The 57,671-nt window shown below is 67.1% G+C and carries 49 protein-coding genes (1 of these 49 running past the window's edge); 20 read left to right on the top strand and 29 right to left on the bottom strand.

Annotated features, from left to right (window positions below):
* The 8 genes from moaA to WBB14_RS29970 all read right to left on the bottom strand — a co-directional run.
* Positions 1–65 carry the start of a GTP 3',8-cyclase MoaA gene (moaA, locus tag WBB14_RS30005; RefSeq protein WP_424242991.1) on the bottom strand. 934 nt of this gene lie to the left of the window's left edge, so only the first 65 of its 999 coding nucleotides appear in the window; the start codon lies at positions 63–65; the stop codon falls past the left edge of the window.
* A complete protein-coding gene (locus WBB14_RS30000; protein ID WP_424242990.1) occupies positions 62–826 on the bottom strand; it encodes a peptidylprolyl isomerase in 765 nt (254 codons plus the stop codon). Before WBB14_RS30000 ends, moaA begins: the two co-directional genes overlap by 4 nt.
* 28 nt (positions 827–854) lie before the next feature.
* Entirely contained in the window at positions 855–1,538 is a 684-nt protein-coding gene (gene narI, locus WBB14_RS29995; RefSeq protein ID WP_424242989.1) for a respiratory nitrate reductase subunit gamma, read from the bottom strand.
* 18 nt (positions 1,539–1,556) lie between these two features.
* Positions 1,557–2,204, bottom strand: a complete 648-nt coding sequence (gene narJ / locus WBB14_RS29990) for a nitrate reductase molybdenum cofactor assembly chaperone (protein ID WP_424242988.1) — start codon at positions 2,202–2,204, stop codon at positions 1,557–1,559.
* A 15-nt stretch (positions 2,205–2,219) separates the two neighbouring features.
* Complete coding sequence (narH, locus tag WBB14_RS29985; protein WP_424242987.1) at positions 2,220–3,785, bottom strand: nitrate reductase subunit beta; 1,566 nt, start codon at positions 3,783–3,785, stop codon at positions 2,220–2,222.
* Positions 3,782–7,522: a nitrate reductase subunit alpha gene (locus WBB14_RS29980; RefSeq protein WP_424242986.1), complete on the bottom strand. Its 3,741-nt coding sequence runs from the start codon at positions 7,520–7,522 to the stop codon at positions 3,782–3,784. Before WBB14_RS29980 ends, narH begins: the two co-directional genes overlap by 4 nt.
* 154 nt (positions 7,523–7,676) lie before the next feature.
* On the bottom strand, positions 7,677–9,065 hold the full coding sequence (locus WBB14_RS29975) for a NarK family nitrate/nitrite MFS transporter (RefSeq protein WP_424242985.1): 1,389 nt from the start codon (positions 9,063–9,065) through the stop codon (positions 7,677–7,679).
* Positions 9,066–9,075: 10 nt separating this feature from the next.
* Positions 9,076–10,353: an MFS transporter gene (locus WBB14_RS29970; protein WP_424242984.1), complete on the bottom strand. Its 1,278-nt coding sequence runs from the start codon at positions 10,351–10,353 to the stop codon at positions 9,076–9,078.
* 234 nt (positions 10,354–10,587) lie between these two features.
* Between WBB14_RS29970 and WBB14_RS29965 the strand changes: the two genes are divergently transcribed.
* A complete protein-coding gene (locus WBB14_RS29965) occupies positions 10,588–11,838 on the top strand; it encodes an NnrS family protein (RefSeq protein ID WP_424242983.1) in 1,251 nt (416 codons plus the stop codon).
* Positions 11,839–11,841: 3 nt separating this feature from the next.
* Here the strand turns inward: WBB14_RS29965 and WBB14_RS29960 are convergent, their stop codons facing one another.
* From WBB14_RS29960 to WBB14_RS29935, 6 genes are all read right to left on the bottom strand, one after another.
* On the bottom strand, positions 11,842–12,660 hold the full coding sequence (locus WBB14_RS29960) for a hypothetical protein (protein WP_424242982.1): 819 nt from the start codon (positions 12,658–12,660) through the stop codon (positions 11,842–11,844).
* Between the two features lie 134 nt (positions 12,661–12,794).
* Entirely contained in the window at positions 12,795–12,974 is a 180-nt protein-coding gene (locus tag WBB14_RS29955; RefSeq protein ID WP_424242981.1) for a hypothetical protein, read from the bottom strand.
* Between the two features lie 110 nt (positions 12,975–13,084).
* The gene (locus WBB14_RS29950; protein WP_424242980.1) at positions 13,085–13,351 is read right to left on the bottom strand and encodes a hypothetical protein; all 267 of its coding nucleotides are present in this window, start codon (positions 13,349–13,351) and stop codon (positions 13,085–13,087) included.
* A 39-nt stretch (positions 13,352–13,390) separates the two neighbouring features.
* Positions 13,391–14,473, bottom strand: coding sequence for a flavodoxin family protein (locus WBB14_RS29945; protein WP_424242979.1), 1,083 nt, complete (start codon positions 14,471–14,473; stop codon positions 13,391–13,393).
* Entirely contained in the window at positions 14,470–15,045 is a 576-nt protein-coding gene (locus WBB14_RS29940; protein WP_424242978.1) for a low affinity iron permease family protein, read from the bottom strand. The genes WBB14_RS29945 and WBB14_RS29940 overlap by 4 nt, the downstream gene beginning before the upstream one ends.
* A 59-nt stretch (positions 15,046–15,104) precedes the next feature.
* Complete coding sequence (locus tag WBB14_RS29935) at positions 15,105–16,328, bottom strand: FAD-dependent monooxygenase (RefSeq protein ID WP_424242977.1); 1,224 nt, start codon at positions 16,326–16,328, stop codon at positions 15,105–15,107.
* A 138-nt stretch (positions 16,329–16,466) separates the two neighbouring features.
* On the opposite strand from WBB14_RS29935, the gene WBB14_RS29930 reads away from it, so the two are divergent.
* Positions 16,467–17,384 carry a LysR family transcriptional regulator gene (locus WBB14_RS29930; RefSeq protein ID WP_424242976.1) on the top strand — a complete coding sequence of 306 codons (918 nt, stop codon included), beginning with the start codon at positions 16,467–16,469 and terminating at the stop codon, positions 17,382–17,384.
* 38 nt (positions 17,385–17,422) lie between these two features.
* Here the strand turns inward: WBB14_RS29930 and WBB14_RS29925 are convergent, their stop codons facing one another.
* From WBB14_RS29925 to WBB14_RS29900, 6 genes are all read right to left on the bottom strand, one after another.
* Positions 17,423–19,294: a PepSY-associated TM helix domain-containing protein gene (locus WBB14_RS29925; RefSeq protein WP_424242975.1), complete on the bottom strand. Its 1,872-nt coding sequence runs from the start codon at positions 19,292–19,294 to the stop codon at positions 17,423–17,425.
* Positions 19,295–19,364: 70 nt separating this feature from the next.
* Complete coding sequence (locus WBB14_RS29920) at positions 19,365–21,833, bottom strand: TonB-dependent siderophore receptor (protein ID WP_424242974.1); 2,469 nt, start codon at positions 21,831–21,833, stop codon at positions 19,365–19,367.
* A gap of 121 nt (positions 21,834–21,954) precedes the next feature.
* Entirely contained in the window at positions 21,955–22,977 is a 1,023-nt protein-coding gene (locus tag WBB14_RS29915; RefSeq protein ID WP_424242973.1) for a FecR family protein, read from the bottom strand.
* Between the two features lie 38 nt (positions 22,978–23,015).
* Entirely contained in the window at positions 23,016–23,807 is a 792-nt protein-coding gene (locus WBB14_RS29910) for an RNA polymerase sigma factor (protein ID WP_424242972.1), read from the bottom strand.
* Between the two features lie 186 nt (positions 23,808–23,993).
* On the bottom strand, positions 23,994–24,893 hold the full coding sequence (locus WBB14_RS29905) for an N-acetyltransferase family protein (RefSeq protein ID WP_424242971.1): 900 nt from the start codon (positions 24,891–24,893) through the stop codon (positions 23,994–23,996).
* Positions 24,894–25,125: 232 nt separating this feature from the next.
* Positions 25,126–25,974 carry a DUF4189 domain-containing protein gene (locus WBB14_RS29900; RefSeq protein WP_424242970.1) on the bottom strand — a complete coding sequence of 283 codons (849 nt, stop codon included), beginning with the start codon at positions 25,972–25,974 and terminating at the stop codon, positions 25,126–25,128.
* Positions 25,975–26,343: 369 nt separating this feature from the next.
* On the opposite strand from WBB14_RS29900, the gene WBB14_RS29895 reads away from it, so the two are divergent.
* From WBB14_RS29895 to WBB14_RS29875, 5 genes are all read left to right on the top strand, one after another.
* Positions 26,344–26,907 carry a hypothetical protein gene (locus tag WBB14_RS29895; protein ID WP_424242969.1) on the top strand — a complete coding sequence of 188 codons (564 nt, stop codon included), beginning with the start codon at positions 26,344–26,346 and terminating at the stop codon, positions 26,905–26,907.
* Between the two features lie 14 nt (positions 26,908–26,921).
* On the top strand, positions 26,922–27,692 hold the full coding sequence (locus tag WBB14_RS29890) for a hypothetical protein (RefSeq protein ID WP_424242968.1): 771 nt from the start codon (positions 26,922–26,924) through the stop codon (positions 27,690–27,692).
* Between the two features lie 101 nt (positions 27,693–27,793).
* A complete protein-coding gene (locus tag WBB14_RS29885) occupies positions 27,794–28,966 on the top strand; it encodes an efflux RND transporter periplasmic adaptor subunit (RefSeq protein ID WP_424242967.1) in 1,173 nt (390 codons plus the stop codon).
* The gene (locus tag WBB14_RS29880) at positions 28,963–32,040 is read left to right on the top strand and encodes a multidrug efflux RND transporter permease subunit (RefSeq protein ID WP_424242966.1); all 3,078 of its coding nucleotides are present in this window, start codon (positions 28,963–28,965) and stop codon (positions 32,038–32,040) included. Before WBB14_RS29885 ends, WBB14_RS29880 begins: the two co-directional genes overlap by 4 nt.
* Positions 32,037–35,126 carry an efflux RND transporter permease subunit gene (locus tag WBB14_RS29875; RefSeq protein ID WP_424242965.1) on the top strand — a complete coding sequence of 1,030 codons (3,090 nt, stop codon included), beginning with the start codon at positions 32,037–32,039 and terminating at the stop codon, positions 35,124–35,126. Before WBB14_RS29880 ends, WBB14_RS29875 begins: the two co-directional genes overlap by 4 nt.
* A 21-nt stretch (positions 35,127–35,147) precedes the next feature.
* On the opposite strand, the gene WBB14_RS29870 is transcribed toward WBB14_RS29875, so the two are convergent.
* From WBB14_RS29870 to WBB14_RS29855, 4 genes are all read right to left on the bottom strand, one after another.
* A complete protein-coding gene (locus WBB14_RS29870; RefSeq protein ID WP_424242964.1) occupies positions 35,148–36,128 on the bottom strand; it encodes a Bug family tripartite tricarboxylate transporter substrate binding protein in 981 nt (326 codons plus the stop codon).
* A gap of 32 nt (positions 36,129–36,160) precedes the next feature.
* Positions 36,161–37,147, bottom strand: a complete 987-nt coding sequence (locus WBB14_RS29865; protein ID WP_424242963.1) for a Bug family tripartite tricarboxylate transporter substrate binding protein — start codon at positions 37,145–37,147, stop codon at positions 36,161–36,163.
* A gap of 2 nt (positions 37,148–37,149) precedes the next feature.
* Positions 37,150–38,346, bottom strand: coding sequence for a CaiB/BaiF CoA transferase family protein (locus WBB14_RS29860; protein ID WP_424242962.1), 1,197 nt, complete (start codon positions 38,344–38,346; stop codon positions 37,150–37,152).
* 91 nt (positions 38,347–38,437) lie between these two features.
* On the bottom strand, positions 38,438–39,376 hold the full coding sequence (locus WBB14_RS29855; RefSeq protein ID WP_424242961.1) for a hydroxymethylglutaryl-CoA lyase: 939 nt from the start codon (positions 39,374–39,376) through the stop codon (positions 38,438–38,440).
* Between the two features lie 201 nt (positions 39,377–39,577).
* Between WBB14_RS29855 and WBB14_RS29850 the strand changes: the two genes are divergently transcribed.
* Complete coding sequence (locus WBB14_RS29850) at positions 39,578–40,306, top strand: IclR family transcriptional regulator (protein WP_424242960.1); 729 nt, start codon at positions 39,578–39,580, stop codon at positions 40,304–40,306.
* Positions 40,307–40,542: 236 nt separating this feature from the next.
* Here WBB14_RS29850 and WBB14_RS29845 read toward each other — a convergent pair whose 3' ends face one another.
* The gene (locus WBB14_RS29845; RefSeq protein WP_332012966.1) at positions 40,543–41,253 is read right to left on the bottom strand and encodes a TetR/AcrR family transcriptional regulator; all 711 of its coding nucleotides are present in this window, start codon (positions 41,251–41,253) and stop codon (positions 40,543–40,545) included.
* A 219-nt stretch (positions 41,254–41,472) separates the two neighbouring features.
* Here WBB14_RS29845 and WBB14_RS29840 point away from each other — a divergent pair, with 219 nt between their 5' ends.
* From WBB14_RS29840 to WBB14_RS29815, 6 genes are all read left to right on the top strand, one after another.
* Positions 41,473–42,732 carry an alpha/beta hydrolase gene (locus WBB14_RS29840; RefSeq protein WP_424242959.1) on the top strand — a complete coding sequence of 420 codons (1,260 nt, stop codon included), beginning with the start codon at positions 41,473–41,475 and terminating at the stop codon, positions 42,730–42,732.
* A 23-nt stretch (positions 42,733–42,755) separates the two neighbouring features.
* Positions 42,756–43,655, top strand: coding sequence for a VOC family protein (locus WBB14_RS29835; RefSeq protein ID WP_424242958.1), 900 nt, complete (start codon positions 42,756–42,758; stop codon positions 43,653–43,655).
* Between the two features lie 24 nt (positions 43,656–43,679).
* Positions 43,680–45,368, top strand: a complete 1,689-nt coding sequence (locus tag WBB14_RS29830) for an AMP-binding protein (RefSeq protein WP_424242957.1) — start codon at positions 43,680–43,682, stop codon at positions 45,366–45,368.
* Positions 45,355–45,831, top strand: coding sequence for an acyl-CoA thioesterase (locus WBB14_RS29825; protein WP_424242956.1), 477 nt, complete (start codon positions 45,355–45,357; stop codon positions 45,829–45,831). The genes WBB14_RS29830 and WBB14_RS29825 overlap by 14 nt, the downstream gene beginning before the upstream one ends.
* Positions 45,828–46,976: an FAD-dependent monooxygenase gene (locus tag WBB14_RS29820; protein WP_424242955.1), complete on the top strand. Its 1,149-nt coding sequence runs from the start codon at positions 45,828–45,830 to the stop codon at positions 46,974–46,976. The genes WBB14_RS29825 and WBB14_RS29820 overlap by 4 nt, the downstream gene beginning before the upstream one ends.
* A 114-nt stretch (positions 46,977–47,090) precedes the next feature.
* Positions 47,091–48,065 carry a Bug family tripartite tricarboxylate transporter substrate binding protein gene (locus WBB14_RS29815; protein WP_424242954.1) on the top strand — a complete coding sequence of 325 codons (975 nt, stop codon included), beginning with the start codon at positions 47,091–47,093 and terminating at the stop codon, positions 48,063–48,065.
* Between the two features lie 89 nt (positions 48,066–48,154).
* Here WBB14_RS29815 and WBB14_RS29810 read toward each other — a convergent pair whose 3' ends face one another.
* The gene (locus WBB14_RS29810; protein WP_424242953.1) at positions 48,155–49,072 is read right to left on the bottom strand and encodes a LysR family transcriptional regulator; all 918 of its coding nucleotides are present in this window, start codon (positions 49,070–49,072) and stop codon (positions 48,155–48,157) included.
* A gap of 110 nt (positions 49,073–49,182) precedes the next feature.
* Between WBB14_RS29810 and WBB14_RS29805 the strand changes: the two genes are divergently transcribed.
* On the top strand, positions 49,183–50,622 hold the full coding sequence (locus WBB14_RS29805) for a M20 family metallopeptidase (RefSeq protein ID WP_424242952.1): 1,440 nt from the start codon (positions 49,183–49,185) through the stop codon (positions 50,620–50,622).
* On the top strand, positions 50,619–51,599 hold the full coding sequence (locus tag WBB14_RS29800; protein ID WP_424242951.1) for a Bug family tripartite tricarboxylate transporter substrate binding protein: 981 nt from the start codon (positions 50,619–50,621) through the stop codon (positions 51,597–51,599). The genes WBB14_RS29805 and WBB14_RS29800 overlap by 4 nt, the downstream gene beginning before the upstream one ends.
* A gap of 24 nt (positions 51,600–51,623) precedes the next feature.
* Here the strand turns inward: WBB14_RS29800 and WBB14_RS29795 are convergent, their stop codons facing one another.
* From WBB14_RS29795 to WBB14_RS29785, 3 genes are all read right to left on the bottom strand, one after another.
* Entirely contained in the window at positions 51,624–52,121 is a 498-nt protein-coding gene (locus WBB14_RS29795) for a YSC84-related protein (RefSeq protein WP_424242950.1), read from the bottom strand.
* Positions 52,122–52,326: 205 nt separating this feature from the next.
* Entirely contained in the window at positions 52,327–52,464 is a 138-nt protein-coding gene (locus WBB14_RS29790) for a hypothetical protein (protein ID WP_424242949.1), read from the bottom strand.
* 9 nt (positions 52,465–52,473) lie between these two features.
* Positions 52,474–53,088, bottom strand: coding sequence for a hypothetical protein (locus WBB14_RS29785; protein ID WP_424242948.1), 615 nt, complete (start codon positions 53,086–53,088; stop codon positions 52,474–52,476).
* Between the two features lie 236 nt (positions 53,089–53,324).
* On the opposite strand from WBB14_RS29785, the gene WBB14_RS29780 reads away from it, so the two are divergent.
* The 4 genes from WBB14_RS29780 (at position 53,325) to nrdD (ending at position 57,641) form a co-directional block, all read left to right on the top strand.
* Positions 53,325–54,932: a PepSY-associated TM helix domain-containing protein gene (locus WBB14_RS29780; protein ID WP_424242947.1), complete on the top strand. Its 1,608-nt coding sequence runs from the start codon at positions 53,325–53,327 to the stop codon at positions 54,930–54,932.
* Positions 54,929–55,279 carry a DUF3325 domain-containing protein gene (locus WBB14_RS29775; RefSeq protein ID WP_424242946.1) on the top strand — a complete coding sequence of 117 codons (351 nt, stop codon included), beginning with the start codon at positions 54,929–54,931 and terminating at the stop codon, positions 55,277–55,279. Before WBB14_RS29780 ends, WBB14_RS29775 begins: the two co-directional genes overlap by 4 nt.
* 111 nt (positions 55,280–55,390) lie before the next feature.
* Entirely contained in the window at positions 55,391–57,385 is a 1,995-nt protein-coding gene (locus WBB14_RS29770; protein WP_424242945.1) for a ribonucleoside triphosphate reductase, read from the top strand.
* Between the two features lie 73 nt (positions 57,386–57,458).
* Positions 57,459–57,641, top strand: a complete 183-nt coding sequence (gene nrdD / locus WBB14_RS29765) for an anaerobic ribonucleoside-triphosphate reductase (protein WP_013393551.1) — start codon at positions 57,459–57,461, stop codon at positions 57,639–57,641.
* The last annotated feature ends 30 nt before the right edge of the window (positions 57,642–57,671 follow it).

Genomic DNA, 57,671 nt, shown 5'->3' with positions numbered 1-57,671 from the left:
CGCAGATAATCGATGCGGCGGCCATGGCCGTCCACCAAAGTTCTTGCAGCCGGCTCGTCCATCATGCGGCGCTCCCGCCGTAGACGCGCTCGGGTTCGCCGCCTTGCAGGTCTATGCCCTGGATGTCGGCGCGTTCGACCAGCCGTTTGGCGTACTGGCGCCAGGCGGTATCGCGGCTCATGGACGACAGCGCCGTGGCGATCTGTGCGGCCACGTGTTCGTAGGGCTGCATGCGGCCCTCGATGCGCCGCGTCACCCGCACGATGTGCAGGCCGTGGCGGGTTTCCAGCAATTGCGGCAGCAGGCCGCCGGCCGGAAGCGCAAACACCGCGCGCTCGAATTCCGGCACCGTGTCGCCGCGGCCCAGCTGGCCCAGGCAGCCGCCCAGGGCGGCCGAGGGGCAGTTCGATTGCTCGCGCGCCACCTCGGCGAAGCGCGAAGGATCTTCGAGCAGTTCGGCCAGCACCACATTGGCGTGCGCCCGCAGCATGTCCAGATTCACGCCGGGCGTGACCTGGAACAAGATGTGGTCGGCCTCGATCAGCTCGCCCGCCATGAAGCGTTGCGGGTGCATCTGGTAGTAGCGGCGGCAGGCGGCGTCGTCGGCCTCGGGCGCAGGCGCCTCGCGGGCCAGCAAGGCGCCGATGGCGCCCTCCTCGTCCGTGGCGGCGTCCAGGCCCAGCCGGCCGGCCTCGTCCAGCAGTACGCGGCGCAGTACCAGGGCGGTGATCGCTTCGCGCATGGGATTGCCGGCCTCGGCATGCAGCGGCAGTTCGCGTTCCAGATCCGCGTCGTTCAGTTCGACGCCATTGACGATGACAGGCATGTTCGGCTCCTAGTCCTGGTGCGTGGAATCAGCGCGGGCGGACCAGCTGCCAGGCGCGGCCCAGGTAGCCGACCGAGGCGAAGCCGCTCCAGACGTGGACCAGGCGCGTGAACGGGAAGATCACGAACAGCGTCAGGCCCATGAACAGGTGCGCCTTGAACAGCAGCGGCACGCCGGCGATATGGCTGGCGGCGTCGCCCTGGAAGGTGACGATGTGCTGCGCCCAGGTCATCAGGCGCACCATCATTTCGCCGTCCATGTGGCCGGCCGACAGCACGATGGTGGACAGGCCCAGCAGCAGCGTGACCAGGATCCACAGCAGCAGCAGCTTGTCGCCGGGCCGCGTGGTGGCGCGGATGCGGGGATCGCTCAGGCGGCGGTGGATCAGGATCAGGAGGCCGATCAGGCACAGGCCGCCCATGACGCCGCCGGCCACCATGGCCACGGTCTGCTTCAGCGTGTGCGATACGCCCAGCGTGTCCCACACCACCACCGGCGTCAGCAGGCCGGCCAGATGCCCGAAGAACAGGCCCAGGATGCCGATGTGGAACAGGATGTTGCCCAGGCGCAGTTGCCCGCGATGCAGCAGCTGCGAGCTGTCCGTCTTCCAGGTGTACTGCTCGCGCTCGAAGCGCACCAGGCTGCCCAGCAGGAAGATCGTCAGCGCGATGTAGGGATAGATGCCGAAAAGAAACTGATTCAGGGAGTTCATGATGCGTCGTCCTGAAGATTAATGAGCCGCGGGCGCACGGGGATAGAAGCGCACGGTCTGCGCGCCATCGCCCGAGAAAGGCCGCAGCAGCGGTTCCACGCCGTCCGGTCCGGTGCCGAAGGTCTCCATCGCCTCGTCCATGTCGCGCACGGGCGCCTCGGTCTGTTCGCGCGGAATCACGCGGGACTGCGCGCGCAGCACCGCGAAGATGCAGGCGTAGGGGCTTTCGCCCTTGGCCAGGCGCGCGCCGATGGCGGCCAGCACGTGGATGGCGTCATCCAGCAGGTCCTGCGCCAGGGCCGGGTCGATCACCCCCAGGAACTCCAGGAACAGCGGCACATGGTCCGGCAGCTCGGACACCACCGGTTCGAAGCCATGCTCGCGGTAGGTGTCCAGCAGGTCCACCATGGCCTGGCCGCGGTCGCGGCTTTCGCCGTGCACGTGCTCGAACAGGTGCAGCGAGTGCGAGCGGTTGCGGTCAAAGGTGGCGACGTAGTTTTCCTGCAGCGCGATAAGATCGTTGGTGGCCAGGTAGGCCACCAGCGGCTGCAGGGTTTCCTCCGCATCGGGATAGTCGGACAAGGCGGCTTCGACCTCGCCCAGCGCGTCCAGCAGCTCGGGCTCGGGGTAGCACAGCAAGGCGGAAAGCAGGCGGTACAGACTCATGGTTTTTCTCCTTTCCTAGGCCGTGGCGGCCTTCTTGCGCGATTTCGGCATCTCGATGAAGATCTCGCTGCCCTGGGGCTTGCGTCCGAACAAGGTGCCTTCCGACACCCCGCCCGAGCAGCCGTTGCCGAAGGTGAAGCCGCAGCTGCCCTTCTCGTTGAAGCTGTCCTCGACCACTTCCTTGTGGCTGCTGGGCACCACGAAGCGATCTTCGTAGTCGGCGATGGCCATGATCTTGTACATGTCCTGCACGGTCGCCTCGGACAAGCCGACCTGCTCCAGCAAGGCGGTGTCGCGTTCGCCGTGCACGGTTTCGGAGCGCTTGTAGGCGCGCATGGCCAGCATCCGTTCCAGCGCCTGCACCACAGGCGCTTCCTTGCCCGCCGTCAACAGGTTGGCCAGGTAGCGCACCGGGATGCGCAGGCTGGAAACGTCCGGGATCATGGCGCTCTTACCCACCGTGCGGCTCGGCATCTGGCCGGACTCGGCGGCCGTCTGGATGGGCGACAGCGGCGGGATGTACCAGACCATGGGCAAGGTGCGGTATTCCGGATGCAGCGGGAAGGCGACGCGCCATTCCATCGCCATCTTGTAGACCGGCGATTTGCGGGCGGCTTCCAGCCAGGATTCGGGGATGCCCTGTTCGCGCGCGGCGGCGATCACCTCGGGCGAATGCGGATCCAGGAACAGGTCGAGCTGCGACTGGTACAGGTCCTGCTCGTTGGCGGTGGACGCGGCGTGCTCGATCTGGTCGGCGTCGTACAGCATCACGCCCAGGTAGCGGATGCGGCCCACGCAGGTCTCCGAGCACACGGTCGGCTGGCCGGCCTCGATGCGCGGATAGCAGAAGGTGCACTTCTCGGCCTTGCCGCTGCTCCAGTTGTAGTAGATCTTCTTGTACGGGCAGCCGGAGATGCACATGCGCCAGCCGCGGCACTTATCCTGGTCGACCAGCACGATGCCGTCGTCTTCACGCTTGTAGATGGAACCGGACGGGCAGCTGGCGACACAGGCCGGGTTCAGGCAGTGCTCGCACAGGCGCGGCAGATACATCATGAAGGTGTTCTCGAAGGTCGAGTACATCTCCTTCTGCACGCCCTCGAACAGCGCGTCGCGGCTGCGCGCGCTGAACTCGCCGCCCAGGTCGTCTTCCCAGTTCGGGCCCCAATGGATCTTGTCCATCTTCTTGCCGGTCAGCACCGACACCGGACGCGCGGTGGGCGGAGTCTGCGACAGCGGCGCCTTCTGCAGGTGCTCGTAGTCGAAGGTGAACGGCTCGTAATAGTCGTCGATCTGCGGCAGATTCGGGTTGGCGAAGAGATTGGCCAGGATGCGCAGCTTGCCGCCCTGGCGCGGTTCCAGCTTGCCGCCGGCGGTACGCTTCCAGCCGCCCTTCCACTTCTCCTGGTTCTCCCATTCCTTGGGATAGCCGATGCCGGGCTTGGTTTCCACGTTGTTGAACCAGGCGTACTCGACACCGTCGCGGCTGGTCCAGACGTTCTTGCAGGTGACCGAGCAAGTGTGGCAGCCAATGCACTTGTCCAGGTTCAGCACCATGCCGATTTGGGCGCGTATCCTCATGATTGCTTCTCTTCTTGTTGCGTTTCGACCAGCGGACCTTCCAGCCAGTCCACCTTCTTCATCTTGCGCAGCACCACGAATTCGTCGCGGTTGGCGCCCACCGTGCCGTAGTAATTGAAGCCGTAGGCCTGCTGGGCATAGCCGCCGATCATGTGCGTGGGCTTGAGCACCGTGCGCGTGACCGAGTTATGGATGCCGCCGCGCTTGCCGCTGGTTTCCGCGCCCGGCACGTTCACGATCTTTTCCTGCGCGTGGTACATCAGGCACATGCCGACCGGCACGCGCTGGCTGACCACCACCCGCGCCGTCAGGGTGCCGTTCACGTTGAACACTTCGACCCAGTCGTTGTCGACCAGCCCGGCCTGCTTGGCCTCGGCTTCCGAAATCCACACGTGGGGACCGCCGCGGCTCAGGGTCAGCATGCGCAGGTTGTCCGAGTACGTGCTGTGGATGCCCCACTTCTGGTGCGGCGTCAGCCAGTTCAGGACCAGTTCCTTCTCGCCGTTCGGGTAGCGGCCCAGCATGGGCGCAACCGTCTTGGTGTCGATGGCCGGCTTGTACACGCAGGAGCCTTCGCCGAAGTCCAGCATCCAGCGATGGTCCTGATAGAACTGCTGGCGGCCAGTCAGCGTGCGCCATGGAATCAGCTCGTGCACGTTGGTATAGCCGGCGTTGTAGCTGACCTCTTCGCTTTCCAGGCCCGACCAGGTGGGCGCGGAAATAATCTTGCGCGGCTGCGCCTGGATGTCGCGGAAGCGGATCTTGTCGTGCTCGCGGCCGATGGCCAGGTGCGCGTGCTCACGCCCCGTGATCTTGCTCAAGGCTTCCCAGGCCTTGACCGACACGTGGCCATTGGTCTCGGGCGCGAAGGTCAGGATCATCTCGGCCGCGTCGATGGCGGTGTCTAGCTTGGGCCGGCCGTGGCTCACGCCTGGCTCGGTCACGGCCTCGTTGATGCCGGCCAGCTCGTGCACTTCGTGCTCGGTGTTCCAGTTGATGCCCTTGCCGCCGTTGCCCAGCTTGTCCAGCAACGGCCCCACCGAGGTGAACTTGCGGTAGATGTCGTTGTAGTCGCGCTCGACCACGGTCATGTTGGGCGCGGTCTTGCCGGGGATCAGGTCGCATTCGCCCAGCTTCCAGTCCTTGGGTTCGAAAGCCTGGCCCAGCTCTCCCGGGGTGTCATGCATCAGCGGCGTCAGCACCACGTCGCGGCGCTTGCCCAGATAGGGACCGCCGATGTCGCTGAACTTCTTGGCCAGCAGCTTGTAGATCTCCCAGTCGGTCTTGCTTTCCCACAAGGGCTGCACGGCTTCGCTCAGCGGATGGATGAACGGGTGCATGTCCGAGGTGTTGAGGTCGTCCTTTTCGTACCAGGTGGCCGTGGGCAGCACGATATCGCCGTACAGGCAGGTGGTGCTCATGCGGAAGTCCAGCACGGTCAGCAGGTCCAGCTTGCCTTCGGCCGCGTCTTCCTGATAGGTCACTTCAGTAGGCTTGATCGCTTCGGCTTCGTCGCCGAACACCGCGTTCTGCGTGCCCAGCAGGTACTTCAGGAAGTACTCGTGGCCCTTGCCGCTGGAGCCCAGGATGTTGGAGCGCCACACGAACATATTGCGCGGGAAGTTGGCCGGATCGTCCGGGTCCTCGCAGGACATGCGAAGGTCGCCCGACTTGAGCTGTTCGGCGACATACGCCACCGGATCCTTGCCCTGGCTTTCCGCTTGCGCCACCACGTCCAGCGGGTTGGTGCGCAATTGCGGCGCCGACGGCAGCCAGCCCATGCGCTCGGCGCGGGCGTTCAGGTCGATCATGCTGAGGTCGCCGTAGCGGCCGCGATCGGCCGTCGGTCCCAGGATTTCCTGGACGTTCAGCTTTTCGTGGCGCCACTGGCTGGTGTGGGCGTAGAAGAAGGACGTGCCGTTCATCTGGCGCGGCGGACGAACCCAATCCGAGGCGAAGGCCAGCGGCGCCCAGCCGAACTGCGGACGCAGCTTTTCCTGGCCCACATAGTGGGCCCAGCCGCCGCCGCTCTTGCCGACGCAGCCGCACATCATCAGCATGTTGATGATGCCGCGGTAGATCATGTCCATGTGGTACCAGTGGTTCAGGCCGGCGCCGACGATCACCATGGACTTGCCTTCGGTGTCATGGGCGTTCTGCGCGAACTCGCGCGCCACCTGGATCACCTGCGCGCGCGGCACGCCGGTGTGCTTTTCCTGCCAGGCGGGCGTGTACGGCACGTCGTCGTCATAGGAGCTGGCGACATTGCCGCCGCCCAGGCCGCGGTCCAGGCCGTAGTTGGCCATCTGCAGGTCGTAGACCGTGGCCACCAGGGCCTCGCTGCCGTCGGCCAGGCGGATGCGGCGCGCCGGCACGTTGCGCACCTGCAGTTCGCCATGCTCGCTGCCGAAATAAGGGAAACCCACACTCACGACGGCGTCGGACTGATCGACCAGGCTCAGCGTGGGTTCGATCTCGCGGCCGTTGCCGCCGTCCTTGGACTCCAGGTTCCAGCGGCCGACCTTCTCGCCGCCGTTGACCGCGCCCTCGCCCCAGCGGAAACCGATGCTGCCGTTGGGCGCGACCAGGTCGCCGCTCTTGGCGTCCAGCACCAGCGTCTTCCAGTCGGGGTTGTTCTGTTCGCCCAGCGCGCCGTCCAGGTGCGAGGCGCGCAGGAAGTGGTCGGGGGCATGGAAGCCGTCGCGCTCCTTCAACAGCACCAGCATCGGCATGTCGGTGTAGCGCCGCACGTAGTCGCGGAAATAGTCCGAAGCGCCCGACAGGTGGAATTCCTTCAGGATCACATGGCCCATGGCCATGGCCAGCGCGGCGTCGGTGCCCTGCTTGGGCGCCAGCCAGATGTCGCCGAACTTGACCATTTCGCCGAAGTCGCTGGACACGGCCACCGTCTTGGTGCCCTTGTAGCGGACCTCGGTGTAGAAGTGCGCGTCGGGCGTGCGGGTCTGGGGCACGTTGGAGCCCCACACCATCAAGTAGGTCGAGTTGTACCAGTCGGCCGATTCCGGCACGTCGGTCTGTTCGCCCCAGATCTGCGGGCTGGCGGGCGGCAAGTCGCAGTACCAGTCGTAGAAGCTCAGGCAGGCGCCGCCCAGCAGGCTGAGATAGCGTGCGCCCGCCGCGTAGCTGACCATGGACATGGCCGGAATCGGCGAGAAGCCGATCACGCGGTCGGGGCCGAACTTCTTGATCGTGAAGGCGTTGGCGGCGGCGACGATTTCCATTGCCGTGTCCCAGTCGGCGCGCACGAAGCCGCCCAGGCCGCGCACGGCCTTGTAGCGCTTGGCGCGCACGGGATCCTGGCTGATCCATTCCCAGGCCGCGATGGGATCCATGGTCTTGCGCGCCTCGCGCCACATCTGGATGAGGCGGCCGCGGATCATCGGGTACTTCACGCGCTGCGCCGAATACACGTACCAGCTGTACGAGGCGCCTCGCGGACAGCCGCGGGGCTCATGGTTGGGCAGGTCGGGCCGCGTGCGCGGGTAATCGGTCTGCTGGGTTTCCCAGGTGATCAGGCCGTTCTTGACGTAGACCTTCCACGAGCAGGAACCCGTGCAGTTCACGCCGTGCGTCGAGCGCACCACCTTGTCGTGCTGCCAGCGGGCGCGGTAAGCGTTTTCCCACTTGCGGTCCTCGTTGACCGTTTCGCCGTGACCGTCCGCGAAGGTGGACTTCACCCGCGACATGAACTTCAAGCGGTCCAGAAAATGGCTCATTCTCTATTCTCCAAGAGCGCCGGTCCGGCCGGCGCGTACTGCGATCGATGCTGTTGAATCCATTGTGGGCGCGGCCTGCCTTCCGGACCATTCGCCGGTGGCACAGGCCGGGCGCGGCAGAATGACTAGTCACTCCGGCCGCGTCCGCTTCCCCTCAGCAGGGCACCGGCGCATTGCGGCGGGCGTAGTACCACCAGGTGATGACCATGCAGGTGGCGTAGAAGCCTATGAAGCAATACAGAGCGGCCTGCACGCTGCCCGTCATCTCCAGCGAGGTGCCGAAGCTGCGCGGGATGAAGAAGCCGCCGTAGGCGCCGATCGCGCCGGAGAAACCCAGCACCGCGGCCGATTCCTTGGCGGCGTCCGCCTGAGCCTGCTTCTGCGCCGCGGCGCCCTTACCCTCGGCCGCCTGCGTGCGTTCGCGCAGGAAGATCACGGGAATCATGCGGAAGGTCGAGCCGTTGCCCACGCCGGTCAGCGCGAACAGGACGATGAACATGGTGAGGAAGCCTGTGAAATTGCCAGCCTGTCCGGCCACCGGCAGGAACGTCACCACGCCCAGCACCGCCGCGATCATGGCCGCGAAGGTGAACAGCGTGACCCGCGCGCCGCCCAGCTTGTCCGACACCCAGCCGCCGAACGGCCGCGTCAGCGAGCCCAGCAGCGGGCCGAGGAAGGCATAGGCCATGGGATCGACCTGCGGGAACAGCGTCTTGGTCAGCATGGCGAAGCCCGCCGAGAAGCCGATGAAGGAGCCGAAGGTGCCCACGTACAGCCAGCACATCAGCCAGTTGTGCTTGCGCTTGAAGATGACGGCCTGGTCCGCGAACGAGGCACGGGCGTCGGCGATGTCGTTCATGCCGAACCAGGCGGCAATGGATGCCAGCGCTATCGGTATCACCCAGATGAAGCCGGCGTTCTGCAGCCACAGGTTCTGTTGCGCGCCATTGGCGGTGATGACCTGGGGCTCGCCGCCCGCCACGCCGAACACGCCGATGGAAATGACCACCGGCACCACGAACTGCACCAGGGACACGCCCAGGTTGCCGATGCCCGCGTTCAGCCCGGTGGCCAAGCCCTTCTTCTCCTTGGGGAAGAAGAAGCTGATGTTGGCCATGCTGGAACTGAAGTTGCCGCCGCCCAGGCCGCACAGCAGCGCCAGGATCAGCAGGGTCGGAAAGGTGGTGGTCGGGTCGCGCAGGGCGAAACCCATGCCCAGCGCCGGAATCAGCAGCGAGGCGGTGGAAATCGCCGTCCACTTGCGCCCGCCGAACACCGGCACCAGGAAGGAGTAGAAGATGCGCAGGGTCGCGCCCGAAAGCGCCGGCAGCGCCGTCAGCCAGAACATCTGGTTCTTGGACAGCATGAAACCGGCGCGGTCCAGGTTGACCACCACCACGCTCCACAGCATCCAGATGCTGAACGCCAGCATCAGCGCCGGAATCGAGATCCAGAGATTGCGGTTGGCGACGCGGGCGCCGGTCTGCTTCCAGAAGCCGGGATTATCCGGCTCCCAGCGCGCAAGGACTTGAGTGGAAGACATAGGGATACTCTCAGGAGGTGGTGGAGGGAGAGGCAGCGTGTTGCCGGGCGATGGCCGCGCTTTCCGGCCGGAAACTGAAGTGCATGAAGATGAGGGAGACGCAGACGGTGCCGTACAGCAGCATGAAGGCGCTGGAGCGCACGCCCGTCAGGTCCAGCAGCACGCCGAACATGATCGGCAGCACGAAGCCGCCCAGGCCGCCAGCCAGGCCGACGATGCCGGAAACCGCGCCGATGTTTTCGCCGAACTCGTCCGAGATGAACTTGAAGACCGAGGCCTTGCCGATGGCCATGGCGATGCCGACCACGAACAGCAGCACGGTGAAGGCGACTGGTCCCAGCGCAATACCGAAGCTGCGCGGGCCGTTGGCGGTCGCGACGGTGAATTCCGTTTGCGGATAGCTCAGCAGGAAGAACGCCACCCAGCACACCCACATCACCCACCAGGTGGTCTTGTAGGCGCCGTAGCGGTCGGAGATCCAGCCGCCCACGGCGCGCAGCACGCCGCCGGGCAGGGAGAAGCAAGCCGCCAGCAGCGCCGCCAGCTTCATGTCGAAGCCGTATTCGCCGATGTAGTACTTGGTCATCCACAGCGCCAGCGCCACGTAGCCGCCGAACACCACCGAGTAGTACTGGCAGTAGCGCCAGACGCGGGGATCCTTCAGCATGGCCATCTGCGCCGACAGGCTGGCGCCGCTCTTCACGCGGTGCGACGGGTCGGAAGAAGAGAACAGCCAGAACAGTATGGCCGTGACCAGCAGCGCCACGGCATAGACCTGGGGCACGATGACCCAGGCGCCGCCGGCTGCCGCGATCAGCGCCGGGGCCACGAACTTGGTAATGGCCGAGCCCGAATTACCCGCGCCGAACACGCCCATCGCCAGGCCCTGCTTGTTGCGCGGGAACCAGCGCGCCACATAGGGCGTGCCCACCGAGAACGAACCGCCGGTCAGGCCGACGAACAGCGCCAGCACCAGGAACTGCCAGTACTCGGTGGCATAGGACAGCAGCCAGATCGGCACCACCGCCAGCAGCATTAGGATGAAGAACACCGGCCGGCCGCCGTAGCGGTCGGTCCAGATGCCCAGCGGCACGCGCACCAGCGAACCGGTCAGCACCGGCATGGCGGCCAACAGGCCGAATTCGGTTTCGGACAGGCCCAGCTGCGCCTTGATGGGAATGCCCAGCACCGCGAAGATCATCCACACCGCGAAACAGATGGTGAAGGCGAACGTGCTTGAAATCAGGACCCGCATCGGCGCGCCGGCCGAGGAATGACTTGCTGCCATGGTTACTCTCGCTTTACTCACGAAGACATGTGGCTAGCCTAGGCACCGCGGGCCTTCCGGACCATTCGCCACCCGACCAGAAGCCCCTTGCCGATGTGACTAGTCACCGCTTTCTTGCCGGCCGGGCTTGCGCTGGATCAAGCCTTGGCGCTGGCGGCCGCGCGGCACTGGCGTTAATATGCATTTCAAATACACCTTTAAACGCGAAGCCGAAACGGCGCCGCGCAGACCCTCATGAGCACGCTGCTTAGCATCGAAGAACCCGCCGCTGCCCCGCCCCGTCCGCGTCCCCAGTGGCGCGCCTTCACGGAAATGGGCTTCAGGCCCCTGTACCTGGCGGGCTGCTTCTGGGCGTTGGCGTCCGTATTGCTATGGGTGCATGCGCCCGCGCGCCTGACTGGCGTGTTGAGCGGCATGCCCTGGCATGCGCATGAAATGCTGTGGGGCTTCGTCGCCACCATCGCGGTGGGCTTCCTGCTGACGGCAGGCGCCAACTGGACAGGCAAGAACCCCTTGCGGGGGACTCCCCTGGCGGTCCTGTGCGCGGTGTGGATCGTGGCCCGCGTGGGCTATTTGGCGCCCGGACGGCCGGCTTTCGTGGTGGCCGCCGCCGCGGATCTGCTGTTCTTCCTGTGGGCCGCGGGCGCGCTGGGCCGCGCCGTCGCCGTCACGCGCAATCAGCGCAATTACGGCATTCCCTTCCTGCTGCTGGGCCTGGCTGCCACCAACGCGCTCTACCTCTGGGCCGCGGTCCAGGGCGACTACTACGCGCTGATGCGCTACTTCAATGCCGGCCTGCTGTGCATGGCGGTGCTGACGCTGCTGATCGCCCGCCGCGTCATTCCCTTTTTCGCCAAGCGCGCCGTGGCCGGGCTGGACATCCCGCCGCACACCCGCAGCGGCCATTGGCAGCTGGGCACGGGCATCGTCGCCATCGCCTGCCTGCTGGCGGGCCAGCCGCGTGCGGCCGCGCTGGCGCTGGCCGCAACCGGGCTGATCGCCCTGGCGCAATGGATATCGTGGAAGCCCTGGGCAGTGCGCAAGGTGCCGCTGCTATGGATCCTGTACGCGGGCTATGGCGGCCTGGGCATGGGCCTCTTGGTGGGCGCGGCGCAACTGGCCGGCTATGTGCTGCGGCCCGCCTGGCCCGCGCACGTGATCGGCGTGGCCGGTTTCTCGGTGCTGATCCTGGGCATGGTCACGCGCACCGCGCTCGGCCACCTGGGCCGGCCGCTGCGGACCGACCGCAGCATGGTGCTGAGCTATGCGCTGATGATATTGGCGGCCCTGCTGCGCCTGGCCGCCCTGCTCCCGACCGCCGCCACCATCGGCTTTCTGCATGCCTCGGCGACGGCCTGGGCGCTGGCCTTCGCGCTGTACCTGTGGCGCTTCTTCCCGATGATGATCCGGCCGCGGGCCGACGCCGGCAAGACCGCCGCGCCGGTGATGAAGGCGGTGCCCGTCGCGCGGCGTCCGGCGGCTTGATCCTCAGCCACGCCCTTCGCGCCGGCGCGTGGCGGCCAGCTGCTGCTTCATGGCCTTGAGCCAGGCCTTGACCTGCTGCATGTCGACGAACTGGGAGAGTTCGAAGTCGAGCTCGCCTATGTATTCCTGGGCGTCGGCGATCTCCGCGTCCAGGTCTTCCATCAGGTCTGCGGGATCGATGGATTGCGCGGGATCGAAGTGGTACCGGGCTTTGAAGCCGTCTTCCTCCGCCGCGATTGCGCCGGCCAGGAGGGCAAGCTGCGCCTCCAGCGCCTGGTTGTATTGCGCGTAGCGGTCCTCATCGATTTCGGCCAGCCGCTCGGGGCCGGCGGCCGCCAACGCCTCGATCTCCGCGAGCGCCTGCGGAGCCGGCGCGGCTGCCGGCCGCGCCGCTTCGTCTGCTGCCCCGCCCTCTTCGTCCTCGTCCAGCTGGGCGTCGTAGTCCGAGCCGCCATGCTTCAGATACAGGGCCCTCAATCTATCCATATCGCATTCCGCCGGCGTGCCGTCCAGCACGATGGCGTCCAGCGTCTCTTGCGCCAGTTGCGCGGCGATCTCGGACGCCAGGGCGCGTTCCGCCTTGGTCAGTTCCTTCTGCTTGCAAGCATGGTCGAAGCAGGCCACCAGCTTGGCTTTCAGTTCGACCTCGACGGTCTCCAGCGGCGCCAGCGCTTCCTCGTACTTCTTCTGATATTCCGGCAGCACGGTCTGCCACAAGCGCAGGCGGGCGCGCTGCGCCTCCAGCTTCTGCGCGAGCGACTCGAATCTCTGGCGTTGCGGCGTTCCGGATGCCGGCTGCGCGGCGGACGTGTTTTCTTGCATGGGGAACCTGGGCAGGCGGCGCCATGGGCGCCTTGAAATGATCGGAGCGCCATTTTAGACGCGGCGGCGCCTGCCGATGCCCCGATGTCTAGCCCCGGGCATGCGTCCTCGCGACTGCAGCCCGGGTCTCGAGGCTATCGGTCAGCCGAGCCCTCGGCGGCGTTGTCCTCGGACGTCGTGTCGGCGGGCTCGATGTCCTCGTCTGGCACTTCGTCGCCCTGAGCGCTGTCGCTGGCGTCGTCCGGGTTTACCGGCGGCGGACGATGGGCCGCAGTCCCGGGTGGCGGCGCTGACGCCATCGTTATCGGATGCAAGGCCAACTCAAACTGGATCTGGGGCATCGCGTCACCTATCAGGAAGTGCGGCGACATCCGCCGCAGCCCGGAATCAGCAAGCGCCGTGCCACCACGCCAGCGCCAGAGGCTCAGAAGCGCGGATTCTTGCCGAACGGCACTTCCGTATCCGTCGGCTTTTCGAACGCCGCCGTATCGCCATTCAGATCCGCGACGTGGATCTGCGCCAGCCGCGTCGCTTCATCGATGGCCACCTGGGCCGAAACAAAGCGTTCCTCGACGGCAATCCGCTCTTGCGGCGCTCCCGCGAGCGGCGGCACCAGCACGTATCCTATGCTCCAGCTGCCCTGGTCCTCGATCGGACGCTCAAGCTCGAAATCCCATTTGGCGTTTTCCATAGGGCCTCCTGTCGAAACCTGCTTTCATGCTACTGCGGTTCACTTGGGCCGGGGATTGCGGATGCCCTGGTCCTGCGCCGCGAATTCGCCCCGCCGCAGACGCGGCAGGATATTGGCCATGGCCCGCGCCACATTGCGCACTTCCTGCTGTACCGCCAGATCCTGGTCGAGATCGTCGTGGCTGGTGGCATACGGGCGGTAATAGCTGATGTAACGGTCCAGCCGCGAGGCAGCGCCCGCGTCGATCAGCCCCATCCAATCCAGCCAGTCAGCGAGCGCGCGCCGCTGCAATTCGATCCCGGCCACGTCGCCGTGCACCACCAGGCCGTAGGCGCGGCCAGCCAGATGCTTGGGATACGGCCAGCCGGCCAGTTCGACCTGCTTGGCCTTCAGCGGATCCTTGCCGCGCGTCGAGGTGGGATCGGGATTGCCGCCATCGCCGCAGACCAGCCGGTCTATCATCAGTTTCAAGGGGCTGGGCGATTGGTACCAGTAGGTGGGCGCGACCAGGATCACCCCGTGGGCCGCCACCCATTGCTCGTAGATGCCGGCCATGGCGTCGTTGTCCTGCCCGAGCGAGTGGTTGGGGTAACAACTGCACGGCCAATGGCACAAGGGCATCGCGGTCGACACGCAGCCCTTGCACGGATGGATCTGGTATTGGTATTCGGATGTCAGGCGGCTGAGGTCCAGCATATCGGCCTGCACGCCGGCCGCCTGCAATTCACTCAGGACGATGCGCGCCAGCCGCCAGCTCTTGGAGACCTCGCCCGGACAGGTGCCGTCATTGCGCGCAGCGCCGATGATCACCAGGACGCGCGATGCCGCGCCCGGATCACGCTGCGCCACGGCGGCGCGCTCCAGCCGGTCGCGCGTTTCCTTCCATTCGACCGACAAGTCGTAGTCGGGATCGGCGTAGCCCGGCCCGGCCTTGACTGTGACGGGCGACTTGCGGCCCTCTTCGTAGGCGTTCCAGGCGATCGCTTCCAGGCGCTCCAGCGCCTCGCGCTCTCCCTGGAAGGCCGGATCGTAGAAGCGCCGCATGAAGCGCAAGCGAAATTCCTCGCGCGCGAGCGGGCCGGCGTACTGCCCCTTGCGCACCATCGGTTTGGTCTCGGTCATGGCTGTCTCCGGCTACGCAGGCGCTGGCGCCGTTCCTTCCTGGCGCGCGCCGTGCAGGCGGCGGCCAGCGCCAGCAGCTTGTCTTCGTCCAAGCGCTCGGCATCGACCAGCCGCTCGTCCGCGCCCTCGAGCGCGATCAGCAGTTCATCCAGCTTCAAGTGCAGCGCCTCGCTATCCTTGTTCTGGCTCTGCTGGATAACAAAAACCATCAGGAAGGTCACGATGGTCGTCCCGGTATTGATCACCAACTGCCAGACTTCAGAATAGGCAAAGGCCGGCCCGGACGCGCCCCAGATGATCACCGTGATGAGCGCCAGCCCGAACGCGATCGGCGACCCGGCCCACCTCGTCACATGCGCGGCGAAATGATCAAAAAAGCGGGATATTGGATTGGCGCGGCCGGCTAAGGCGCGGCCGGCTAAGGCGCGGCCGGCTGAGGCGCGGCCGGCCGCGGATCGGCGAGCTTTGACGCGGCCGACTTTGGCGCGGCCCGCTGAGGCGCGAACGGTACCTTCGGCGCGGTCCGATCGCTTGCCGGGTGACTGCCGTTGGGAAATGCGGGTGCTCGGCATGGTGCTGTTCCAGTCCAACCGGACATCACACTCAGCAAGCCGCGTGCCCGCGGCCGCCTTCAGACCCGATACAGGCTGCCGCAGCCGACTTCTTCCGCCGCGGTAGCTTCCAAGCCGCCGGGCATCGGCAAGCCTTGCGCCCATCCCCCCGCCAGGACTTGCGCGTCACGCAAGGGATTGGACGTCTTGGCGCGCTCGTCCCGCATGCGGCAGGTCGCGGCATCGGTGGCGAACAGGCCGCGGGCAAATACCCGCCCCTGTTCGATCAACTGCGTCGTCTTGGGAACGCGTATCCGGGCAAAGCCCCGCAGGGTTGCATCCAGCCCCTGGTCCGCGCCGTCCAGGCATCGCGCCAGATGCCAGGCATCCTCCAACGCCTGGCACGCGCCCTGCCCGGATGTCGGCAAGGGCGCATGGGCCGCATCGCCCACCAGCAACACATTGGCCCGATGCCAGGTTTTCAGGGGTTCCAGATCATGCACGGCGATCTGGTGAATGGCATGCGCCGGCGTTGCGCGGATGAGGCGAGCGACGGGCTCGGGCCATCTTCCGAACACCCCCTCGACCTCATGGCGCAAGTCCGCTGCGGGCCCCGCCGGGGGAGTGGGCCGCGCCTGTGCCGCTGCCCAATAGACCATTCCCGGCCGCACCGCCACGGCGCCAAAGCGCTCGCCCGCGCCCCAGTAGTCCTGGATGGCGATTTCGTCGACCAGTGCGCTATCCGCCTGCGCCACGCCTATCCAGTTCACGAAGCCCTGATAAACCGGCGCGTTGTCGCCCGCGACGAATCGGCGCGCCACCGAATCCATGCGGCCGTCGGCGCCGATGAGCAGATCCGGGCGGATGCTCGAGCCATTTTCGAACCGCGCCACGGCCCGGCCATCGTCGTCCAGATCGATCGCCACCGCCCGATGCCCATATTCCACCGGGATTCCGGCGTGCGCCACATGATCCAACAGCACTGCCAGCAGATCCCGGCGCAGAACCGTGTGGGTGGGATATCCCATCATCCGATCCAGCAACGCGATATCGAGGCCACCGAGCGGATTGCCTGCCGCATCCTGGCGGCGCATCGCCACCGGCCGCCCGCCCACCGCCGCGATGTCCTGCAGCAACCCGAGTTGCTCCAGCACAAAGCCGGCATTGGGCCAGAGCGTCACGCCAGCCCCCATGGTCGCCGGCCCTGCCCGGCGTTCGTAGACCCGCGGCTTGTGCCCCTGCTTGCGCAAAGCCAGCGCCACGCTCAAGCCCGCAATGCCGCCTCCCAGTATTCCGATTTCCACGCTGCAGCGCTCCTGTAAAGACCGCCCCAACGCGCCACCCCCGGTGGCGCATCGAACGGTGACGGCATCTTAGATTTCGCCACCCAAGAGAACTAGCATGTGAAAATGGGGATGTTTAATACCTATAATGGGACAATCATGCGCGACGCCCTCGACTTGAACACCGTCCGCGTCTATGCGGCCGTCGTCGACGAACAGAGCTTCGCCGGCGCAGCCCGATTGCTGGCCCTGCCTTCGTCCAACGTCAGCCGCCACGTCGCCGCCCTGGAACGCAAGCTGGGCGTGCGCCTGCTGGAACGCAGCACCCGCCACCTGCGCATGACCGAAGCCGGCCGCCTGCTGTACGAACGCGCCAAACCCTTGCTCGACGCCCTGCTCGCCACCGAGGAAGAGCTCGGCGCGGCGCAACGCGAGCTGCGCGGCCCCCTGAAGATGTGCATGCCCGGCGAAGCCCCTAGGCTATTGGCTCCCATCCTGGCCGAATTCTGCGGCCAGCACCCCGGCGTGGAGCTGGAATGCGACACGCGCATGACGGGCCTGGAGGCGCTGCGGGACGAAGACGTGGACCTCGCCATCGTTTTCCACCGCGGCCGCGAGGACGACAGCGCCTTCATCACCCGCGAACTGGCCACGCTGCCCAGCATCGTCGTCGCCGCGCCGAGCTTGCTGGCCAAGACCGGCACGCCGCGCCACGCGCGGGAGTTCAAGTCCCTGCCCTGCATCACCACGCTGAGCGCGCTCAAAGGGCAGCCCTGGCAATTTATCGACGCCACCGGCGAGATCGTCAAAGTGCCGGTCCGCAGCCGCTATCGCGTCAACAGCGGCGAACTTGCGGGCGCAGGCGCGCGGCAAGGCATAGGCTTCGCGATACTGGCGGCCTTTGGCTGCCAGGAAGACCTTGCGGCGGGCCGCCTGGTGGAAGTGCCGCTGGATCTGCGGCCCGCGCCACTGCAGCTGCTGGGGGCTTATAGCCACCGGCATTCAGCCACCGCTCGGGTGCGGGGGCTGCTGGAGTTGATGCAGGCGCGATTGAGAGGGTTGGGAGACTATTCTTGACATCTCCCCTCGGTGATTGCGGATAGAACCATGCAACTCTATGCGCGCAGACCGAGCACGGCCACGCCAGACATCAGGCAAGCCACCGCGATCAACGCCCACACCCGTCCCGCGCTACGGGAGCCGAACACACCCACTCCAATCGCGGTGTACACGACAAAGCTCAAAAGCGTTCCGGCCAGCACGCCGACTGCCGGCGATGCGCCAGCCGCGGCCGGCCACGCCAACGCCAGCGCCGACATGGCCAGGGCGGACAGCAGATAGCCGCCTGCAGCGGCCGCGATCACGCGGCTGACGATCCCCCATCGACGGACTGCGGCGCCGTCGATGGCGGCCCGCGCCTTCCGTGACGGCTGCGCGGCGCCCGCCGGCGCACCGTGCCAGTGCCGCCGCAAGGCGCGGACCATGTATGCAAGCAGCAGCCCTGACGCAAGCGCGGTGAGTTCCACTGCCGCCGGCAGCTTCTCCCCGCTCGCGGCATAGGCCCACAAATGACGGCCCGTCGTAGCCCAGTTCAATATCGGCAGCCCCAGGCAGAGCACGGCCGCCGCGGCCAATTGCTCGATCCAGGCCTGGCGCGGCGCACGCCAGAGGGCATGGACCAAGGTCGCCGCCCACACGGCGAAGAAGAAGCGGATCTCCCAGGCGCTGCGTTCCGGCCAGGCGGCCGGGATCAGCCGGTTGCCGTAGAAGTAGGCGATGCTCGCCAAGGCAATACCTGCCAGCGCCGCCACGTTCAAGGCCTCGACGCAGCGGTAGATCCGCGCCGTGGCCGCGCCGAACTCGTGCTCGCTCTTCTTGCGCCGCTTGATGGAGAACAGCAGCGTGCCGATGGCGATCATGGCGGTGCCCATCAAGCCGCTGAAGAAGTACAGCCACTTGATGGTCCAGCCACCGAAGTCCGCCTTGTGCAGGGCTTCGATCGTCTCGTGCACCTGCTTCGCTGCCAGCTCCTCGTGATGGGCTGGCGTCAGCTGCAAGACCGCTCCGCTGTCCGCATCGAACGCGACCCGGCTGCTCTCGGTGAGCAGGCGCGACGCCGCGCCGGCCAGGGGCTTGCGGCCAGACACCAGGACGACGCTGCGCGCGTAGCCAGGATGATCGATGGTGATCCGCGCCGCGTCCTGTCCCGTCAGCTCGCGTGCCTGCGACAGCAAGAGGTAGAGATCCGGAACTGCGCCAACGCCCTGCCCTGCGATGCGAGGCGCAGGCGGGGTGGGCGCAAGTTCCGCCTGATAGCGGCGATAGGCGCCAGCGTCCCCGCCATACGCCGCATGCAGCGGCCAAGGCATGTAGCTGGTGTAGAAGAACGCCAGCCCGGTGTAGCCGATCATGAACAGGAACGGCAGCGTGAGCACCGCCGTGGCATTGTGCGCGTCCAGCCAGCTGCGCAATCCCTTGCCCGGCCGGAAGGTGAAAAAGTCCTTGAAAATGCGCTTGTGCACCACCACGCCGGACACCAGCGCGACCAGCATGCACATGGATATCCAGCCCACCAGCCAGTAGCCCGGCAGGCCGCCGTGCAGGGTGTAGTGGAAGGACATGAAATGCCGGCCGCCCTCGGTCTCGCGTATCTGGGGCGCGGGCTGCACCACGCCCGTACGGGAGTCCAGCCAGATCTCATGACGGCCGCCATCGCCCGTGCGCCAGGACAGCTGCACGGGCCACCCTGGCTGGGCCGGCAAGGAGATGTCCCAGGCGGAAGCCCCCGCGGCGCGGGACGACAGCTCCTGCGTAGCGCCTGCCAGCCACTGCCGCGCGTCGGCAGCCTCGGCGGCAGGGCCCGGCGACGGGCCCGCCTCCATCCAGCGCGTGATGGGTTCCCGGAACACGCTGAGCGTGCCGGTCAGAAAAATCGCGCACAGCAGCCAGCCACAGGTCAGGCCGCACCAGGTGTGCAGCCAGGACATGCTCTGGCGGAATCCCCCCGTCACGACTGCGTCCGCAGGCGGTCGCAAGGACCGCCAGGCGCATGGCCGGTCACAGCGTCCCCCGCAAGGTCAGCATCACGTTGCGAGGTTCGCCATAATGGTTGCCGCGACGGATCTGGCTGACCATGCCGTAATAGTCCTTGTCGAACGCGTTCGCCACGTTCAGGCTGGCGGACCAGTGCTTGTTGATGCGATAGCCCGCGCGCAGATCCCATACCGCGCGGCCGGGCGCGCCCATCCGCACCGACTCGTCGTCGTAGGCATCGTATGAGTAGCCGCTTTGCGCCGACACGCCGCCGCCGACGCTGAAGGCATTCCAGCGGCCCGGCAGTTGGTACGTGGTGGACAGGCGGAACAGATGGCGCGGGGTCTCCGCGCTGATCGTCCCACCCTCGTCGTCGCGGCTGGTGAGATAGGTATAGCCTGCCATCACCTGCCAGCCCGGCGCGAGCGCGCCGCTCGCTTCCAGTTCGAAGCCCTTGCTGCGCAGGGTGCCGCCGTTGCGATAGCAAACGGGGTTGCCCTGCGTCCCCGGGCAGCTTCCGGTGGCCGCCATGTCTTCCACCGCGACGCCGGACTTCTTCACGGCGAACACCGCCGCAGAAACGTTCAGGCGTCCGTCGTAGAGTTCACCCTTCACCCCAGCCTCGTAGTTGGCGCCGATGGTCGGGTCCAGCGGCTTGCCCGAAGACGTTACGTAGCTGCTCTGCGGCTGGTAGGTGTCCGCATAGCTGGTGTAGACGGACCATTGCTGGTCCAGGTCGTAGACCAGTCCGGCATAGGGCGTGAACTCATGTTTCTGCTCATAGTCCCGGGTTTTTTCGCCTGTCAGCCCATCATTGGACCGGTATTTCAACCAGCTGAACTTGCCGCCCAGCAACAAGTGCAGCGGGTCCGCCAGTTGCAGCCGCATGCTGCCGTACAGGCTGGTCTGCTCCAGCCGCGACGTTTCCCCGCCGTCCCAGGCCGGACGCGCCGGTTTCGGGATGGAGGAATGGTCAGGGTCATACACATTGATGGGCGTGTCGTTGTCCAGATACGCCCATTTCTGGTTGACGCGCTGACGCGACCAGCTGGCGCCGAGCAGGACCTGGTGCGTACCGCCCAGCGCCTGGAAACTGCCCGTGGTGTTCAGGTCGATGCCGTCGCTCTTCACGTGCGCATTGTTGAAATAGATGGTGTAGAAGCTCGAGCCCACGCCGGTCGCCCGATCCACGCCCCCCCTCGGAATGGCCACGCGCTGATCCAGGTCGACCTCGGTATGGTTGAGCGACAGGCGCGCCTTCCAGTCCTTGTTGAACCGGTGCTCGGTTTCAGCGAACACTTCGTTCACCTCGCCCTTCTGCCGGTTCCAGTCCTGAAGCAACGAGGTCGAGCGCGAAACGTCCAGCGCGCCGCCGTCGGTATAGCGCGGCAGGCCGAAAATCCAGTAGCCGTCCGTGTCGGTGGCTTGGTGGCGCGCGCCGAACGTCAGAGTCGTGTCGCTCCCGAGATCGGCGTCGATAACGCCGTAGACCAGGGGCGATTTCGACTTGGTGCCGTCGTAGAAGTAATGGCGGTCCTGGTACGCGGTGACCAGCCGGCCGCGTACCGTGCCGGACTCGTTGAGCGGGCCGCCGCCGTCGAGTTCCATGCGGTAGTTATCCCAGGAACCCACCGTCGTGAATCCCTCGAAATGGCCTTCGCTGCGCGGACGCTTGCGCACCATGTTGATCGCGCCGCTGGGATCCGCCGATCCCAGCATCAAGCCGGCCGCGCCGCGCAGCACCTCAACCCGGTCAAAGACGGCGGTGTCGATGGGCAGCCAACCGACCGGGGCATAGACCACACCGGCCACGCCGTCAACCAGGTAGTTGCTGTCGTCCACCGTGAACCCGCGTATCGAGAACTTGTGGTTGCCAAAGTTTCTTGCCGACTTCGTTACGCCTGTCGTCTGCGCCAGCGCCTCGTCCAGCGTGGTCAGGTTTTTATCGGTGAGCAACTGGCGCGTAAGCACGCTGACCGACTGCGGCGTTTCCCTGACCGACTGCGTCATCTTGCTGATCGTGATGGCATCGCTGGTGTACGAGCCGGTTCCTTCGGTGGTCGGCCCCCCCATGCCACTGCCGGTGACCGTCACCGATTGCAGCATCACCGCGTCGGACGAGGATTGCCCGACCACCGTCAAGGTGTACACGTTCGGCCTGGCGCTGTTCACGCGCACATTCGTGCCGGCCAGCAGCTGGTCGAGCGCTTCTCGCGGCGCGTAACGGCCATTGACCGCAGGCGCGTGCTTGCCCGCCACCACCGCCTCATCGAATAGCACCTGATGCCGGGACTGCTCCGAAAACAGTCTCAAGGCATGTTCCAGCGGCTGCGCTGGAATGCTGAAATCCACCTGCGCCTGCTGTGCCTGTACCGCGGCGGGCGATGCCAGAACGGCAAGCGCGCACGCCACCATCACCGGCATGGCCCTGAGCTGCATGCCCGCCGTCAACGCGCCGCCTGCAAGCGCGTCTTTCAACAATCCCCGTCCCATTCCCACTCCCATCGTTGTTGGCCGCTACCGGCCTTGCGGGAGTAAACGGATTGCGGGACGGGATTGGGAACCCGCACACCGCATGCAAACAAAAATAATTTTCAGCTAGATTGCCGGACGCTCAGCGGTCCAGGATGAGATAGCCGCCGTCGGGCGCGCGCTTGACCTGCACCGGCAGCAAATCCGGCAAGGCTTCCAGGAATGCGGCGGGCGCGTTGGTCGCGGCGAAGCCCGAGACGGGCAAGGACTTCAGGCCCGGGCTGGCCAGCGCCACCGGCTTGCCCAAGTACTGCGCAACTTCCTGGGCCACCTCGCCCAAGGGCGTGCGCCGGTACACCAGACGGCCATTGCGCCATCCGCCCACGCCGTCCGGCACTGCCGCCACCGCTTGATAGGTGGCGTTTCGCGCGTCCACGGTCACGCCTTGCTCCGCGCCCAGCGACAACTCCGACCCGGCCTTGCCGCGATCGGGCTGCACCCGCACACGGCCATGCGACACCTTGACGATGACTTCATCCTGCGTGTTGCGCACATTGAAGGCCGTGCCCACCACGGTGATCCGGCTTTGGCGCGCGTCGACGGTGAACGGCCGCCCGGTATCGGGCGCCACGTCAAAGAACCCCTCGCCCCGGTTCAGCACCAGCTCGCGGCGGCGCGGGTAGTAGCGCACCTGCAGCGTGCTGGCGAAATTCAGGGCGACGTGGGAGCCGTCGGGCAGATCCACCTGACGCACTTCTCCCGCTGCCGTGCTCACGTCCAGCACATAGCCGGGGGTGTTGTCCCAGCGATACCAGCCGTAGCCTCCCCCCAGGACCAGGGCCGCACAGGCGGCGGCGAACGCCTTCGAGAAGACGGGCCGCCCCAGCAGCGCGCCCCAGAAACCGGGCTGGGCCACACGGCGGCCGGATGGCTCTGTCCGTGAGTGTTGCGGCAAGGGCCTGGGTGGATTGGCGGCTGCCCGCCCATCCGACGCCAACGCAGGCCGGGGCGCCTGCGACAAATCCTGCCAGGTTCGCGATACCCGGGAGTACGCCTGCCGATGCGCGGGACGAGCAGCCAGCCAGGCATGCAGCGCTTGCTCATCCGCGGCCGACCAGCTGGCATCCTGGCGCCGCACCAGCCATTCGGCTGCGGCCTCATGCAAGGCAAGCGTATCCGGCGGAGCTGAGGAAGATGGGTCGGTCATGACGGGGCGGAACCGCTATTGTTGTTATTGTCCGGGCCGGCGTCATCGCCGGCAGGGCGATGCAATTGCTGCATCTGCGCAACCGTAGCATATTGCACCCGGACTTCGCAGTAAGCGATGGCCCGCGCCAGATGCTTGACCACCATGCGTCGCGATATCTGCATGCGAGCGGCCACTTCGTCCTGGGTCAGCCCGTCGAAACGGCTCAGCACAAAGGCTTCGCGCTGACGCTCGGGGAGTTCCCGCATCGCCTCGCCCAAACGATCCAAACGCTGTTGATGCGCCGCCGCGCGCATGGGACACGAAGCGTCATCCGCCGCCAGGACCTGCATGCCCTCTTCGGCCTCATCGAACGAAACCGTTTGCAGACGCCTGCCAGCCTGGCGCTCGCGGAACTCGTCCGCCACGCCGTTCAGCACCGTCCGGCGCAGATACGCGCCCTGCTCATCGGAGGAATTCAACGCGGGGTTGGCAGCCACCCATTTGACGACGCCATCGTGCAGCGCGTCCTCTGCGCTGCCTATGCTGCCCTTGAAGCGGGCCAGGCCGCGCAGGAGCGGCAGACGCCAACGCGCGTAAGCCTTGGCGATCGCGCTCGAGTCATCGCGCTTGTCATTGTCCGGCGCGGCCGTGCCGCTGGACGCCAGCAAGGGATTGCGGCTCATCCCGTGCATCCCGTGTTGCAGGCACGCGCCGTCCACGAGGGAGCGCGCCCTGGATGGGCCTCGGCTCGGCGAATGGAGAATGGAGGGAACGGGATGACGAACACGGAACCGCTGGCTGGCCATCGACCCAGCCACAAGGCGCGGGTCGGTTGAAAGTGGCCGGATTGTACTGAGATTTATTCTCAGTCGCAATGTAAGGCCATCCCCCTCCGTCCACCACCCAAGCTCGCTTGGTCCGCCCCGTCATGGGCCTCTTCGCGCCAACGGCCGCGAGCCCGAACCACCTGCTTTTGCCAGAGGCAGGCAGACTTACATGAAGCCCGGGTTGCGCGGCAGATACCGCGTCCAATCGCCGTGCTCCCCCGCCGACATCAGCACCATGGGCAACGCAAACCGCATGCCCAGTTCAACGGCGACCGCAAGCGCCGCGCTGGTCCCTGGAACGAAGACCGAGACCTGCTTGCCCTGTCCCGCCGCAGCGATGTCCAGTGCGGTCCGGAATGCGCCCGGCATCGCGTCCCCGTGCATGACCGCCATCGGACCTATGTGGCCGGTTGCGGCGATGTAGGCGTAGCCGACGCGCCCGCCCCCATCGTTCAGGAAAACCCCTTTGATGCTGGCATCGCCCAGCAGATAGCGGTGATGCTTCTCTCGCGCAATGCCGAGGGCTGCCGCATCCAGCTTGCGCAGCGCATCGAGGTCGGCGCCGGTCTGCTCGATCGGCGTGGCGCGAAAAGCGGCGCCCCGCGTCTGAAGCGCCAAGGACTCGCGTTCCACGCGGCATAAATGGATAGGCACCCGCGGCAACAGGCCATGCCGCACATACAGTCCTTGCGACACGAGATTGAAGGCAAAGGTAATCAGGCACTTTTCGCTGGCGCCGGCCTGGCTCGCCTGTGCCAAGGTGCGGCGCAGCAGCTGGTCACCTATGCCCTGCCCCTGCCGGCCAGGGGCAACGAACAGCTCCGCGGGAAACCAGAGCCGGTCGCAGACCCAGCTCATGGCAAAGCCGGCCACATCGCCCGCATCATCGGCCAGCCACAGGCCGCGCGGATCGTCCCGCAGGCAAAAGGCCTGGAAATCAGCAGGCCGCGGCGTGGCAATGGGTCCGAAGCCGTGGCGAACGGTAAGGTCGTTGATGCTGCGGGTGACCAGTTGCTGCGCGCGCGGCAGGTCCTCGGCACGCGCGGGTCGGACGACGAGGGCCATGGGAACCTCCTCTATCCGGGGTCAACCGGATAAACCGGTAGCAAACTCGCGCTGCGGCGCCCGCGTGGAAAAAATTCATTGCCATGGCGCTGCGCGGCGCAGGCTATCTTCCACAGAATCGTTCCGGCCACGCCTTTGGTCAAGTATTGCCCGACAATGAAGACAATGCCATCGCGCCGCGGCGCAGGCGCCGGCCGCAGCGCCCGTGCGGATCGTGGCCTGAGCGCCGCGCTCAGTTGGCCTTCTCGTCCTCGCCCTTGTACCCGCTGATGTAAGCCCGCCCCGAGCAGCGCACGAAGGCCACGCAGGTCAGGCCGCCGCTCTTGGCGTCGCAGGTGGCGCGCGCTTCGTTGCGCGCGCTCACCGGATCGGGATTCTTCGCGGTGAAGCTGGTGCCGCGGCCCTCGCTGCCCTTGCCCCAGGCCATGCCGACGCAGGTATCGGTGTAGGTGAGCACCGTGCGGCAGCCGACGCAGTCTTCCCATTTGAGCAAGGCGTCGACCGCTTCCTTCTCGCTTGGATAGCCGTCGGCGTAAGTCAGTTGGCCCGAGTCCTTCTCGGCCACGGAGCCCCAGTAGCCGCGCGAATCCAGCTTGGCCGACAGGGCCTCCAACTGGGCGGGCGTGGCGGTATCGGGCGCCTTCAGATCGGCTTCGCTGTAGCCGGGACCGGCGCACAGCGGCATGACGGCCAGCTTGCATTTGCCGTCGGCGCTGTCATTGGTGCAGGTGCGGATCGCCTTTTTCGCCGCCACTTCTGACGACACGCTGGTGCCCCAGAACAAGTCGTTGCGCGAATTGCGCGAGAACGCCACGCAGCTGTCCGAGAACGAGGTGACGCTCTTGCAGCCCTTGCCGCCAGCCTTGTTGCATTTGGCCAGCGCGGCGTCCTGCGCTTCCTTGGCGGAGGTTTCGGGCATGACCCAATACAGCTTGGCGTGCGCTTCGTCGGTGGCCACTGCGCCGTAAAGGGTGTCGGCATGCGCCGCCGGCGCGGCTGCCAGACCCAAGGCCAGCGCGCCTGCGCCGGCCAGTGCGGCCACGGTGGGACGGAATTGAACGAGCAATCGCGTGAGCATCATGGGTGTGCAATATCCAGTAGTTGTGGCGCCGCGGGCCCAGCGATATCTCATCGCCAAAGCCCCCCCGGGGCGCAGAACGCGCGGATCGTAGCACGTTACAGTTTGTCTTCCATCGCCCGCTTTTTCGCATTTCCAGGTAATACGTAACCAATTTTTCAGCGGCGGAAAGCTGATGCGCCACTATTTTTTCGGTAACATCGGCCACGCTTGCCGCCGTACCGCGCGGCCGCCTGAGCGTGTCCGCCGGCCTGTTAAAGTTGGGGCGTCGCGATACGACTAGTCACGAAACGAAACTAAAACAAGACAAGATTTTGCGGCCACTGAATTAAGTTGCGGCACGCCGGATCTTTGAGGGAGCTTGGGCTCAGCATGAATAAATCGCGACTCCGTTCGACCTGGTGGCTGGGCCGCGCCCTGCCGGTGTCGCTGGCCCTGGCCGCCTTGGCCGGCTGCGCGCCGATGCCCACGGGCGGCAGTTCGACGCTGCCATCGCTGACCAATATCTTCTCGTCGGGGCTGTCGCTGTCGCCCAGCGTGAACGTGGCCAAGAACATGAAAGGCCGGCCGGTCGCCGACGCCATCACGGCGTTGGGCGAACCCTCGAAGAAGCAAGGGGTCGGCAACACCATGGAAATGGTCTGGTCCGACTACCAGACTGCGCCCTATACCGAATGGGTCTCGACCGGCACCTCGCAGCAGGTGGTCGGCATGATCCCGGCCACGTCGACCAGCGCCGCCACGCCCGTGTTCCAGAATACCAACCATGGCTACTACAGCGGCCGCACGAAGGTCTACGAATGCAGCGTGGTGATGCGCATGCAGAACAGCATCATCATCGACAGCCAAGTGGACGGCAACGTATGCCCCGAGTTCATCGCCGCCCTGCGCAAATGGGCCGGCGAACGCGACGCCAACAACTACCGTAGCAAGTAAGGCGCAGCCCCCCCTTGTCGAGCAAACCCGGAGCACGCCGCTTTCTCGCAGCGACGGCTGGCGCCATCCGCCGGCAGGGCCGCGCCATGCTGGCCGCCGCGCCCTGGTCCTTGGCGGTATTCACCCTGTCGCTGCCCTTCGCCTTGTTGATTGCCAACCTGTTTCCGTACGGCGGCTGGCTGTTTCTTGCGTTGGCGCTGATCAATCTGATCGCCTTGGCGCGCATGACGTTCGCCTGGTATCGCGTCATCACGCTGCCAGACTCGCCAGGCGTCGCCGCCGCCCGCGGCGGCGCGGCGCAAGCCCGCCATCTGGCGCTGCTCGGCGCGCTGGTCATCGCGGTCACCGCTGTGGCCCGCGCCACCGGGGACCTGCCCTACGTGATCTACATGGTGTTGGGCGGGTCGAACGACAAGCTGTTCTGGGGCGCCTTGTTCGCCTCGCTGGCGCTGATCTGGGCGCCGATGCTGTACGCGCTTGCGGTGTACGGCCTGAGCCTGCCGCGCGCGGCGGTGGCCGGCAAGTACGGTTTTCGCGGCGCGCGGGGCGCGATGCCTTACAAGCGCTGGCCGCTGATGCTCGCGCTCTTGCTGCTGGTCGCGGCGGCCGGCCACGCCGGCTACACCCTGCGCATGCTCGCGTCCGGCTACACGGATGCCGAGTTGGCGCAGAGCGCAGTGAGCGTCCTGCTGTGCGTCCCGATCACGTTTGTAGTGGCGACGATGTATGCGGTTGCGTATCGGGATTCAGTCGACGTAGCGCGAACGGCGACCTCGCATTCTTGAGGCTCACGCCACAACCTGACAATTTACTGACGCAAAAACGCGAATAGTTATTATTCATATAGAATCCGGACTGTGTGTAACCCCCTAGCCTGGCAGTCCCGATGTCCCTGCCCCCTTCCCCGGGCCCTCATTTCCCACGCAAACGCCTGGTCCTGATCGCCGCCGCGCTGGCTTTGGCGGTCTTGGCCACCCTGGCGTTCTGGTACGCCGGATCCAAGGGTTCCCCCGCCGCGCGCCCGCCCGACTATGGGCAGATTCCGGTTGCCGTGGCGATTGAGGCCGCAACCGCCGGCCCGCTGCAGCGCGACCTGCATGCCCTCGGAACCATCACGCCATTGGCGCAGGTGACCTTGCGCAGCCAGGTCGACGGCGAACTGCTCAAACTGCATTTCACCGAGGGCCAGGCCGTGACGCGCGGCCAGTTGCTGGCGGAGATCGATGCGCGCCCTTATCTCGCAGCGCTGGCCGCAGCCGAAGGCGAACTGGCGCGCACCCAGGCGCTGCTGGAAAACGCGGAGGCAGACCTGCAGCGCTATCGCAAGCTGGCGCGGCAGGAAGCGGTGGCGGGCCAGCAACTGGATACCGCCGAAGCCCAGGTGCGCGCCTACGCCGCCCAGCGGCAACGCAACCAGGCCCAGGTGGCTGACGCCCGGCGGCTGCTGGACCACACCCGCATCGTCGCGCCGCACGACGGCCGCATCGGACTGCGGCGCGTCGATGCCGGCAACCACGTGCGCGCCGACGACGCCAACGGCCTGACTACGCTGGTGCAGACCCGGCCAATTTCCGCCCTCTTCAATATTTCCGAAACGCGGCTGGACATCCTGCGCGCGGCGCAGGCGCGGGACTCCGCGCTGCGGGTGCAAGCCTGGGATGCGGATGACCGCCGCCTGCTGGCCGAGGGCACGCTGGAAGCGCTGGACAACCGCATCCAGGCCGCCAGCGGCACGGTCCGGTTGCGCGCGCGCTTCGACAATGCGGACGAATCGCTGTTTCCGAACCAGTTCATCAATATCCGGCTGGCGGTAGTGCAACAGGACCACGTCATCACCATTCCCACCGCGGCCATCCAATATGGATCCGAGGGAGCCTTTGTGTTCGTCATAGACGGAGACAGTCGCGCCAGCCGCCGCGTGCTGAACCTGGGTCCCGCCAATGCCGGGCGCATCGTCGTGCAATCCGGCCTGGCCGAGGACGAACGCGTGGTGGTCGAAGGCGTGGACCGCCTGCACGACGGCCGCGACGTGCAGATTGTCGAGCCGCAGAAATCATGAGCCTGTCGCGTCCCTTCATCCTGCGCCCTGTCGCCACGTCCTTCCTGATGATCGCCCTGCTGCTGTCGGGCATCCTGGCGTGGCGCATGCTGCCCGTGGCAGCGCTGCCGCAGGTGGACTACCCCATCATCCAGGTGACCACGCAGTATCCCGGCGCCAGTCCGAACGTGACGGCGCGCACCGTCACCGCGCCGCTGGAGCGGCGCTTCGGGCAGATACCGGGCTTGAAGCAGATGTCGTCCACCAGCGGCAGCGGCATCTCGGTGATCACGCTGCAATTCTCGCTGGACGTGTCATTGGGCGTGGCGGAGCAGGAAGTCCAGGCGGCCATCAGCGCCAGCAGTTCGCTGCTGCCCGACGACCTGCCGACCCCGCCCGTGTACCGCAAGGTCAATCCCGCGGACGTGCCGATCCTGACCCTGGCGGTCACCTCCGATTCCCTGCCGCTGCCCCAGGTCTACGACCTGGTCGACACGCGCATGACGCAGCGCCTGTCGCAGTTGTCCGGCGTGGGCATGGTCAGCCTGGCCGGCGGCCAGCGGCCGGCGGTGCGGGTGCAGGTCAATCCGATGGCGCTGGCCGCGCGCGGACTGCAATTGGCCGACGTGCAGGAAGCCATCGCCAAGGCCAACTCGAACCAGCCCAAGGGCAGCTTCGACGGGCCGGTGCGCTCGGTCATCATGGACGCCAACGACCAATTGCAGAGCGCCGAGGAGTACCGCGAGCTGATCGTGGCCTGGCGCAACGGCGCGCCGGTGCGGCTGGGCCAGGTCGCCACCGTCGAGGACGGGGCGGAAGACCGCTACCTGGCCGCCTGGGTCGACAAGCAGCCGGCCGTGCTGGTCAACATCCAGCGCCAGCCGGGCGCCAACGTCATCGCCGTGGCCGATCAGGTCAAGGCTCTGCTGCCGCAGCTGACGGCCAGCCTGCCGGCGGCCGCGCAGGTCCGCGTGCTGACGGACCGCACCGAAAGCATCCGCGCGTCGGTGCGCGGCGTGCAATGGGAACTGGCCTTCGCCGTGGGCCTGGTGGTGCTGGTGACCTTCCTGTTCCTGCGCAACCTGCCCGCCACGCTGATACCCAGCCTGGCCGTGCCGCTGTCCTTGATCGGCACCTTCGGCTTCATGCATCTGGCGGGGTTCTCCACCAACAACCTGACGTTGATGGCGCTGACCATCGGCGCGGGCTTCGTGGTGGACGACGCTATCGTGATGCTGGAGAACATTGCGCGCTACCGCGAGCAGGGCCACAGCCCGATGGCGGCGGCGCTCAAGGGCGCCGGACAGATCGGCTTCACGCTGGTATCCCTGACCCTGTCGCTGATTGCGGTGCTGATCCCGCTGCTGTTCATGGAGGACGTGGTGGGTCGGCTGTTCCGCGAGTTCGCGGTCACGCTGGCGGTGGCCATCCTGATATCGCTGGCGGTGTCGCTTACCCTGACGCCCATGATGTGCGCGCGGCTGCTGCCGGCGCACGAGCCGACGCGCCCCGGGCTGCTGGACCGCGTCCAGGCGCGCTACGCCGGTTGGCTGGACCTGACCTTGCGCCATCAGCGGCTGACCCTGGCCGTGATGCTGGCGACCGTGGCGCTGACCGGCCTGCTGTACCTGGCCGTGCCCAAGGGCTTCTTTCCGACCCAGGACGGCGGCACGCTGCGAGTGACGCAATCGTCCCAAAGCACCTCGTTCGACGCCATGTCGCGGCGCCAGCAGGCGGTGGCCGAGGCGCTGCTGGCGGACCCGGACGTGGCCAGCCTGTCGTCCTTCATCGGCATCGACAGCATGAACACCACCCTGAACACCGGCCGGCTGCTGATCAACCTGAAACCCTGGTCGGAACGCAGCGCGCCGCTGGCGGACATCATGGCGCGGCTGGATGCGCGCGCCCGCGAGGTCCAGGGCATCTCGCTGTTCCTGCAGCCGGTGCAGGAGCTCAATATCGAGGACCGCGTGAGCCGCGGCCAGTACCAGTTCACGCTGACCTCGCCGGACAGCGAGCTGCTGGCGCGCTGGAGCCACGCGCTGACGGCGCGCCTGGCGCAAGCGCCCGAACTGGCCGAAATCTCCACGGACCTGCAAGGCGACGGCCGCCAGGCCTATCTGCAGGTCTCGCGCGATGCCGCGGCCCGCCTGGGCGTGACGATGGACGACGTGGCGCAGACGCTTTACAACGCCTTCGGCCAACGCCAGGTGGCCACGCTGTTCACGCAGTCCAACCAGTACCGGGTCGTGCTGGAAGTGGACCGCAAGCTGGCGCTGGACCCGGACGCGCTGGAGCGTATCCATCTGCAGACCGACGACGGGCAGGCGATCCCCCTGTCGGCGCTGGCCACGGTCAGCGAACGCGCGGTGCCGCTGGCCGTGAACCACCTGGCGCAGTTTCCCGCGGTCAACCTGTCGTTCAACCTGCCGGCGGGCGGTTCGCTGGGCGAGGCCATCGCCGCCATCGAATCCGCGCGGCAGGAAATCGGCATGCCGGCCAGCGTGGAGTTGCGTCTGCAAGGCGCCGCGGCGGCGTTCCAGGCCTCGCTGTCGAACACGCTGTGGCTGATGCTGGCCGCGGTGGTCACCATGTACCTGGTGCTGGGCATGCTATATGAAAGCGCCATCCATCCGGTGACCATCCTGTCCACCCTGCCCTCGGCCGCCGTCGGGGCCTTGCTCGCGCTGCTGCTTACCGGACGCCCGCTGGACCTGATCGCGGTCATCGGCATCATCCTGCTGATCGGGCTGGTGAAGAAGAACGGCATCATGATGGTGGACTTTGCGCTGGAGGCCGAACGTTCGCGCGGCTTGGCGCCGCAGGCGGCGATCCGCGAGGCCGCCCTGCTGCGCCTGCGGCCCATCCTGATGACCACGCTGGCGGCGCTGTTCGGCGCGCTGCCGCTGATGCTGGCCACGGGTTCGGGCGCGGAACTGCGCCAGCCGCTGGGCTGGGTCATGGTGGGCGGGCTGCTGGTCAGCCAGGTGCTGACCCTGTTCACCACGCCCGCCGTGTACCTGTTCTTTCAACGCCTGGGCCAGCGCCGCGGCGCGCCGGCCGGCAAGCCCGGGGTTGAAGGCCGGGCGCCATGATCCGCGCCTTGCTGCACCGCCCGACCGCCTGCATCTTCCTGGCGATCGCGCTGACCCTGCTGGGCGCGGTCGCATGGCGGCTGCTGCCCGTGGCGCCGCTGCCCCAGGTCGACTTCCCCACCATCGAAGTGCGGGCCGAACTGCCGGGCGCCAGCCCCGAGAGCATGGCCAGCACCGTGGCCGCGCCGCTGGAGCGCGCGCTGGGCAGTATCGCGGGCGTCAGTTCGATGACCTCGTCCAGCAACCAGGGTGCCACCCGCGTGCAGCTGCAATTCGACCTGGACCGCGACATCAACGAAGCCGCCCGCGACGTGCAGGCCGCCATCAACGCCGCCCGCGCGGAACTGCCCTCCGGCATGCCCGGCAATCCCAGCTACCGCAAGGTCAATCCGTCCCAGGCGCCCATCATGGCGCTGGCGCTCAGCTCCGCCACCCGCCCCGCGGGCGAGCTCTACGACCTGGGTTCGACGGTGCTGGCGCAGAAGATCTCGCAGATCAACGGCGTGGGCGAAGTGACCCTGGGCGGCAGCTCCCTGCCCGCGGTGCGGGTGCAGGTCAATTCCAACGCCCTGGCCCACTACGGCGTGGCGCTGGACGAGGTGCGCCAGGCCATCGCCGACGCCGCGCCCATGAGGCCGCAGGGTCAGCTCGATTCCGCCAGCCGGCGCTGGGAGGTCGGCACGCCCGAACAGCCGCGCGCCGCGCGCGACTACGAGAGCCTGATCGTGCGCCACCAGGACGGCGCGGTGATCCGGCTGTTGCAGGTTGCTCGGGTGAGCGACTCGGTCGAAAACCGCTACAGCAGCGGCTTTCACAACCGCAACCCGGCCGTGGTCCTGACCATCAGCCGCCAACCCGGCTCGAACATCATCGAAACCATAGGCGCGATCAACCAGGCCCTGCCCGGCCTGCGCGCACTGATGCCGGCCGACGTGGACCTGACCGTGGCGCTGGACCGCTCGCCCGGCATCAACGCCACCCTGCGCGAAGCGCACATCACGCTGGGGCTGGCCACGGCGCTGGTGATCCTGGTGGTGTGGGCGTTCCTGGGCAATGCGCGGGCGGCGGCGATACCCAGCGTGGCGATTCCGGTGTGCCTGATCGCCACCTTCGCCGTCATGTACCTGTGGGGCTTCTCGCTCAACAATCTGTCGTTGATGGCGCTGATCGTCGCTGCCGGCCTGGTGGTCGACGACGCCATCGTGGTGCTGGAGAACATCTCGCGCCACATCGAGCGCGGCCTGTCGCCGCGCAAGGCCGCGCTGCGCGGCGTGCGCGAGGTGGGCTTCACGCTGGTGGCCATGACGGTGGCGCTGAGCGTGGTCTTCGTGTCCATCCTGTTCATGGGCGGCCTGGTCGAGCGGCTGTTCCGAGAGTTCTCCATCACCCTGGTCGCCGCCACGGTCATCTCGCTGGTGGTCTCGGTGGCCATCATCCCCAGCCTGTGCGCCCGCTGGCTCAAGCCCGCTAGCCCGCAGGCGACTAGCGCGGACTTGCGTCCGTCGCGCATGCAGGCGGCCTTCGAACGCGTCCACGCCTGGTACGGCAGCAGCCTGTGGCGGGTGCTGGGCCATGCCCGGCTGACGCTTCTGCTGCTGGCCGGCGTGGTCGGGCTGAACGTCTATTTGTACGTGCAGGCGCCCAAGGGCTTCCTGCCGGTGCAGGACACCGGACAACTGGTGGGCTTCGTGCGCGGCGACGACGGCTTCTCGTTCCAGGTCATGCAGCCCAAGATCGACCAGTACCGGCAACTGGTGCTCAAGCATCCGGCGGTTCAGGACGTCATCGGCTACAACGGCGGCAGCCTGGGCATCAGCAATTCCCTGTTCCTGATCCGCCTGAAGCCCGCCGCCGAGCGCGCGGAATCGTCGACCGAAGTCATCAACTGGCTGCGCACCAACGCCCCCGCCGTGCCGGGCGGCATGTTCTTCCTGAACGTGGACCAGGACCTGCGCATGCCCGGCGGCTTCGGCAACTCCGGCGACCATGAGCTGGCCATCATGGCCAGCGACGTGCCAGCCTTGCGGCAATGGTCGCGCAAGATCTCCAAGGCCATGCAGGAGATACCCGAGCTGCGCGACGTGGACGCGGAAGGCGACGGCGCCACCCAGCAGGTGGTGATCGACATCGACCGCGCGGCCGCGCAGCGCCTGGGCGTGGACATGGGCACCATCAGCAGCGTGCTCAGCAACTCGTTCAGCCAGCGCCAGGTCGCCACCTTGTACGACGCCATGAACCAGTACCGCGTGGTGCTGGAGCTGGACCCGCGCTACACCGAGGATCCCGAGGTCCTGGAACAGGTGCAGGTGGTGGCGGCGGACGGCGTTCGCGTGCCGCTGACGGCCTTCGCCACCTACGACTACGGGCTGGTCAACGACCGCGTGTTCCACGACGGCCTGTTCGCGGCCGTGGGCGTGGGCTTTTCGCTGGCCGAGGGCGTGTCGCTCGAACAGGCCCTGGTGGCCATCGACGCTACCATGGCCAAGCTGATGGTGCCCTCTTACATCCAGACCCGCCTGGGCGGCGACGCGCGCAACTTCCAGCAAAGCCTGCAGGACCAGCCCTGGCTGATCCTGGCGGTGCTGGTGGCGATCTACCTGGTGCTGGGCATCCTGTATGAAAGCCCGCTGCATCCGCTCACCATCCTGTCCACCCTGCCCTCGGCCGGCGTGGGCGCGCTGCTGGCGCTGCGGCTGGCCGGCATCGAATTCACGCTGATTGCGCTGTTGGGGCTGTTCCTGCTGGTGGGCATCGTCATGAAGAACGCCATCCTGATGATCGATTTCGCGCTCGGCCTGGAACGGCGCGAAGGGCTGACGCCGGAGCAGGCCATCCACCGCGCCGCCATGCTGCGGCTGCGGCCCATCGTCATGACCAACCTGGCGGGGCTGCTGGGCGCCCTGCCCCTGGTGCTGGGCATGGGCGAAGGCTCGGAACTGCGCCGGCCGCTGGGCATCGCCATCGTCGGCGGCCTGCTGATCAGCCAGTTCCTGACGCTATACACCACGCCCATCGTGTATCTGGCGCTGGAACGGCTACGGCTGAAATGGAAGGCTGGCCGGCTGCGTCCTGGCCCCGAGGCCTGAAGCACGGGCCAGTCTGCAAGTTCAGTCCGGGAGTATTCCCGCCGCCTGGATGACCTGCGCCCACTTGCGCTGCTCGGCCAGCTGGAAGTCCGCCAGTTCGCCCGGCGTGCCGCCCGCCGGAATCGCGCCCAGTTCAGCCAGCCGCTGCTTCACCGCCGCGTCGCCCAAGGCCTGGTTGATGGCCAGCGACAACTTTTGCTGCACCGCCTGCGGCGTGCCGGCGGGCGCATACATCGCAAACCAGGACGAGGCCTCGAAATCCGGCGCACCCAAGGCCTCGGCCATGGTCGGCACCTGCGGATAGTCCGGCAGCCGCTGCGCTGTCGTGACGGCCAGCATGCGCAGTTTTCCGGCCTTCACGAAGGGCGTGCTGGTCAGCAGCGTATCGAACATGACCTGGACCTGGCCGGCCACCAGATCGGTCACGGCGGGACTGGAGCCCTTGTAGGGGATGTGGGTCATGGAGGTGCCGGTCTTGTACTTGAAGTATTCCGGCACCAGGTGGGACGAACCGCCATTCCCCGCCGAGCCGTAGTTCACGCGGTCGGGGTGGGCCTTCAGATAGTCCACCAGCTCGCCCACGGTCTGCACCGGCATCTGCTGCGGGTTGACCACGACCGCGATGGGCACCGTGAGGACCAGCGCCAGGGGCGTGAAGTCCTTGTTCGCGTCGTAGGGAATGTCGGGATAAAGGCCAGGATTGATCGCCATGGTGCCGATACTGGCCATCATCAGCGTGTATCCGTCCGGCTTGCTGCGCGCGGCGTCGCTGGCGCCGATGAAGCCGTGCGCGCCGGCCTTGTTCTCGATGACAACAGGCGTGTCCAGACGGTCGGCGAGCGCCTTGCCGACCACGCGCGCGGCGATGTCGGTCGGGCCGCCGGCGGGGAATGGAACGACCAGCCGGATGGGACGTTCGGGCCATTGCGCCCCGGTATTGCCCAGGGCGGGCTGCGTCGCGGCCGCGCAGGCGAGCGCGGCGATTCCTAAAAGATGCTTCATGAATTTGTCTCCTGGCATGTTTGCGGGGCGCGTCAGGCGGCGGTCTGGATGCCGGCTTCGCGTATCAGGCGCGCCCATTTCTTCTGTTCTTCCTGGATGTAGCGCTGCGCCGCCTCCGGCGAGCCGCCCATGGCGGTGCTGCCCTCGGCGGTGAACATGGCCACCGTGGCCGGATCGGCCAGCACCTTCTCCACGACCGCGTTGACGGCCTTGACGACCTCGGGCGGCGTGCCGGCCGGCGCGACCAGCGCCTTCCAGTCCAGCGCCTCGAATCCCTCGTAGCCGGACTCGGCCACGGTAGGCACGTCGGGCAGGATCGCCAGCCGCGCGCGGGAACTGACGGCCAACGACCGCAGCACCTTGCCCTTGAGCATTTCCTGGGCCGCCTGCGGCGTGGCGAACATGTAGTCGGTATTGCCGCCCAACAGGTCGTTGAGCGCCGGCGCCGCGCCGCGGTACGGCACGTTCAACACCTGGAACTTGCCCTGATAGGCGAGCAGTTCGCCCGCCAGATGGCCCACCGTGCCGGAACCCGCCAGAGCCTGCTTGATGCCGCCGGGCTCGGCGCGCGCATCCTTGACCAGGTCGGCCAGGGTCTGCCAGCGCGCGTTGGCCTTGACCACCAGCACCACCGGCAGCGAAGCGATCAGGGAGACTGCCGCGAAGTCCTTTTCCGCGTCGAACGGGATCTGCGGCATCAGGGCGGGATTGATGGCCAGGTTGGCCGTCTGGCCCAGGCCCAGCATGTAGCCGTCCGGCTTGGCCTTGGCCACGAAGTCCATGCCGATGTTGCCGCCTGCGCCCGGGCGGTTTTCCACCACCACCGACCAGCCGGCCATCGCCGTGACCTTGGCCGCGATGGCGCGCGCCACCGAGTCCGTGCCGCCGCCCGGGGTGTAGGGAACGATAAGGCGCACGGGCCGGCCGTTCGGATAGCCGCCCGCGCCCTGGGCGCGCAGCGGCAAGGCCGCGGCGCAAAGCGCGGCGCCCAGGAAGGCGCGGCGGGATAGCGTGATCATGGTTAGTCTCCTTGTGTGATTTGCCTTGCTTTCAAGGCCGCGATTTCATCGTCGCGATAGCCGACGCCGCGCAGCAGCGCATCGGTGTGTTCGCCCACCGCAGGCGGCTGCAGGCGTATTCCGGGCTGGGCGCCGCCCAGCGTGAAAGGCGCCAGCGGCACCCGCGATTCCCGGCCGTCTTCCAGCACGATGGGCGCCAGGCCGCCGGTGGCTGCCAGGTGGGGATCCTCGAACAGCTGCTCGGGCCGCGTGATCGGCGCGAAAGGCAGGCCCTCGCGCTCGAACACGTCCGCCAGCTCCGCCGCGCTGCGCTCCGCCAGATGCGAGCGCAACTGCGGCATCAACCAATCGCGTGCCTGCACGCGATCATTGTTGCTGGCCAGGCGGGGGTCGGCCAGCAACTCGCCCAGCCCGAAGGCGCGGCAGAAGATGGCCCATTGCTTGTCGCTGACCACGGCCAGGAAGATCTGTTCGCCGCCCTTGACGGTGAATACGTCGTAGATGGCCCAGGCCGAAATGCGGCTGGGCATGGGCGCGGCGGCCCGGCCGGTGACGGCGTACTGCATCATGTGCTGGCCCACCAGAAAGACGTTGTTCTCGAACAGCGAGGCCTGCACTTCCGTGCCTACGCCCGTCTGTTCGCGCTGCGCCAGCGCCGCCATGGCGCCAATCGCGCCGAACATGCCGCCCATGATGTCGTTGACGCTGGCGCCCGCGCGCAGCGGATCGCCGGGGCGTCCCGTCATGTAGGCCAGGCCGCCCATCATCTGCACGACTTCGTCCAGCGCCGTCCGGTGCTCGTAAGGACCGGGCAGGAAGCCCTTGTGGCTGACGTAGATGAGGCGGGGATTGCGTTGCTTGAGCGTGGCGTAGTCCAGGCCCAGCTTCTCCATGACGCCGGCCTTGAAGTTTTCGCTGACGATGTCGGCCGAATCGATCAGGCGCAATGCGGCCTCGATTCCCTCGGGCTGCTTCAGGTCCAAGGCGATGCTCTTCTTGTTGCGGTTGAACATGGGGAAAAAGCCCGCGCCCGACCCGAGCAAGCGGCGCGTGCTGTCGCCGCCCACCGGTTCTACCTTGATGACTTCGGCCCCCAGGTCCGCCAACAGCATGCCGCAAGTGGGACCCATGACCATGTGGGTGAATTCGACGACGCGGATGTGTTCGTACGGAAGGCGCGGATGGGCGTGGCTGGACATGGGCGTGGATCTTCTGCAAATGACGACGGTTGCGGCAAAGGCCGGCTTGACCGCCTGTTTCTGGTGTATAGGGCCGCAGGGGTATGGGCGATCAAGCCCGCCGGACGAATCCCTTGGGCAAGCCGGCATCGGGCGTCATGCCATACAGCGGCTCGCCGGGCAGGCCGGCGGCCAACGGCGCGCGCGCGGCAACGATTCCATCCAGGTCGATGCCGGTGCGCACGCCCATCGCCTCGAACATGAAGACCAGGTCCTCCGTCACGACGTTGCCGGACGCGCCCGGCGCATAGGGGCATCCGCCCAGTCCGCCCAGGGAACTGTCGAACGTGCGCACGCCCTCGTCCCAGGCCGCCAGGCAGTTGGCCAGGCCCAGACCGCGCGTGTTGTGCATATGCGCCGCGCCCGCCTTATCCCCGAGCTCGGCGCGCAGGCGGCGGAACAGCCGGCGCACTTGCGCGGGATTGGCGTAGCCCACGGTGTCCGACAGCCCCGATTCATCGGCGCCCGCCGCCACGCACAGCGCGGCCAGGCGGATGACCTCGTCCTCGGGCACGCTGCCCTGCAGGGTGCAGCCGAAGGCCGTCGAGATGCCGGCCTCCAGCTTCACGGCGGGCGCCAGCTCGTCCCGCAGCCGCGCGATTGCGCGCACTTCCTCGACCATGTCCTCGGGTGTCTTGCGCACGTTGGCCAACGAATGTTCGCGGCTCGCCGAAACCGGCATGGTCAGCTTGTGGACGCCGGCCCGCAGCGCCGCCTCGGCGCCGCGCAGATTCGGAACCAGGGCCATGACCGTGATGCCGGCATGCCCCGCCGCATGGCGCACCACTTCAGCGGCATCGGCCATCTGCGGCAGCAGGCGCGCCGGCACGAAGGAAGCCACTTCGATCTCGCGCACGCCGGCCGCCACCAAGGCGTCGATCCAGCGCAACTTGTCGGCCGTGGCCATCGTCGCCTTGACGGACTGCAAGCCATCGCGCGGGCCGACCTCACTGATCAGGACGTCGGGGGTGTGGGCGTTGGATTGAGCCATGGTTTGATTTTCCATATATTCTATCTAATAGAACGATATTCTTTAAGATAGAATTATTGAGCGCGCAGCTTTCCGCTGTCAAGCGCCATACGCCCAGGGAAAACCACGAACCCCAGCGCCAGACGCCGCCTACAATGCGCCTGATTCGTTCTAAAGGATGGAATATGGCCCCACCTATGATTCGACGCGCCGGAGATCGGGATGCCGCGTAAAGCCGCCACGGAATCGCTCGCCGACACCGATGCCGCTCAAGGCGGCGTGGCGGCGGTGGATCGCGCGTTGAGCTTGATGTCGGTGTTCACGGCTCGCGACAAGGCCCTGTCCCTGGGCGAGCTGTCCGAGCGCACGCGCCTGTACAAGAGCACCGTCCTGCGGCTGTTGGCATCGCTGGAACACGCCGGCTGGATCCAACGCCTGGACGACGGCCGCTATGCCCTGGGCGGGGAAGTCGCGCGCCTGCATGGCATCTACGCTTCCTCGTTTTCGCTGGAGCACGTCGTCCTGCCCGTGCTGCGCGACCTGGTCGCGGCTACCGGCGAAAGCGCGGCCTACCACGTGCGCCAGGGCGATGCCCGCCTGTGCCTGTATCGCGTGGATTCACCTCACCCCGTGCGCGACCACATCCGCGCGGGCGATCTGCTGCCGCTGGATCGCGGCAGCGGCGGACGCGTGTTGACGGCCTACGACCCGGTGCTGGGCCGCGCGCCCGGGCCCGAGCAGGAGCTGTACGCCCGCATCCGCGCCGACGGCTATTTCGCCGCCATGGGCGACCGCCTGGCGGAAGTGGCCGGCATATCCGCGCCCGTCTTTCTGCTCAATGGCGAGATCGCCGCGGCAGTGACGCTGACCGCGCCCATCCATCGTTATGTCGCCGCCCATCTGGCGGCGGTGCGGGAGGCGGCGCGGCGCCTGACGGGGAAAGTCGGTTAGCGGACCCGGGCGCGGCGGGCGCTGCTGCGGCCAGGCAGTACAAAAGAACCCGTGCTTTGAACGGGGTCCGAAACCAATGCATTACGCGACTGCCAGCCGAGGACCCCGGAGCCATCCGAAGCGCAGCCCCGCCGGGGCGAGCATCGGAATGGCGCAGGGCAGCCTCGGCGGCTAAAGAACCCTGACATCCGCAAGCGCGAAGCCCTACCGCCCCAAGCCGCCCGCGTCCACGGCAATCAGGGCTGCGGCCCGCCAGGCAGCACCAGCTTTTCCAGGTAGTCCAGATCCTCGCGCACCAGCCGCAAGGACTCGCTCACGTCCGGCGACCTAGGCCGCCGGGAGGCGTCACGCAACAGCGATTGCACAGCCATGTCGGCCATGATGGCCGCGACTTCGGCTCGGCCCAGCCGGCCGTCCGGCTTGTACCACCACGCCGACCAGTTGCACATGCCGATGAGGCTGAAAGCCGCGACGTGCGGATCGACCATGCGGAACTGGCCGTCGCGGATGCCGTTTTCGATGACCCGGCTGAAGTTCTCCAGCACGTTGCGGCGCGATGCCTGCACGGCTGCGCGCTGCTTGGGCGTCATGTCGGCCTCGGTCCTGTCGGCCACGCGGAATTCGGCGGTGCGCGACAGGATCAGGTCGGCATGCTGCGTGACCAGGGCGCGCAGCGCCTCGACCGGATCGAGGTCCTCGCGGGTGGCGGTCTCGCCGGCCATTTTCTTGGCCGCGCTTAGCACATCTTCAGTCAACGAACGCAGGATCGCGTCCTTGCTCTTGAAGTAGTAGTAGACGGCAGTGCGGCTCAGGCCCAGGGACTCGGCGATGTCCTGGATGCTGGTGCCGCCGGAGCCGCGCTTGATGAAGAGCGTGGCCGCGGCGTCGAGTATGGCGGTGCGCAGCGCTTCGCCCTTCAGCGCTCCCTTGGTGCTTGCGTCGTTCACGTTGCGATGTTCCTCGAATAGACCGTCCGGGACGGTCCCGTCCCGAAATTATGGCATGCGCGATTGCGCTTCCAGGCCGCGCCGGCCATTGTTTTGCCCATGTTGAGTCCCTCATTTTTGACGCTACTGTCAATTTTTTAAATTTAATTGACACTAAAGTCAAATATTCGTCTAATACGTCAAACCGAGGTCCACGGACCATCGCAACAGGAGACGAATGTGACTACCGCCGCCCCCTCCAACCAGATCACCGCAGGTTTTCTCAACACCGATTGGAATCCCCGCGACCTGCCCGCCGGCGCCTCGACCCGCAACGTCGTGCTGCGCACCGCGGATGGCGCCGCTACCTCCGGATCGCTATACCAGCCGGCCGGCCCGCGCCCTGACACCGTGGTCTGCGTCATGCATCCGCGCGAGTTCATGGCCTGCCATTACCTGATCCCCGACATCGTCGGCGCCGGCCTTGCCGCCTGGTCGCAAGGCGCGCGTTCGGTCGGCAACGACCTCAGGCTGGAACATGAACAAGCGCTGCAGGACGTGGCCGCCGGCCTGCGCTTCCTGCGCGAACAGGGTTTCAAGAAGATCGTGCTGCTGGGCAATTCCGGCGGCGCCGGGCTGTACGCCTTCTACGCCCAGCAAGCCGGCCTGCCCGCCAGCGAACGCGTCGCCCGCACGCCGGGCGGCAAGCCCAGCGGACTGGGCGAACTGGACATGCCCGAAGTGCATGGGCTGGTGCTGGTAGGCCCGCACCCCGGTCAAGGCGCGCTGCTGCTGAACTGCATCGACCCGTCCGTCGGCGACGAGAACGACGCGTTGTCGGTGGTGGCGGAGCTTGATCCCCTGGCGCCCGAAAACGGCTACCGGCCCAAAGGCCAGGCGCGCTATGCGCCGGAATTCGTCGCCCGCTACCGTCTGGCGCAGCGCGAACGCGTGGCGCGTCTGGACGCGCAGGCGCGGCAGATGATCGCCGACCGCCTGGCGGCCCGCGCCGACGTCAAGAGCGGCTCCGACGCTTCCGCCGAGCGCCGTCGGCAGGCGGCGCACACGCCGGTCCTGGTGGTCTGGCGCACCGACGCCGACCTGCGCTGCCTGGACCTCAGCCTGGATCCGTCTGACCGCCACCCGGGCTCGTTGTGGGGCAAGGACCCTTATGCGTCGAACTTCGGCGCCGTCGGCTTCGCCCGCTTCTGCACGCCAGAGAGCTGGCTGTCGACCTGGTCCGGCCTGTCGTCCAACGCCAGCATGGAACGCACCGCCGGCGGCATCGTCCAGCCCACGCTGATCATTGAATACACCGGCGACCAGGCCTGTTTCCCTTCCGACGTGCGCGCCATCCATGACGCCATCCCCGCGCCGGACAAGACCCACCTGCGCATCCGCGGCGACCACCACGGCCGCGCCCTGGCTGAAAGCGAAGAACCCGGGCGCTATGCCGCCGGCCGCGAACTGGCCGCCTGGCTGCGCCTGCGTTTCCTCTAATCCGAATGTCGACGGAGCAAGTCATGACTGCAACCCCCAAGACCCCCGCCCCCCTGCGCCTGCACGGCGTGGACCACACGGCGCGGCCCACCTGGCGCCTGCGCGAAACCGTCGCCTTCTACCGCGACATCCTCGGCCTGCCGCTGGTCCATGTGATCTCGGCGCGCGGCTGGGGCCCCGCCACGCACCCGGACTTCCTGCACTTCTTTTTCGATAGCGGCCAAGGCAGCACGATCGCGTTCTTCTATTACCTGGGATCGGACGAGCCCGAGGCGCTGCGCGGACGCAGCAGCATGCGGCCGCTGCCCGAGGACCATGTGTTCGACGCCACCCACACCGCCTGGCTGGTCGACAGCGAAGACGAGCTCAAGGCCTGGAAGCAGAAGCTGCAGAACGCCGGGCTGGAGGTCTCCGTCGAAACCCGCCACGAAGTGATCGAGTCCATCTATGTACGCGATCCCAACGGCTACTTCATCGAATTCACGCGCAAGCTGCGCCCCCTGAGCGAGGTCGACGCGATCGACGCCGACCTGACGCTGCGGGCGGCCATGCAGGCCGAAGCCGATGCGGAATCGGCCGGCGGCCGCATCCGGCATATCGACGACGTCTGGGCGCGCAAGGCCGCGCTGCTGGAAGACCGGCTGGAGATGGCGGACAGCGCCGCCGCGCCGCGCGTGCGGATCTTCGTGCCCCGGGTCGAGGAATTCTCTTCCTTGGTACAGGACGCTTCCGGGCGCGAGAACTGCACCGTGGTGCCCGGCGAACATTTCGACTGCATCGTCGCCGACGGCCCGCTGGAGTTCCAGCGCAAGGCCCTGGGGCTCAAGCCCGCCGTCTGGTATGGCTTGTTCACCGGCGGCGTCAGCGGCACGATCGACGTATTGGATCGGGACCGCGTCCTGATCTCGGCCGCGCGCCACTGAGACACGGGCCAGGAGGAGACAACCATGCGAGATATACGCCACCCCATAGAGGGCGTGATCTACCACCACGCCGAACGGGCCCGCCAGTACTTCGCCAGCGGCGCCTGGGAACGTTCGACCGTGGGCGCGGCGCTGCACGCCACCGCCCTGCGCTGCCCCGAGCGCACCGCGCTGATCATCGACGAAGGTAGCCTGAGCTTCCGCGAACTGGACGAACAGACCGACCGGCTGGCCGCCGCCTTGCTCAAGCTGGGCCTGGCGCCGGCGGACCGAGCCATCTTCCAGATGGGCACCACGCTGGAAACGGCGCTGGCCCTGCTGGCCTGCTACAAGGCGGGCATCGTCCCCGTCTGTTCGCTGCCGCAGCACCGCGAGCTGGAGATCGGCCAGTTGACGCGCCAGACCCGCGCCCGCGGCTACTTCGTGCAGGCCGACTTCGGCAAGTTCGACCTGCCGGCCTTCGCCGCAGGCATGCTGGCCGCGAGCGACACGCTGGAGCACCTGGTCGTCGCGCGCGGCGATTCGCCGCATGGCGTGTCGCTCCACGCGCTGCTGGACGCGATGCCGCTGGCCGAGGCCCGCCTCATCCTGGCGGACCAGGGCCCCGGCTGCGAAGACGTGCTGAGCTTCCAGCTGTCGGGCGGCACCACCGGCATGCCCAAGATCATCCCGCGCTTCCACGCCGAGTACCTGGGCCATTCGCTGGCCTGCGCCCGGCGCTACAAGATGCAGGATGACGACCGCATCATCTGGGCCCTGCCCCTGCTGCACAACGCGGCCCAGGTCTATGTGCTGATCCCCGTCATTGCCATGGGCGTGTCCGCGGTGCTGATGCCGCGGGTGGACGTGCCGCGCATGCTGGAGCTGATCGAGCGCCATCGCGTCACCCGCGCCATGTCCATCGGGCCGATAGCGCCGCAGCTCATGGCCTTCCCCGACCTGGCGCGCTACGACCTGTCCACGCTGCGCCTGTTCATCACCATGAGCGCGGCGGACCGGCTCGAAGCCCACCTGAACGTGCCCTGCTCCAACCTGTTCGGCATCACGGAAGGGCTGCTGCTGGGTTCGCCCGCCGACGCGTCCGAGTACGAGCGGCACCATACCCAGGGGCGCTCGGGCTGCCCCGAGGACGACATCCGCCTGCTCGCGCCCGGCACCGAGGAGCCGGTGGCGGAGGGCCAGATGGGAGAGCTCTGCTTCCGCGGTCCCGCCACGCTGCCGGGCTTCTTCGACGCCCCTGCGGCCAACGCTTCCGCATTCACCTCGGATGGCTACTACCGTACCGGCGACATGATGACCGCTCGCGTGGTGGACGGAGCGACCTGCTACTCCTTCGAGGGCCGCCTGCGCGACAACATCAACCGCGGCGGCGAGAAGATCGGCTGCGAGGAAGTCGAGGCGCTGGTGGGCGCGCATCCGGCCATTTCCGAGGCGCGGCTGGTGGCCATGCCCGACCCGTTCTATGGCGAGAAAGGCTGCGTCTTCGTCATCGTCCGGCCCGGACAGATGGCGCCGAGCCTGACGGAACTGGCGGATTTCCTCACCGGCCAGGGGCTGGCCAAATACAAGTGTCCGGAACGCATCGAGCAGATCGAGGCCTTCCCCGTCACCAAGGTCGGCAAGCTCGACAAGGCCGCCCTGCGCCATACCGTCGCGGAAATGCTCAACCAGGAGGCCGCAAAGGCCAGGGAGAACGGCAATGACCAGCACTGAATTCGTAGTGAGCGAGACGCCGTTCATCGTGCGCCGCCGCGTCAAATGGGGTGATTGCGATCCCGCCGGCGTGGTCTACACCGTCACCTTCGGCGAGTACGTGCTGTCGGCCGCCGAACTGTTCTACGGCCATCTGTTCAACGGCACGCCGCAGCGCATCAAGGATGAGCATGGCTTCGGTACGCCTACCCGTGCGCTGTCCTTCGACTTCCAGGCCTCGCTATGGCCCGACGAGGAATTCGACATGTGCGTCAGGGTCGAGGAAATCCGTACCCGCACCTACACCCTGCATGTCGCCGGCAGCGTACGCGGCCAGCCCGCCTTCGATGCCCGGCTGACCCCGATCTGCGTGGCGCGCGGCGAACGGCGCGCCATCGAAGTGCCCGCCGCGCTGCGCGGCGCCTTGCAGTCCTATCAGGAAGCCTGCGCGCAGGCCGAAGCAAACAGGAGCCAAGCCAAATGAAGATCGCCGTCATCGGAGCAGGCCCCGCTGGCCTGTACTTTTCGCTGCTGGCCAAGAAGCACGCCCCGCAGCACGACATCACCGTGTACGAACAGAATCCGCGCGGCGCCACCTACGGCTGGGGCGTGGTGTTCTCGGACATCGGCCTGTCCTTCCTGCGCGAGGCCGACCCGGAATTCTTCAAGGCCTTCGTGGCGCACCACGAACGCTGCGACTACATGGAGATCATCCACCAGGGCGCCCGCGTCCAGGTCCAGGGCAACCATTTCTCGCGCACGGCCCGCATCGACATGCTGGAAGTCCTGGAAAAGGCCTGCCTGGAAGCCGGTGTGCAGATCCTGCACGGGCAGCGGGTCGAAGACGTCGGACGGCTGGCCGCGGAAGTAGACATGGTGGTGGCCGCCGACGGCAGCAACAGCGCCGTGCGCAAGCAGTACGCCGAACACTTCCGCCCCAGCTTCGAACGCCGCCGCAATAAATTCGCCTGGTACGGCACCCGCCAGCGCTTCCACCCGGTGTCGCTGATCTTCCGCGAAACCGACCACGGCATCTTCATCGCCCACAGTTACCAGTACAGCAAGGACCTCAGCACCTTCCTGGTGGAAGTGGACCCGGACACCTGGCAGCGCGCCGGCCTGGACACGGCCAGCGAAGACGCCAGCCGGCGCTATTGCGCCGAGGTGTTCCGCGCCGACCTGGGCGCCAATGAACTGCTGGGCAACCGCTCCCTGTGGTTCGAGGCCAGCATCGTGCGCAACGAGCGCTGGTCGCACGGCAACATCGTGCTGCTGGGCGATGCGTTGCGCACCGTGCATTTCTCGCTCGGCTCCGGCACCCGGATGGCGATGCAGGACGCGATCGCGCTGCATCAGGGCCTGACGCAGCATCCGGACGACACGCAGGCCGCGTTCGCGCATTTCGAGGCGCAGCGCCGCCCGGCATCCGCCAACTTCCAGGCCGCCGCCGCGCGTAGCCTGGACTGGTACGAGAACGTGGCCGAGAAGATGCAGCTGGATCCGGTGTCCTTCGTCTACGACTACATGCGCCGCACCGGCCAGGTCAGCCACGACGACCTGCGCCAGCGCGACCCGGGATTCGCCGCCGCCTACGAGGCGCTGCACCCGGAAGCCGCCGCCGTGTCCTGAACCACCCGCCGCTGTTTTTGAGTACCCGGCCGCGGCGCCTTGATCCGCGCTTGCGGCCTCAACGATAAGCGGCGCCGCAAGCGCCGCGAACCATCCATGGAAAGTGGAGGAGACATGAAAAATACCCTCTGGTGCATGGCGCTGACCGGCGCCCTGGCCTGCGCCTCGGCACAGGCCCAATCCGACAAATACCCCGAGCGGCCGGTGCGCATGGTGCTGCCGTACTCGGTGGGCAGCGGTCCCGACGCCGTCGCCCGCATGCTGGGCGAACAACTCACGGCGGCCTGGAAACAGCCGCTCATCGTGGAAAACAAGCCCGGCGCCAACGGCTGGCTGGCCATCGGCGAGGTCAAGCGCGCCACGCCCGACGGCTACTCGCTGGCCGTGGTGGACAACACCCACATGACGCTGCAGCCGCAGCTCTACCGCAACCTGCCCTTCGATCCGGTCAAGGATTTCGTGCCGGTGGCGCCCATCTACACCACGCATTTCTTCATGGTCGTATCGGCCTCGTCGCCCTGGAACAACGTCACCGACCTGATCGCGGCGGCCAAGGCCCAGCCCGGCAAGCTGACCTACGGCACCTGGGGCATGGGCAGCGTGGCGCACGTGGGCACCTCCATGTTCCAGACCGCCACGCAGACCGACATGACCCACGTCCCCTTCAAGGACCTGGCCCAGCTCTATACGGCGGTGGCCAACGGCGAGGTGGACTGGGCCTTCGGCACCGCCGCCACGGTGCAGAACCTGTACCAGGCCAAGCGGGTCAAGCTGCTGGCGCTGGCGGCGCCGACGCGCCTGGGCTCCTACGCCAATGTGCCCACGGTCAGCGAAGCCGGCGGTCCCAAGGACTTCGAACTGAAGACCTGGGTCGCGGCCTTCGCGCCCAAGGGCACGCCGGATGCCGTGGTCAAGCGTATCAATGACGCCATCGCCCAGGCCGTGGTGACGCCTGCGGTGCGCAAGCGTTTCGAGACCTATGGCTTTGACGCCTGGCCGCAGGACGCCGCCGCGCTGGCCCAGGCCCGCGATGCGGATGCGGCGCGCTTTGCGGCCGTCGTCAAAGAGGCCAATATCTCTTTGGACTGAAACCGCCAAGGGGGGCCGCGCGCCGCGGCCTCCCTCCCGGACGAGGGCCTATGACGTCTGCCTCGGGCGTCCCGCCTCAGGCATCCGCCTCAGGCTTCCGCTTCCGGCGCCTTGGGCGTCGCCGTCAGCCGCTGCGCCATGAACTCCAGGAACTCGCGGGCCAGCGCCGGCAGGGTCCGGCCTTGCAAGGTCAGGACCTGGATGCTCCGCTGCCGCATCTCCGGATTGCTGAACGGCACCGCGGCCAGGCCCTCGCCGTCGCGCTGCCCCAACATGGTCAGGTAGCCCGACAGCGCCACAATGTCGCTGCCGGGCAGCATGGGCAGAAAGGCTGCGGAGTGGTTGGACACGTAGGCCGGCTCGATATGCAGCCCGGCATTCGCGCAGGCCGCGTCGAACAACTGCCGCACCGTGGTGCCTTGGTCGCCCAGGGACAGCGGCACCTTCGTCAGGTCGCGCATGCCGAGGCTGCGCCGGCTGGCCAGCGGATGGTTGCGGCACATCACCGCGTAGACCGGGGCGCGCACCAGCAGTTCGGTCTTGAGGCGGTCATCCTGCGCGGTGGTGTAACGCAGCGCCAACTGCGACAGGCCTTCCAGGATCTGGCGGCTGACTTCTTCAGGCCGTTCCACGTGCAGATGGAAACGGGCCTCGGGGCGGACCCGCTTGAATTCGGCCATGCACATGGGCAGGAAGCGGTGCGCGAAACCTTCGGTGCAGGCCAGGCGTATGGTCACGTCGCCCAGGTGGCTGCGCTGGCGGATCTCGGTGGTGACGCGCTCGGCTTCCAGCGCGGCGGCATTGGCATAGGCGGCCAATTGGCGTCCGGCCTCGCTCAGTTCCATGCCGCGCGCCTGCCGTTCGAACAGCGCAATGCCCAGCCCGTCCTCCAGCTTGGCGATCTGCCGGCTGACGGCCGAGGCCGCCACGTGTTGCGCAGTTGCAGCGCCGGCGATGGAGCCGCAGCGCGCGACCTCCAGGAAGTACCTCAGACCCAGTGAAATCATGGCGCCCCTTTAACCATGCCTTTATGGCAACGCAAAAATGCTAATTATCTAATTGTGGCATGTGATGAAGCGTAATAACTTTGTGCCTCCCTCAGCACCCAGGCCCCGAAGTGATACGCGAACAAGCCCTGCTCCAAGCCGTTCAAGCCTATGACAACGGCGATCTTCAGGCGGCCCTGGCCCGCCGCGTCGCCTACGCGACGGAAAGCGAGGTGGCTGACCAGGCTCCCGCCCAGCACGCCTATCTGAACGAAGAACTGGTTCCGCTGCTCCAGGAACTGGGTTTCGCCTGTGAGGTGCATCCCAATCCCTCCGGCGCCGACCTGCCCATCCTGGTGGCGCGCCGCATCGAGCAGCCCGGCCTGCCCACGGTGCTGATGTACGGCCATGGCGACGTGGTGCGCGGCAATGCCGCCAAATGGGAAGCCGGGCGCGATCCCTGGCGTTTGCAAGTCGAGGGCGACCGCTGGTACGGGCGCGGCACCGCCGACAACAAGGGCCAGCACAGCATCAATCTGGAAGCCCTGCGCCAGGTCATCGCCGCGCGCAGCGGCGCGCTGGGCTTCAATACCATCTGGCTGATCGAGACCGGCGAGGAAGCGGGCTCCCCCGGGCTGGCCGCCTTCTGCGAGGCCCAGCGCGAAGCCCTGGCGGCGGACGTATTCATCGCCAGCGACGGCCCGCGCCTGAGCGCGCAGCGCCCGACCCTATTCATGGGCTCGCGCGGCGCGGTGAACTTCGAACTGGAACTGCGGGCGCGCGAACGCGGCTACCACTCGGGCAACTGGGGCGGCCTGCTGGCCAACCCCGCCATCGTGCTGGCGCACGCCATCGCCACGTTGGTCGATGCGCGCGGCCGCATCACGGTGCCGGGCCTGCGCCCGCCCCCTATTCCAGAGGCGGTGGCCGAGGCGCTGGCCGACCTGGAAGTCGGCGGCGGCGAAGACGATCCCGACATCAATGCCTGGTGGGGCGAGCCCGGCCTGAGCGCATCGGAAAAAGTGTTCGGCTGGAACAGCCTGGACGTCCTGACCTTTGGCGCCGGCGATCCGGCCAAGCCGGTCAACGCCATACCGCCCGAAGCCGTGGCCTGGTGCCAGCTGCGTTTCGTGGTGGGCACGGACTGGCGCGCGCTGGAGACGCACGTGAAGGAACATCTGCGCGCGGCGGGCTTCGAGGACATCCAGGTGCGCATCGGCATGCAAGCCGGCGCCACCCGCCTGTCACCCGACAATCCCTGGGTGCGCTGGGCCGCGGCCTCGCTGGAACGCAGCACCGGCAAACGGCCGGCGCTGCTGCCGAACCTGGGCGGTTCGCTACCGAACGACATCTTCGCCGACCAGTTGGGCCTGCCCACCTTGTGGGTACCGCATTCCTATCCCGCTTGCGCGCAGCACGCGCCCAATGAACACCTGCTGGGCAGCGTCGCCCGCGAGGGGCTGGCCATCATGGCCGGCCTGTTCTGGGACCTGGGCGACCAGGGTAACGCCCTGCGCCAGGCAACCGCCAGCCCGTCTTCCACCGCCAACCGACCGGGACTTCCGTCATGACCGTCACACTCCGCGCCGCCGTGGCGGCCGCAAGCCTTGCCGCCGCCGCGCATACCGGCGGCGTCCACGCTGCCTATCCCGAACAGACCATCAAGATCGTCGTGCCCTTCACGCCGGGCGGCGCGACCGACGCCGTGGCGCGGCTGCTGGCCAACAAGCTGTCCGGCAAATTCGGCCAGGCCGTCATCGTGGAAAACCGCCCCGGCGCATCCACCGTGATCGGCGCGGAAGCGGCCGCGCGCGCGCAGCCCGACGGCTACACGCTGATGCTGTCGGGCAGCACCACCTACACCGTGCTGCCGGCGCTCAAGCCCGGCCTGCCCTACGATCCGCAAAAGAGTTACGAACACATCGCCATCGTCGCCATGGCGCCCGTGGTGCTGCTGGCCAAGAGCGGGCTGGCGGCCGCTACCGCGCAGGAAGCGGCCGCGCTGGCCAAACAGCACAGCGGCAAGGGCGGCCTGATGTACGGCACCTTCGGTCCCGGATCGGCGCCCCACCTGGCCGGCGAGATGTTCGCCGAGGCCGCGGGCGCGAAGATGATGCCGGTGCCCTACAAGGGCAGCGCGCAGCTGGTAACGGCCATGATAGGCGGCGAAGTCGACCTCGGCGTGGACACCGTGTCTTCCGCCGCGCCGCAAGTCCGCGCCGGCAAGATCCGCGCGCTGGCGGTCACGGGCGAACGCCGCATGCCGCAACTGCCCGACGTGCCCACCTTCGCCGAAGCCGGCATGCCGGACGTGTCTTTCGTCGGCTGGTACGCGCTGGTCGCGCCGGCGCGCACGCCGGCCCCGGTGGTGGACACGCTGAGCCTCGCCGTAGCGGAAATCATGGAGGATCCGCAGGTGCGCAAGTCGGTCGCAGACCTGGCGCTGGATCCCGTGTATCTGCCCGCTCCTGCCTTCAAGGCGCAGATCGCCAAGGAACTGCGCACCTTTTCAGACGTAGCGGCGCGCGCCGGCATCACCCTGGACTAGCGGCCGGCGGGCTGGCGCTTGGCCTCAGTCCGGCTGGGTGCGGGTGATCTTGGACCCTTGCAAGCCCATGCCGGCCATCAGTCCCTGTCCGCCGAATGGCACGGCGTACACGTCCTGGCTCAGGGTGGTGGTGGTGATGCTGGCGGCATAGCTGTCGTCCACCACGACCAGGCTGGGGCCGGCGCCGAGCGACCAGCCGTCGCTTTGGTCCAGGTACCGCAGCGCCGGCTCGTTCATGAAGAACAGCGCATAGCTGAACTCCTGCGCGCCGGCCTGCAGGCCGAACGACACCGCCGATATGTTGTAGTAACCCTGGACCTTGCCGCCCCGGATGAGCGCGCCGTTGCCAGTTTCCGCGCCGACCAGCAGGCCGCCCTTCAGGATGCGGGGAAACACCAGCACGCCCACCGCCTTGTTGCCCAGTTCGCGCGTCCTGGGCTCCTGCTGGTAGAGGCGCTCCAGCGCGCCCCGCGCCTCCTGGCTGAGCTCGGCCGCAGACTCCGCCCTGGCCTGCGGCGGCAAGAAAAAACAGGCAGCCCACAAAAAAAGGCTGGCCCACAGCCAACCCTGACCTTGCATAGGCAAAACGGACGCGCGACGCATACAGCCTCCTTGTCTGAAGGACGGCAAGCGCCAAGCGCGCTCGCCCCGACTTGCCAGTTCAGTATTGGCAGGGGCATATATGTTGTCAAGAGGCGTCCGCACCCGTGCTGGCGCCTGGGCATACTCACGCCATGGGCGGCGACGTCTCCCTTGCCGGATGGCGGTGCCTGGCCAGGGCATCGATGCAGGCGGCTACGCTCTTGGCCAGGGCCGCCGCGTCCACGGCCGCGGCGCCCTTGAGCGCCGGATGGCTGCCTGGCATCGCAATCTCCTAGTGGCTCAGCATCTTGCCGCGCGCCTGCTCGGCCCGCGATGCGCCGATGGCGGTCTCCACCTGCTTGACCTCTTCGGGAGGCGGCAGCACGGCGGGGAATCCCAGCGACTGGATCCACAACTCGCGCGACCAGCCCTGGGTGTGATAGAGGTGGTGGTCTTCATCCGTGGCGACGGCGTCATGCGCCTGCTTGAGCACCTTGGCCTGGTCGCCGCTGTGCTGCTCGGCGATCACGCCGATCAGGGACCAGTTCGCGTGGTCCTTGGTTTCGGCCAGCACCACGCATTCGGTGGCAACCAGTTGCGCGGCCTCCGGATCGCCCGCGTTGATCGCCATCTTCATGGCCTTGACCAGCGACTCGCCGATATGGCGCACCACCTGCCTGCCCGGGGGCTGCGCCTCCGGATCCAGGCGCAACTGCTCGAATACCGTCAACAGCACCCGGCGATGGGTACGCGTTTCTTCCAGGTAACCGAGCCATTCCTTCTTCAGGTCCGCATTCACCGCGCAGGTCACGGCGGTTTCGTACACGGCCAAGCCGCCTATCTCGGTCTCCAGGGCCTGGTACAGCAACTCCTCGATTTGCGAGGTATTTCCGGCTTTGCGTTTCATTGGGCGTTCCTCTGTCGGTTGGGGCATCGCCACAAGTCGGCCGCGCGGCGGACTTGCCGATGGACCGCGTTCCCAGCAACCGCCGTGCCCGACAGGCGCCGCAAACCCGCTGGCGCCCACAACCACGTCCCCAATTAGATTAGAATCGGAACTATTCTCAATAAAATCAGACCGCCCGGCTCGCGGCGGCGTCAACAAGAAAGAGGCTCGTCCTGAAATCCGGTTTCCGCCTGTCCATGGCCTGGCTCCACACCTGGGTCGGCCTGTGGTTTTCCTGGCTGCTGTTTGCCGTCTTCCTGACGGGCTCGCTGGCCGTTTTCTCCGAACCCATCACGCACTGGATGACGCCCGAGCATCACGAGGCGGAAATCCTGGCCGCGCAAAAGAAAGGCGCCCCGGTGGACCGGGCGCGGCGGCTGGATCTGGCGGTGGACTACATGTCGCGCAACCATCCGGGCGCGGGCATGTGGGAAATCTGGCCGGTCAACCGTCATCATGAGAATGGCCTGACGGCCTATTGGTTCGACAAGAACGGCCAGTATGCCGACGCCGAACTGGACCCCGACACCGGCGCGGAACTTGACGACCACCACGAGGCCGAAGCCCGCGCCACGCGGGGCGGCTCGCATTTCGTGGATTTCCACTACACCTTGCACGACGCCGGCCTGGGCTTGTGGATCGTGGCCTTCGCCAGCATGGCCATGCTGGTCGCACTGATTTCCGGCGTGGTCACGCACAAGCGCATCTTCAAGGACTTCTTCACCTTCCGCGCCAGAAAAGGCCAGCGCTCCTGGCTGGACGCGCACAACGCGGTGGCGGTCCTGACCCTGCCGTTCCAGTTCATGATCGCCTACACCGGCATTGTGATATCCAGCGCCATACTGATGCCCGCCCCCGTCGCCGCAACCTATGGCGCCGACTCGCAGGCCAGCAGCCGGTATCTGGCCGAACTGTCGGGCGAGGACCGGCCGGCGCGCACCGGCGTGGCGCAGGCCATGCCGGCGCTGGAACCCATCGTGGCCCGCGGCGAGCAGCTGATCGGGCAGGCGGCGCGCGCCATCGTCATCAACAATCCCGAAGACAGTTCCATGCGCATCGGCGTCTATGGCTGGAATGAAGACAGCGACGAAGCGCACAACATCAGCGCCACCACCGGCATGGCCGAGTTCTCCGCCAGCGGCGAACTGCTGCGCCTGCGGCCCGCGGGCGGCGTCAACGGCGGCGCGCCTTCCCTGACCTTCCAGGTGATGAGCGGCCTGCACATGGTCAAATTCGGCGGCCTGGCCATGAAATGGCTGTACTTCATCTGCGGCCTGGCTGGCGCGGCCATGATGGCCACGGGCGCGCTGCTGTTCATGGTCAAGCGCCGCGCCAAGCATGGCGGCGAATTCGGCAGCGCCACGGCGCGCGTGTACCGGCTGATAGAAGGATTGAATGTGGCCGCGCTGGCCGGACTGGCCATCGCCTGCATCGGCTACTTCTGGGCCAACCGCCTGCTGCCCGTGGCGCTGGAAAACCGCGCGCTGTGGGAGCTGCGTTGCTTCTTCCTGATATGGGCGCTGACGCTGGCGCATGCCTGGCTGTGCAGCCCGCGCCGCGCCTGGATCTCGCAACTGGCCCTGCTGTCGGCGCTGTGCCTGCTGCTGCCAATGCTGTCGTTCGTCACCCTGGGCGACCATCCCGTGGCGCAGATCGCCCGCGGCGACTGGGAAAGCGCGGGCGTCGAACTGACGTCCGTCGCATTCGGCGTACTATCGGCCTGGGCGGCCCTGCTGTTGTGGCGGCGGCCCGCAAGCGCGCCCGCCCGGCGCAATCCCCGCAGTAATGCAGAGGCGGCCGCATGAACACCAACGACCTGTACGCAATTTCCATGGCCCTGCTGCTGACCTACTCGGGCATGGCTTGCCTGAGCTTGGCCATGCCGCGCCATTACGACCAGATCTGGGGACGCGATCCGTCCGCCAGCCATACGCGCGTGCTGCGCGGCGCCGGCGTGCTGCTGCTGGCGCTGGCCTTGCTGCCCTGCGTCGGGCTGTGGGGCAATACCGTGGGCGTGGTGGCATGGCTGGGTTGGCTCTCGGCCGGCGCCCTGCTCTGGGTCGGCATGCTGTCCTGGGCGCCCCGCCCGGCGGCCGGTACCGCCGCGCTGGCCGTCGCCATATCCCTGGCCGGGGTCGGCATCGGCTTCTGAAGCGCGCGTTTGACGCGCATCAAGCAAGGCTGACATCCCAGGGGCGCGTGGCGATACACGCACCATATGTGGTGGTAGAGTTTTCACACCCTACTACATATGGTGTCAGTCATGCATATCCAGCACATCCTCAAGCGCGACGGCCGGGTCGCGGCGTTCGACCGCGACAAGATCGCCCAGGCCATGGCGGCGGCCGGCCAGAGCACCGGGGAACTGGACTTGGCGGACGCGCAAATGCTGACCGACGGCGTCATCGCCGCGCTGGCCGGCAACCCCTGCCCGGGCGTCGAAACCATCCAGAACCGCGTCGAGGAAGCCCTGGTCCAGGCGGGCCACTGGCGCACCGCGCGCGCCTACATCGTGCACCGCGAACAGCACGCCCGGCTGCGCGCGCTGCGCCACACGCTGGTGGACGTGGAAAGCGCCATGGAGGAATACCTGGACCAGCGCGACTGGCGCGTCAATGCCAACGCCAACCAGGGCTACAGCCTGGGTGGCCTGATCCTGAACGTGGCGGGCAAGGTCACCGCCAACTACTGGCTGTCCAACGTGTTCGCGCCCGAAGCGGGCCGCGCCCACCGCGAAGGCGACATCCACATCCATGACCTGGACATGTTGAGCGGCTATTGCGCCGGCTGGTCGCTGCGCCAGCTGCTGACCGAAGGCTTCAACGGCATCCCCGGCAAGGTGGAAGCGACGCCGGCGCGCCACATGTCGGCGGCCATCGGCCAGATCGTCAACTTCCTGGGCACGCTGCAGAACGAATGGGCCGGCGCCCAGGCCTTCAGTTCCTTCGATACCTACATGGCGCCCTTCATCCGCCGCGACGCCATGACGTACGCGGAGGTGAAGCAGTCCATGCAGGAACTCATCTACAACCTCAACGTGCCCAGCCGCTGGGGCACGCAGACGCCCTTCACCAACCTCACGTTCGACTGGACCTGCCCGCCGGACCTGAAGGACCAGATCCCGTACATCGGCGGCGAGGAAATGCCGTTCTCCTACGGCGAACTGCAGACCGAGATGGACATGATCAACCGCGCCTACATCGAGGTCATGATGGCCGGCGATGCCAAGGGCCGCGTGTTCACCTTCCCCATCCCCACCTACAACATCACGCCCGACTTCGACTGGGACCATCCCAACACCGAGCGCCTGTTCGAGATGACGGCGCGCTACGGCCTGCCCTATTTCCAGAACTTCCTGAACTCGGACCTGGAACCGCACATGGTGCGCTCGATGTGCTGCCGCCTGCAGCTGGACCTGCGCGAACTGCTCAAGCGCGGCAACGGCCTGTTCGGGTCGGCCGAGCAGACCGGCTCGGTCGGCGTGGTCACGGTCAACTGCGCGCGCCTGGGCTACACCTGCCGCGGCGACGAAGCGCAGCTGATGCAGCGCCTGGACCACCTGCTGGAACTGGGCCGCGATGTGCTGGAAACCAAGCGCAAGGTGGTGCAGCGCTACATCGACCAGGGCCTCTATCCCTATACCCGCCGCTACCTCGGCACCCTGCGCAACCACTTCAGCACGCTGGGCGTGAACGGCATCAACGAGATGATCCGCAACTTCACGGACGACGCCGAGGACATCACCTCCGCCGCGGGACACGCGCTGGCCGTGCGCCTCTTGGACCGCGTGCGCGCCCGCATGACCGAGTTCCAGGAAGAGACGGGCCACCTGTACAACCTCGAAGCCACGCCCGCCGAAGGCACCACTTACCGCTTCGCCCGCGAAGACAGGAAGCGCTATCCCGCCATCCTGCAGGCGGGCAGCGAGACTCAGCCCTACTACACCAACTCCAGCCAGCTGCCGGTGGGCCACACCGACGATCCCTTCCATGCGCTGGAACTGCAGGAAACGCTGCAAGGCAAGTACACCGGCGGCACCGTGCTGCACCTGTACATGAACGAGGCTATGTCTTCCGCCGCCGCGTGCAAGCAGCTGGTGCGCCGCGCGCTGTCGAACTTCCGGCTGCCCTACATCACGGTCACGCCGACGTTCTCCATCTGCCCCAACCACGGCTATCTGGCGGGGCACCACGAGTTCTGCCCGAAATGCGATGCCGAGCTGCTGGCCAAGCAATCGGCATGCTGCACCCCGGCTTAGGGCCTGGTCACCACGACAGGCCCCGGCCGGACCGCCGGGCAGCCGCCCGGCATTCACTCCCTGAGGAACCGCCATGCAAACCTTGATCGCTCCCGAAGTCACCACCGCTCCCGCCCTAAGGCTGGACGACAGCCAGCGCGTGCGCTGCGAGATCTGGACCCGCGTCATGGGCTACCACCGCCCCGTCGCTTCCTTCAACACCGGCAAACAAGGCGAATTCAATGAACGCCGCTTCTTCGTCGAACGCAGCGCCTGAAGGCGCGCCACAAGCCGCCGCGTCCACCCC

Origin of the sequence: Achromobacter sp., assembly GCF_049647645.1 — a bacterium.
Taxonomy (GTDB): Bacteria; Pseudomonadota; Gammaproteobacteria; order Burkholderiales; family Burkholderiaceae_B; genus Achromobacter.
This window is presented reverse-complemented; position numbering and strand designations above follow the sequence as displayed.

Excerpts from the sequence above, each read along its gene's own strand:
- WBB14_RS30000 (WP_424242990.1), bottom strand. The coding sequence starts at position 826 with ATGCCTGTCATCGTCAATGGCGTCGAACTGAACGACGCGGATCTGGAA.
- narI (WP_424242989.1), bottom strand. The coding sequence starts at position 1,538 with ATGAACTCCCTGAATCAGTTTCTTTTCGGCATCTATCCCTACATCGCG.
- narJ (WP_424242988.1), bottom strand. The coding sequence starts at position 2,204 with ATGAGTCTGTACCGCCTGCTTTCCGCCTTGCTGTGCTACCCCGAGCCC.
- narH (WP_424242987.1), bottom strand. The coding sequence starts at position 3,785 with ATGAGGATACGCGCCCAAATCGGCATGGTGCTGAACCTGGACAAGTGC.
- WBB14_RS29980 (WP_424242986.1), bottom strand. The coding sequence starts at position 7,522 with ATGAGCCATTTTCTGGACCGCTTGAAGTTCATGTCGCGGGTGAAGTCC.
- WBB14_RS29975 (WP_424242985.1), bottom strand. The coding sequence starts at position 9,065 with ATGTCTTCCACTCAAGTCCTTGCGCGCTGGGAGCCGGATAATCCCGGC.
- WBB14_RS29970 (WP_424242984.1), bottom strand. The coding sequence starts at position 10,353 with ATGGCAGCAAGTCATTCCTCGGCCGGCGCGCCGATGCGGGTCCTGATT.
- WBB14_RS29965 (WP_424242983.1), top strand. The coding sequence starts at position 10,588 with ATGAGCACGCTGCTTAGCATCGAAGAACCCGCCGCTGCCCCGCCCCGT.
- WBB14_RS29960 (WP_424242982.1), bottom strand. The coding sequence starts at position 12,660 with ATGCAAGAAAACACGTCCGCCGCGCAGCCGGCATCCGGAACGCCGCAA.
- WBB14_RS29950 (WP_424242980.1), bottom strand. The coding sequence starts at position 13,351 with ATGGAAAACGCCAAATGGGATTTCGAGCTTGAGCGTCCGATCGAGGAC.
- WBB14_RS29945 (WP_424242979.1), bottom strand. The coding sequence starts at position 14,473 with ATGACCGAGACCAAACCGATGGTGCGCAAGGGGCAGTACGCCGGCCCG.
- WBB14_RS29940 (WP_424242978.1), bottom strand. The coding sequence starts at position 15,045 with ATGCCGAGCACCCGCATTTCCCAACGGCAGTCACCCGGCAAGCGATCG.
- WBB14_RS29930 (WP_424242976.1), top strand. The coding sequence starts at position 16,467 with ATGCGCGACGCCCTCGACTTGAACACCGTCCGCGTCTATGCGGCCGTC.
- WBB14_RS29925 (WP_424242975.1), bottom strand. The coding sequence starts at position 19,294 with ATGTCCTGGCTGCACACCTGGTGCGGCCTGACCTGTGGCTGGCTGCTG.
- WBB14_RS29920 (WP_424242974.1), bottom strand. The coding sequence starts at position 21,833 with ATGGGACGGGGATTGTTGAAAGACGCGCTTGCAGGCGGCGCGTTGACG.
- WBB14_RS29910 (WP_424242972.1), bottom strand. The coding sequence starts at position 23,807 with ATGGCCAGCCAGCGGTTCCGTGTTCGTCATCCCGTTCCCTCCATTCTC.
- WBB14_RS29905 (WP_424242971.1), bottom strand. The coding sequence starts at position 24,893 with ATGGCCCTCGTCGTCCGACCCGCGCGTGCCGAGGACCTGCCGCGCGCG.
- WBB14_RS29900 (WP_424242970.1), bottom strand. The coding sequence starts at position 25,974 with ATGATGCTCACGCGATTGCTCGTTCAATTCCGTCCCACCGTGGCCGCA.
- WBB14_RS29895 (WP_424242969.1), top strand. The coding sequence starts at position 26,344 with ATGAATAAATCGCGACTCCGTTCGACCTGGTGGCTGGGCCGCGCCCTG.
- WBB14_RS29885 (WP_424242967.1), top strand. The coding sequence starts at position 27,794 with ATGTCCCTGCCCCCTTCCCCGGGCCCTCATTTCCCACGCAAACGCCTG.
- WBB14_RS29880 (WP_424242966.1), top strand. The coding sequence starts at position 28,963 with ATGAGCCTGTCGCGTCCCTTCATCCTGCGCCCTGTCGCCACGTCCTTC.
- WBB14_RS29875 (WP_424242965.1), top strand. The coding sequence starts at position 32,037 with ATGATCCGCGCCTTGCTGCACCGCCCGACCGCCTGCATCTTCCTGGCG.
- WBB14_RS29870 (WP_424242964.1), bottom strand. The coding sequence starts at position 36,128 with ATGAAGCATCTTTTAGGAATCGCCGCGCTCGCCTGCGCGGCCGCGACG.
- WBB14_RS29865 (WP_424242963.1), bottom strand. The coding sequence starts at position 37,147 with ATGATCACGCTATCCCGCCGCGCCTTCCTGGGCGCCGCGCTTTGCGCC.
- WBB14_RS29860 (WP_424242962.1), bottom strand. The coding sequence starts at position 38,346 with ATGTCCAGCCACGCCCATCCGCGCCTTCCGTACGAACACATCCGCGTC.
- WBB14_RS29855 (WP_424242961.1), bottom strand. The coding sequence starts at position 39,376 with ATGGCTCAATCCAACGCCCACACCCCCGACGTCCTGATCAGTGAGGTC.
- WBB14_RS29850 (WP_424242960.1), top strand. The coding sequence starts at position 39,578 with ATGCCGCGTAAAGCCGCCACGGAATCGCTCGCCGACACCGATGCCGCT.
- WBB14_RS29835 (WP_424242958.1), top strand. The coding sequence starts at position 42,756 with ATGACTGCAACCCCCAAGACCCCCGCCCCCCTGCGCCTGCACGGCGTG.
- WBB14_RS29830 (WP_424242957.1), top strand. The coding sequence starts at position 43,680 with ATGCGAGATATACGCCACCCCATAGAGGGCGTGATCTACCACCACGCC.
- WBB14_RS29825 (WP_424242956.1), top strand. The coding sequence starts at position 45,355 with ATGACCAGCACTGAATTCGTAGTGAGCGAGACGCCGTTCATCGTGCGC.
- WBB14_RS29820 (WP_424242955.1), top strand. The coding sequence starts at position 45,828 with ATGAAGATCGCCGTCATCGGAGCAGGCCCCGCTGGCCTGTACTTTTCG.
- WBB14_RS29815 (WP_424242954.1), top strand. The coding sequence starts at position 47,091 with ATGAAAAATACCCTCTGGTGCATGGCGCTGACCGGCGCCCTGGCCTGC.
- WBB14_RS29810 (WP_424242953.1), bottom strand. The coding sequence starts at position 49,072 with ATGATTTCACTGGGTCTGAGGTACTTCCTGGAGGTCGCGCGCTGCGGC.
- WBB14_RS29800 (WP_424242951.1), top strand. The coding sequence starts at position 50,619 with ATGACCGTCACACTCCGCGCCGCCGTGGCGGCCGCAAGCCTTGCCGCC.
- WBB14_RS29790 (WP_424242949.1), bottom strand. The coding sequence starts at position 52,464 with ATGCCAGGCAGCCATCCGGCGCTCAAGGGCGCCGCGGCCGTGGACGCG.
- WBB14_RS29785 (WP_424242948.1), bottom strand. The coding sequence starts at position 53,088 with ATGAAACGCAAAGCCGGAAATACCTCGCAAATCGAGGAGTTGCTGTAC.
- WBB14_RS29780 (WP_424242947.1), top strand. The coding sequence starts at position 53,325 with ATGGCCTGGCTCCACACCTGGGTCGGCCTGTGGTTTTCCTGGCTGCTG.
- WBB14_RS29775 (WP_424242946.1), top strand. The coding sequence starts at position 54,929 with ATGAACACCAACGACCTGTACGCAATTTCCATGGCCCTGCTGCTGACC.
- WBB14_RS29770 (WP_424242945.1), top strand. The coding sequence starts at position 55,391 with ATGCATATCCAGCACATCCTCAAGCGCGACGGCCGGGTCGCGGCGTTC.
- nrdD (WP_013393551.1), top strand. The coding sequence starts at position 57,459 with ATGCAAACCTTGATCGCTCCCGAAGTCACCACCGCTCCCGCCCTAAGG.